At 69.5% G+C, this 47,428-nt stretch carries 42 protein-coding genes and 1 tRNA gene; 13 read left to right on the top strand and 30 right to left on the bottom strand.

Annotated features, from left to right (window positions below):
• The first annotated feature begins 173 nt into the window (after positions 1-173).
• Positions 174-1,277, top strand: coding sequence for a histidine kinase (locus VGR37_02030; protein ID HEV2146175.1), 1,104 nt, complete (start codon positions 174-176; stop codon positions 1,275-1,277).
• Positions 1,274-2,071, top strand: a complete 798-nt coding sequence (locus VGR37_02025) for a LytTR family DNA-binding domain-containing protein (GenBank protein ID HEV2146174.1) — start codon at positions 1,274-1,276, stop codon at positions 2,069-2,071. The genes VGR37_02030 and VGR37_02025 overlap by 4 nt, the downstream gene beginning before the upstream one ends.
• A gap of 24 nt (positions 2,072-2,095) precedes the next feature.
• On the opposite strand, the gene VGR37_02020 is transcribed toward VGR37_02025, so the two are convergent.
• The 8 genes from VGR37_02020 to VGR37_01985 all read right to left on the bottom strand — a co-directional run bounded on the left by VGR37_02020 (position 2,096) and on the right by VGR37_01985 (position 10,544).
• Positions 2,096-4,159, bottom strand: coding sequence for an ATP-binding protein (locus VGR37_02020; protein ID HEV2146173.1), 2,064 nt, complete (start codon positions 4,157-4,159; stop codon positions 2,096-2,098).
• A gap of 12 nt (positions 4,160-4,171) precedes the next feature.
• The gene (locus VGR37_02015; protein HEV2146172.1) at positions 4,172-5,530 is read right to left on the bottom strand and encodes an ATP-binding protein; all 1,359 of its coding nucleotides are present in this window, start codon (positions 5,528-5,530) and stop codon (positions 4,172-4,174) included.
• Complete coding sequence (locus tag VGR37_02010; GenBank protein ID HEV2146171.1) at positions 5,527-6,549, bottom strand: ATP-binding SpoIIE family protein phosphatase; 1,023 nt, start codon at positions 6,547-6,549, stop codon at positions 5,527-5,529. Before VGR37_02010 ends, VGR37_02015 begins: the two co-directional genes overlap by 4 nt.
• A 4-nt stretch (positions 6,550-6,553) precedes the next feature.
• Positions 6,554-6,967, bottom strand: coding sequence for an anti-sigma regulatory factor (locus tag VGR37_02005; GenBank protein ID HEV2146170.1), 414 nt, complete (start codon positions 6,965-6,967; stop codon positions 6,554-6,556).
• Entirely contained in the window at positions 6,939-7,352 is a 414-nt protein-coding gene (locus VGR37_02000) for an STAS domain-containing protein (GenBank protein ID HEV2146169.1), read from the bottom strand. The genes VGR37_02005 and VGR37_02000 overlap by 29 nt, the downstream gene beginning before the upstream one ends.
• Positions 7,353-7,362: 10 nt before the next feature.
• Entirely contained in the window at positions 7,363-8,226 is an 864-nt protein-coding gene (locus tag VGR37_01995) for an STAS domain-containing protein (protein HEV2146168.1), read from the bottom strand.
• 179 nt (positions 8,227-8,405) lie between these two features.
• The gene (locus tag VGR37_01990; protein HEV2146167.1) at positions 8,406-9,062 is read right to left on the bottom strand and encodes a TrkA family potassium uptake protein; all 657 of its coding nucleotides are present in this window, start codon (positions 9,060-9,062) and stop codon (positions 8,406-8,408) included.
• 15 nt (positions 9,063-9,077) lie between these two features.
• On the bottom strand, positions 9,078-10,544 hold the full coding sequence (locus VGR37_01985) for a potassium transporter TrkG (protein ID HEV2146166.1): 1,467 nt from the start codon (positions 10,542-10,544) through the stop codon (positions 9,078-9,080).
• A gap of 109 nt (positions 10,545-10,653) precedes the next feature.
• Here VGR37_01985 and VGR37_01980 point away from each other — a divergent pair, with 109 nt between their 5' ends.
• The 6 genes from VGR37_01980 (at position 10,654) to VGR37_01955 (ending at position 21,952) form a co-directional block, all read left to right on the top strand.
• Positions 10,654-11,454, top strand: a complete 801-nt coding sequence (locus VGR37_01980; protein HEV2146165.1) for an oxygenase MpaB family protein — start codon at positions 10,654-10,656, stop codon at positions 11,452-11,454.
• 210 nt (positions 11,455-11,664) lie between these two features.
• Positions 11,665-12,039, top strand: coding sequence for a PadR family transcriptional regulator (locus VGR37_01975; GenBank protein ID HEV2146164.1), 375 nt, complete (start codon positions 11,665-11,667; stop codon positions 12,037-12,039).
• 7 nt (positions 12,040-12,046) lie between these two features.
• Positions 12,047-13,414: a permease prefix domain 1-containing protein gene (locus VGR37_01970; GenBank protein ID HEV2146163.1), complete on the top strand. Its 1,368-nt coding sequence runs from the start codon at positions 12,047-12,049 to the stop codon at positions 13,412-13,414.
• Between the two features lie 236 nt (positions 13,415-13,650).
• Positions 13,651-17,400: a serine hydrolase gene (locus VGR37_01965; GenBank protein HEV2146162.1), complete on the top strand. Its 3,750-nt coding sequence runs from the start codon at positions 13,651-13,653 to the stop codon at positions 17,398-17,400.
• Positions 17,397-18,332: an ABC transporter ATP-binding protein gene (locus tag VGR37_01960; GenBank protein ID HEV2146161.1), complete on the top strand. Its 936-nt coding sequence runs from the start codon at positions 17,397-17,399 to the stop codon at positions 18,330-18,332. Before VGR37_01965 ends, VGR37_01960 begins: the two co-directional genes overlap by 4 nt.
• A complete protein-coding gene (locus tag VGR37_01955; GenBank protein HEV2146160.1) occupies positions 18,329-21,952 on the top strand; it encodes a M1 family aminopeptidase in 3,624 nt (1,207 codons plus the stop codon). Before VGR37_01960 ends, VGR37_01955 begins: the two co-directional genes overlap by 4 nt.
• Here VGR37_01955 and VGR37_01950 read toward each other — a convergent pair.
• The 7 genes from VGR37_01950 to VGR37_01920 all read right to left on the bottom strand — a co-directional run bounded on the left by VGR37_01950 (position 21,949) and on the right by VGR37_01920 (position 28,596).
• Positions 21,949-22,881, bottom strand: a complete 933-nt coding sequence (locus VGR37_01950) for an amidohydrolase family protein (protein ID HEV2146159.1) — start codon at positions 22,879-22,881, stop codon at positions 21,949-21,951. The genes VGR37_01955 and VGR37_01950 overlap by 4 nt on opposite strands.
• A 142-nt stretch (positions 22,882-23,023) precedes the next feature.
• Complete coding sequence (locus tag VGR37_01945; protein ID HEV2146158.1) at positions 23,024-23,845, bottom strand: alpha/beta fold hydrolase; 822 nt, start codon at positions 23,843-23,845, stop codon at positions 23,024-23,026.
• 595 nt (positions 23,846-24,440) lie between these two features.
• Positions 24,441-24,839, bottom strand: coding sequence for a hypothetical protein (locus tag VGR37_01940; GenBank protein ID HEV2146157.1), 399 nt, complete (start codon positions 24,837-24,839; stop codon positions 24,441-24,443).
• An 814-nt stretch (positions 24,840-25,653) separates the two neighbouring features.
• Positions 25,654-25,908: a hypothetical protein gene (locus tag VGR37_01935; GenBank protein HEV2146156.1), complete on the bottom strand. Its 255-nt coding sequence runs from the start codon at positions 25,906-25,908 to the stop codon at positions 25,654-25,656.
• A 745-nt stretch (positions 25,909-26,653) separates the two neighbouring features.
• A complete protein-coding gene (locus VGR37_01930; protein ID HEV2146155.1) occupies positions 26,654-27,127 on the bottom strand; it encodes a heme-binding protein in 474 nt (157 codons plus the stop codon).
• Between the two features lie 236 nt (positions 27,128-27,363).
• Positions 27,364-27,942 carry a hypothetical protein gene (locus VGR37_01925; protein ID HEV2146154.1) on the bottom strand — a complete coding sequence of 193 codons (579 nt, stop codon included), beginning with the start codon at positions 27,940-27,942 and terminating at the stop codon, positions 27,364-27,366.
• A 183-nt stretch (positions 27,943-28,125) separates the two neighbouring features.
• Positions 28,126-28,596: a hypothetical protein gene (locus tag VGR37_01920; protein HEV2146153.1), complete on the bottom strand. Its 471-nt coding sequence runs from the start codon at positions 28,594-28,596 to the stop codon at positions 28,126-28,128.
• A gap of 480 nt (positions 28,597-29,076) precedes the next feature.
• Between VGR37_01920 and VGR37_01915 the strand changes: the two genes are divergently transcribed.
• The 4 genes from VGR37_01915 (at position 29,077) to VGR37_01900 (ending at position 34,290) form a co-directional block, all read left to right on the top strand.
• A complete protein-coding gene (locus tag VGR37_01915; protein ID HEV2146152.1) occupies positions 29,077-30,207 on the top strand; it encodes a nucleoside recognition domain-containing protein in 1,131 nt (376 codons plus the stop codon).
• A gap of 9 nt (positions 30,208-30,216) precedes the next feature.
• Positions 30,217-30,759 (top strand): spore maturation protein, encoded by a 543-nt coding sequence (locus VGR37_01910; GenBank protein HEV2146151.1) that lies wholly within the window; start codon positions 30,217-30,219, stop codon positions 30,757-30,759.
• A gap of 407 nt (positions 30,760-31,166) precedes the next feature.
• Positions 31,167-32,723, top strand: coding sequence for a S8 family serine peptidase (locus VGR37_01905; GenBank protein ID HEV2146150.1), 1,557 nt, complete (start codon positions 31,167-31,169; stop codon positions 32,721-32,723).
• 280 nt (positions 32,724-33,003) lie between these two features.
• The gene (locus VGR37_01900) at positions 33,004-34,290 is read left to right on the top strand and encodes a tetratricopeptide repeat protein (GenBank protein ID HEV2146149.1); all 1,287 of its coding nucleotides are present in this window, start codon (positions 33,004-33,006) and stop codon (positions 34,288-34,290) included.
• A 261-nt stretch (positions 34,291-34,551) separates the two neighbouring features.
• Here VGR37_01900 and VGR37_01895 read toward each other — a convergent pair whose 3' ends face one another.
• Together VGR37_01895 and VGR37_01890 are read right to left on the bottom strand one after the other, a co-directional pair.
• Positions 34,552-35,067 carry a hypothetical protein gene (locus VGR37_01895; protein ID HEV2146148.1) on the bottom strand — a complete coding sequence of 172 codons (516 nt, stop codon included), beginning with the start codon at positions 35,065-35,067 and terminating at the stop codon, positions 34,552-34,554.
• A gap of 204 nt (positions 35,068-35,271) precedes the next feature.
• Complete coding sequence (locus VGR37_01890; protein ID HEV2146147.1) at positions 35,272-36,090, bottom strand: hypothetical protein; 819 nt, start codon at positions 36,088-36,090, stop codon at positions 35,272-35,274.
• Positions 36,091-36,294: 204 nt separating this feature from the next.
• Here VGR37_01890 and VGR37_01885 point away from each other — a divergent pair, with 204 nt between their 5' ends.
• Entirely contained in the window at positions 36,295-36,462 is a 168-nt protein-coding gene (locus VGR37_01885; GenBank protein ID HEV2146146.1) for a hypothetical protein, read from the top strand.
• A gap of 194 nt (positions 36,463-36,656) precedes the next feature.
• Here the strand turns inward: VGR37_01885 and VGR37_01880 are convergent, their stop codons facing one another.
• The 13 genes from VGR37_01880 to VGR37_01820 form a co-directional block, all read right to left on the bottom strand.
• Positions 36,657-36,968 carry an HU family DNA-binding protein gene (locus VGR37_01880; GenBank protein HEV2146145.1) on the bottom strand — a complete coding sequence of 104 codons (312 nt, stop codon included), beginning with the start codon at positions 36,966-36,968 and terminating at the stop codon, positions 36,657-36,659.
• A gap of 689 nt (positions 36,969-37,657) precedes the next feature.
• Entirely contained in the window at positions 37,658-38,464 is an 807-nt protein-coding gene (locus VGR37_01875) for a hypothetical protein (GenBank protein ID HEV2146144.1), read from the bottom strand.
• A gap of 112 nt (positions 38,465-38,576) precedes the next feature.
• Positions 38,577-39,383 (bottom strand): FRG domain-containing protein, encoded by an 807-nt coding sequence (locus VGR37_01870; protein HEV2146143.1) that lies wholly within the window; start codon positions 39,381-39,383, stop codon positions 38,577-38,579.
• Positions 39,384-40,134: 751 nt separating this feature from the next.
• Positions 40,135-40,208, bottom strand: a tRNA-Val gene (locus VGR37_01865).
• On the bottom strand, positions 40,199-40,465 hold the full coding sequence (locus tag VGR37_01860; protein ID HEV2146142.1) for a hypothetical protein: 267 nt from the start codon (positions 40,463-40,465) through the stop codon (positions 40,199-40,201). The genes VGR37_01865 and VGR37_01860 overlap by 10 nt, the downstream gene beginning before the upstream one ends.
• 11 nt (positions 40,466-40,476) lie before the next feature.
• Positions 40,477-41,340 (bottom strand): hypothetical protein, encoded by an 864-nt coding sequence (locus tag VGR37_01855; GenBank protein ID HEV2146141.1) that lies wholly within the window; start codon positions 41,338-41,340, stop codon positions 40,477-40,479.
• A 68-nt stretch (positions 41,341-41,408) separates the two neighbouring features.
• On the bottom strand, positions 41,409-42,275 hold the full coding sequence (locus VGR37_01850) for a tetratricopeptide repeat protein (GenBank protein ID HEV2146140.1): 867 nt from the start codon (positions 42,273-42,275) through the stop codon (positions 41,409-41,411).
• Entirely contained in the window at positions 42,272-42,802 is a 531-nt protein-coding gene (locus VGR37_01845) for a chemotaxis protein CheW (GenBank protein HEV2146139.1), read from the bottom strand. The genes VGR37_01850 and VGR37_01845 overlap by 4 nt, the downstream gene beginning before the upstream one ends.
• Positions 42,799-43,290 carry a chemotaxis protein CheW gene (locus VGR37_01840; protein HEV2146138.1) on the bottom strand — a complete coding sequence of 164 codons (492 nt, stop codon included), beginning with the start codon at positions 43,288-43,290 and terminating at the stop codon, positions 42,799-42,801. Before VGR37_01840 ends, VGR37_01845 begins: the two co-directional genes overlap by 4 nt.
• Positions 43,287-44,396, bottom strand: a complete 1,110-nt coding sequence (locus VGR37_01835) for a chemotaxis response regulator protein-glutamate methylesterase (protein ID HEV2146137.1) — start codon at positions 44,394-44,396, stop codon at positions 43,287-43,289. Before VGR37_01835 ends, VGR37_01840 begins: the two co-directional genes overlap by 4 nt.
• Positions 44,383-44,871, bottom strand: coding sequence for a chemotaxis protein CheD (locus VGR37_01830; protein HEV2146136.1), 489 nt, complete (start codon positions 44,869-44,871; stop codon positions 44,383-44,385). The genes VGR37_01835 and VGR37_01830 overlap by 14 nt, the downstream gene beginning before the upstream one ends.
• Positions 44,868-45,722 carry a protein-glutamate O-methyltransferase CheR gene (locus VGR37_01825; GenBank protein ID HEV2146135.1) on the bottom strand — a complete coding sequence of 285 codons (855 nt, stop codon included), beginning with the start codon at positions 45,720-45,722 and terminating at the stop codon, positions 44,868-44,870. The genes VGR37_01830 and VGR37_01825 overlap by 4 nt, the downstream gene beginning before the upstream one ends.
• A complete protein-coding gene (locus tag VGR37_01820) occupies positions 45,719-47,338 on the bottom strand; it encodes a DUF4388 domain-containing protein (GenBank protein HEV2146134.1) in 1,620 nt (539 codons plus the stop codon). Before VGR37_01820 ends, VGR37_01825 begins: the two co-directional genes overlap by 4 nt.
• Between the last annotated feature and the right edge of the window lie 90 nt (positions 47,339-47,428).

The raw sequence follows: 47,428 nt of genomic DNA, 5'->3' as shown, positions 1-47,428 counted from the left end.
GCCCGGCCCTCCCCGAGGTGCCCGGGCGGACCGGCGGGCGGACGGGTCGGCGCGTCCGCGAGCGGCTTTGTCGCCGGGCGGCGGCGCGCTACATTGCTGCAGCACACGGATGCCGGCGCCCGCTTCGCCTCCCCGCCCCGGCGGCGCTCACCTCCCACCGCATGAGTCACCCCGTGTCGATCCCGCAGCGGCTGCGCAGCCTTCCCTGGAGCGAGGTGGCCGCCTTCGCGGCGCTGCTCGCCACCGCGGTGCTCGTGGACCTCCTCCTGGTGATCGTCCACGTGCACCTCCCCCCCGGGGAGCTGAAGCAGATGCTGGCGCCGGCGTTCCCGGCGTCGTACAAGAACTGGGTGATGTGGGCGGCCTTCCTCCCCGCGGTGGTCTGGGCGGCGCGCTCCGTAACCGCCTCCGGCTGGGCGTGGTGGAGGCGTGTCGGGACCTCCGTCGGGCTGGCGCTGGTCCTCGCGGGGGCGCACTCCGCCATCGAGATGTGGCTGCACCGGGCCGAAGGGGCGCACCACGTGCTCTCCAGTGGCTTCTTCTCGTACCACGTGGTGCACGGCCTGCTCACCTATTCCATCGTCTTCGCCGTCGCGCTGCTCATGGAATCGGACCGGGCTGCGCGAGCGCGGGAGCGCAGGGAGGCGCAGCTCCACGAGCAGGTCGCGCATGCCCAGCTGCAGACGCTCCGGATGCAGCTCCAGCCGCACTTCCTGTTCAACACCCTCAACTCCATCTCCGCGCTGGTGGAGGAGGACGTTCGCGAGGGGCAGCGCATGATCGGGCAGCTCAGCGACTTCCTCCGGCTGACGCTCACCAGCACCGAGCACCAGGAGGTGCCGCTGCGCGAGGAGCTGCGGCTCGTGGACACCTACGTGGAGATCCAGCGGGCCCGCTTCCGCGACCGCCTTGCGGTGGAGTACGACGTGGACGAGGAAGCCATGGACGCCCTCGTCCCGAACCTCATCCTCCAGCCCCTGGTCGAGAACGCCATCAAGCACGGGATCCAGCCGTCCCTGGCCGGGGGGACCGTCGTCGTGCGGGGGTATCGCGAGGAAGAGCACCTGGTGCTGGAGGTCGTGGACGACGGGGTCGGGATGGGGACTGCCGCGGAGCCGGGGACCGGCGTGGGACTCCGGAACACGCGTGAGCGCCTGCGCCGGTGCTACGGAGCCGGGGCGGAGCTGGAGATCGTCCGGCGCGCTCCGACGGGGACCGTGGTCGTGCAGCGGCTCCCGTGGACCACGGCGCCCGCGGCGGCGGGAGGCCGCGCGTGATCGCGCGCATCCGCGTGGCGATCGCCGACGACGAGCCGCTCGCGCGCCAGAGGCTCCGCTCCCTCCTGTCCCGACACGCCGACCTGGAGGTGGTGGCGGAGTGCGCCAACGGCCTCGAGGCCGTCACGGCCGTGGCGACGCACCGCCCCGACCTGCTCTTCCTCGACGTCCAGATGCCCGGGATGACCGGGGTGGAGACGCTGTGCTCGCTGGGGGACCGCGCGGTCCCCGCCGTGGTGTTCGTCACCGCGCACGACGAGCACGCCGTGGAGGCCTTCGAGCACCAGGCGCTCGACTACCTGCTCAAGCCGGTGAGCGAGGAGCGCTTCGCCCGGATGCTCGGACGGGTGCGGGAGCGCCTCGCCGAGAAGTCGTCCACCGCCCTGACCGGGGAAGTCCTCCGCCGGCTCGCCGAGGCCGCCGCGGGACCGGCGCCCCCGCCGGCCGCGGCCCCCACCCGGCCCGAGCGGCTCCTGGTGCGTTCCGGGCCCAGGCTCCGGTTCGTCGAGGTCGCCGACGTGGACTGGATCGAGGCGGACGGCGACTACGTGCGCCTGCACACCGGGAAGACGTCGCACCTGATGCGGTCGACGCTCGCGGCGGTCGAAGCCCAGCTCGATCCCGCCCGGTTCGTGCGCATCCACCGCTCCACCATCGTGCGTACCTCCCGGATCCGGGAGATGGAGCCGTACTTCCGGGGCGAGTTCATGGTGGTCCTGGACACCGGGGCGAAGCTCAAGATGAGCCGCAGCTACCGGGAACGGCTGCAGAGCGCCCTCGGACAGGAGCTGTAGGCGGAACGGCAGCCGGAGCGGATCTCACCGGGAGTCGGGACCGGTGCCCGGGTCGTCCCGCTGCTCCCGGGTGCCCGCGCTCCCGGCCGGGATGGCCGGGGCGCGCAGCGGAAGGCGCACCGTGAAGACGCTCCCCTCCCCCAGGCTGCTGCGGACCTCCACGTCGCCCCCGAGCAGGCGGGCCAGGTGGCGGGTGACGCTGAGGCCCAGCCCGGTTCCGCCCACGCGGCGCGAGGGGGCCTGCTCCACCTGCCAGAAGGGATCGAACACCTTCTCGGCCTGCTCGGCGGTGATCCCGATCCCGGTGTCCCGCACCTCCAGCTCCACCGCGTCACCCCGCTTCCGGGCGGTGAGCCGCACCGCACCCTCGTCCGTGAACTTCACCGCGTTGGAGAGGAGGTTGAGGAGGATCTGGCGCAGCTTTCCCGGGTCGGACTCCATCCACACCGGCTCGTCCCGGAGCTCCACCGGGAAGGCGAGCTGCTTGGCGTGCGCCAGCGGCTCCACCAGCAGGCACGTCTGGCGCACCAGCTCCGCCAGCTCGAAGCGCTCCAGACGGACCTCCTCGCGCCCCGCCTCGACGCGGGAGAAGGTGAGGATCTCGTCGATGAGCTGGAGGAGGTGGCTGGAGCTGGCGGTGATGCGCCCGAGCTGCTCGCGCTGCCGCTCGGTGAGCGGCCCCGCCACCTCCGCGTCCAGTAGGTCCGCGTACCCCATGATGGCGTTCATGGGGGTGCGCAGCTCGTGGCTCATGGTGGCCAGGAAGTCGCTCTTGGCCTGGCTGGCGACCAGGGCGGCGCTGTACAGGCGCGCGTTGTCGATGGCCAGCGCCGCGCGCCGGGCCAGCTCCTCGGCGACCGCCAGGTCGGCCTCGTTCAGGGTGCGCTCCGATCGGGCGGTCACGAAGGTGACGGCCCCGATGGTCTCCCCCCGCGCCACCAGCGGGACCACCAGGGAGGAGCGCAGGCCCAGCCCGCGGAGGGCCTGCAGGTGCGCCTCGTCCCGGGCGGCCCGGCGCAGCGCCTCGTCCGTGATGTCCCGGACGAGCTCCGGCTCGCCCGTCCGGAGGACCCGGGACACGCCGGACGCACCGTCGCCCGAGAGGTACCGGAGCAGGAGGTCCCGCGCGAGCTCGTCCCCGGGCGGGTCGGTGTGGGCGACGGTCAGCCGCTGGATCGCGCCGTCCTCCCCGCGCATGTGCACCATGCACCCGTCGGCCAGGGCGGGGACCGCCAGCGCCGCCACCCTGGTCAGCGTCTCCTCGTACTGCAGCGAGGACGCCAGCACGCTGCTCGCCTCCGCGAAGAAGCGCTGCCGCTCCTCCCCCCGGCGGCGCTCGTCCACGTCCACGCAGACGCCCACCCACTCGCGCACGCTCCCGTCCGGCTCCCGCACCGGGATTCCGCGCGCGGAGACGTAGCGGAAGCTCCCGTTGCGCACCCGCAGGCGGTACTCGGCGTCGTACGTGCTCCCGGTGCCGACCGCCTCCTCCCAGGCGTGGAGCACGCGCTCGCGGTCGCCGGGGTGGAGGGCGTCCAGCCAGCCGTACCCGCGCGCCTCCTCCGGCGTCTGCCCGGTCAGCTCCCGCCATTCGGGAAGGTCGCCCCGGACCCGCCCCTCCGGGTCCGCGGTCCACACCACGTCCGCGATGGCGGCCACCAGCGAGCGGAAGCGCACCTCGCTCTCCCGCACCTCGGTTTCCGCCTGGCGGACGCGCAGCAGCGCCCGCACGGTGGCGATCAGCTCCCGCGGCTCCACCGGCTGGGTGAGGTAGGCGTCCGCTCCCCCTTCCAGCCCCTGGGCGCGGTGGTCCGCGTCGCGGTAGGCCGCGGACATCTGCAGGATGGGGATGGCGGCGGTGTCCGGGTCGTCCTTGAGCCGCTGCGCCACCTCGAAGCCGCTGAGGTCCGGGAGGTTGACGTCCAGGATGATGAGGTCCGGCTGCTCCCGCGCGCGGTCGAGCGCCTCGCCCCCGGTGGCGGCCTCCAGCACCGCGAAGCCGGCCTGGCGCAGCACCCGGCTGGTGGCGTAGCGCCCCGCCGGGTAGTCGTCCACGTGCAGGACGGTCATGGTCCGCTGCTCAGGCATGGAACGCTCGCATCAGCCCTCCGCCCCGGGAGAGTACGTGAGTGGAAGGACGACGTGGAAGGTGGAGCCCTGGCCGGGGGCGCTCTCCACCCCCACGCTCCCGCCCAGCAGCTCGGCCAGCTTGCGCGAGAGGGGGAGCCCCAGCCCGGTGCCGCGGGCCCGCCGCTGGAGCGGGCTGTCCACCTGGGCGAAGTCGCGGAAGATCCGCTCCTGGTCGTCCGGCGCGATCCCGATCCCGGTGTCGCGCACGCGGAAGGTGATCCGCTCGCCCGCGGCGTCCAGCTCCGCCGAGACCCGCACCTCGCCGTTCTCCGTGAACTTCAGCGCGTTGGAGATGAAGTTCCGGAGGACCTGCGCCACCTTGGCCTCGTCGGTGTGCAGCGGCGGGATCCCGGAGGGCTCCTCGAACTCCAGCCGGACCCGCGTCCCCTCCATCAGCGGGCGGAGCATGGCCCGGAGCGCGCTGTACAGCTCCGGGACGGTGAAGGTGTCCGGGCGCACCCGGACCTGCCCGGCGTCCACGCGCGCGGCGCCCAGCAGGTCGTCCACCATGTCCAGCAGGTCGCGCGCGGCGGTGCGCACGAAGCGCACCTGCGTCTCCTGCTCCTCGCTGAGCGGGCCGTCCAGCCGGTCCAGGAGGAGCCCCGAGATGGCGAGGATGGAGTCCAGCGGCGTGCGGAACTCGTGGCTCATGTAGGAAAGGAACTGCGCCTTCACCTCGTTGGCGCGCCGGAGCTCGACCGCGCGCTCGTCCAGCTCCGCGTACAGCGCCACCACCCCGCGGTTGGTGTCTTCCAGCTCCCGGTTCAGGCGGAGCAGCTCCTCCTGCCGCTCCTCCAGCGCGCCCAGGGTGCGGAGCAGCTCCTGGTTCTGCTCCTGGACCTCGGCCCCGGTGCTCGCGGGGCGCGTCCTCGCCAGGATCTCCCCCATCCGGGAGACCGCCGCCGGCCCCGCGGGGGGCGCCCCCGCGGGGAGGCGCTTCCCCATGCGTACCTCCGTCCCCCCGCCCGGCACGGACTCGACCTGGAAGGTGTCCATCAGCCGGCGCGACCCCACCATCCCCATCCCCATCCCGGTGGAGGAGGTGTACCCCCCGCCCAGCACCTCGCCGAGGTGCGGGATCCCCCGCCCGCGGTCCGCGACCAGCACCGCGAGCTGCTGCGCGCCGTCCTCCCCCTCCACCCGGAACTCCACCCGCCCGCCCCCGGCATAGGCGAAGGCGTTGCGGGCGATCTCGGAGACGGCGGTGGCGATCCGCGTCGCCGCGAGCCGGTCGAAGCCCAGGAGCTCCGCCACCTGCCGGGCACGCTGGCGGGCCAGCACCACGTCGTGCTCCCCCCGCAGCGCAAGCGCGAGCAGCGAGTACGTCACGCGCGCCCTCCCCGCCGCGCCACCACCACCGTGGCGTCGTCGCTGTCGCGGGCCAGGTCCCGGAAGAGCACCCCCGCCACCAGCGAGGGGTCGCGGGCCAGCAGCCCCGGGTAGCCGCCCAGGCTCCAGCGGGAGCCCAGCCCGTCGGAGTGGAGGATCACCAGCGCCCCGGGCGGCCACGGGTACGAGAACTCCTGGGCCCTGCGGAAATGGTGCCCCACGATCCCGCTCATCGACACCATGCTCCGCTCTTCCTCGTGGCCGATGGCGGCCCCGGCGATGTTCCCCACCCCGGCGAAGCGGACCTCCCCGCGCTCGGCGTCCAGGTCGGCCACGGCCGCCGCCGCTCCGCGCGTGCCGCGCAGGGCGTCGTGGAGGCGCCGCAGCATCTCCGCCGGGGCGAGGCCGGGGTGCGCATGGAAGGCCCGCATCGCCTCTCCCGAGGCCTCCGCCGCGCCGGGGCCGTGGCCCAGCCCGTCCACCACCAGGAGCTGCACCCCCCCGGGGTGGGCACGCACCGCCCAGCCGTCGCCGCAGACGTCCTCGCCGGGCATGGGCCGCATCACCGAGCCCACCTCCACCGCGGCCGCGGGCGGAGCGGGGGTGGAGCGCGGCCAGAGGCGCGCCAGCACCGCCGTCCCCGCGCCCGGCTGGGAGTGGATGTCCCACTCGTCCGCCACCCGGGAGATGGCCCCCAGCCCTGTCCCCGGGCTCCCGGCGGTGGAGTAGCCGTCGCGGAGCGCCTCCCCCAGGTCGGAGATCCCCGGCCCGGTGTCGAGCGCCAGCAGCTCCACCCCCGCCACGCCGCCGCGCAGCCTGGGCTGGGCGAGCATCCGCCCGCCCCGGCCGCCGGTGTGCTTGGCCAGGTTCCCGGCCATCTCGGTGGCGACCAGGGCCACGCGCCCCGCGTCCGTCTCGTCGAAGCCCAGCTCGTGCGCCATCCGGGCCACCCGGCGGCGCGCCTCGCCCGCTTCGCTCATCTCCTCCACGGAGAGGACCACGCCGCACCGGCTCTCCATACCCCTACTTCCACTTTACGGTGACGACGCGCGTCCCCTCGCCCGGGGCGGAGCGCAGCTCGAACTCGTCCACCAGGCGGCGGGAGCCGCCCAGCCCCAGCCCCAGGCCGGTCCCGGTGGTGAACCCGTCGCGAAGCGCCTGCTCCACGTCGGCAATCCCGGGGCCGCGGTCTTCGAACACCAGGCGCAGCCCGCGCCGGGGCGGCTCTTCCAGCATCTCCATCCGCATGACGCCGCCCCCGCCGTGCACCAGGGTGTTGCGCGCCAGCTCGCTGGCGGCGGTCACCAGCTTGGTCTGCTCCACCAGCGAGAACTTCATCTCCACCGCCCAGGCGCGGACCGCCTGCCGCGCGGTGACCACGTCGCTCTCGGCGCGGATGGAGCGCTCGTCACTCCTGGTCACCGTCATGGCCGTCATTGCCGAAGGCTCCGCCGTCCGCCCACTCGTCCCGCAGCGAGACGCGCAGCAGCTCCATCCCGCGCTCCACGTTGAGCGCGGTGCGCACGCCCGGAAGGGAGAGCCCCAGCTCCACCAGGGTGATGGCGACCGCGGGCTGCATCCCCACCACCACCGTCTCCGCGTCCAGCACGCGCGACATGGCGGCGATGTTGGCCAGCACCCGGCCGATGAAGGAGTCCACGATCTCCAGCGCGGAGATGTCGATGAGCACCCCGCGCGCCCCGGTGCGCGCGATCTGCTCCGTGAGGTCGTCCTGGAGGGTCAGCGCCAGCCGATCGTGCATGTCCACCTGGATGGTGACCAGGAGGAACCGGCCCATCCTGAGGATCGCGATGCGCTCCATCGTACCGGCCTCAGCCCGTCACGCGGGAGATCCGCCACCCCGTCAGGCGGAGCGCCGTGGCGATGGCGTCCGCCAGGTTGGCCTTGGTGGTGGTGCCGTGCAGCTCCACACCCAGGTGGACGATGGTCTGCGCGATCTGCGGGCGGATCCCGCTGATGATGCACTCGGCGCCCATGAGGCGGGCGGCGGCGACCGTCTTGAGGAGGTGCTGCGCCACCAGGGTGTCGACCGTGGGCACGCCGGTGATGTCGATGATGGCGATGCTCGCCCCGATCTCGACGATCTTCTGGAGCAGGTTCTCCATCACGATCTGGGTGCGCGCGCTGTCCAGCGTCCCGATCAGCGGCACCGCGACGACCCCGTCCCACAGCTTGACCACGGGGGTGGAGAGCTCCAGCAGCTCCTGCTGCTGCCGCTGGATCACGTCCTCCCGGCTGCGCTGGTGGGCCTCCGTGGTGAGGAGCCCCAGCCGGTCCAGGAGGGTGGTGGCGGACCAGACGGCGTCCAGGAGCGGCTCGGGCCGGTCGGCGAGCATGCCCCGCAGGCGGCCGAAGAGCGGCTGCTTGAGCGAAAGCACGAACATGGCGGTGTCGGCGGGCGAGAAGCCCTGCACCGCGCGCGCGCGTGACAGGCGCGCCAGGAACTCCCGCACGGCGGCCCACTCCGGGGCCTGCACGTCGCTCGCGTTCCCGCTCCCCACGGCATCCCGGACCAGGTTCAGGAACTCCACTGACTGCTGCCGCAGCTCGGCCTCGGTGATGAGGTGCGCGCGCGTCGTGGTGGCGGAGGCCTGCTCCCGGACCCAGGCCTCCAGCAGCTCCTGGACGTCGGTGCCGAGTGCCTCCGCTACGATCTGCTCTCCGGTCTGGGCCATGGTCGGGTTCCGTGGGGGATCGGGATGCCGCGCTCCGCGCGCGAGCGGGTCGCGCCCGAAAACGTATGGCTGGCTCCCCGGCCCGGTAAGCAAGCCCCGGGCCGGAGGAGCGGACCCCGTGAGAGACCGGTCCGGCCCGGCGCAGGGACTCGCGGAGCGGCTACGCAGCCTCGTGAGCCTTACTTCGCGTCCGCGGCCCTCGCCAGGTCCTCTTCCCTTCCGGCGACGACCAGCGTGTTGCTCTCGCTGAGCTCGACGTCCAGGTCCGGTATGGGCGTCATCACGTTGCGCTGCACGTCGTGGACGGCGATGGCGGAGACCCCGTACGTCCGGCGGAGGTCGAGCTCCCGGAGACGCCGGCCCACCCAGCTCGCCGGCACCGTCATCTCCTGCACGCCGAACCCGTCTCCCACGTCGATGTAGTTGAGGACGCGGACGCTCGCGATGCGCCTCGCCAGGCGCAGGCCGGACTCACGCTCCGGGAAGATCGTCTCGGTCACGCCGAGCTTCTCCAGCACGCGGGCCTGGTTGCGCGAGACCACGTCCACGTAGATCTCGGGAACGCCGAGGTCGCGCAGGGCCATGGTGGCGAGAATGCTGGCGGTGATGCTGCGCCCGGTGCTCACCACCGCCGCGTCGGCGCCCTCGGCCCCGATCCGCTGCAGCGTCGCGACCTCCCTGCCGTCGCCCACCACGGCCCGGGTCGCGTGGCGCGCGATCCGGTCCACCGCCGCCTCGTCGATGTCGAGGGCGACCACCTCGTACCCCCTCGCGTGGAGCGACTCCGCCACGCTCACCCCGAAGCTCCCCAGCCCGATCACCACGAATCGTTTCATCTCGCTCCCCCTGGTTCAGCCGACGACCACGTCCTCGTACGCGTTGCGGATCCTCCCGGCGCGGGGCGACGCGGAGAGCGCCAGCGCCGCGGCGAAGGTGATCGGCCCCACGCGTCCCAGGAACATGAGCAGCATCGTGAACACCTTTCCGAACGGCGACAGGCCGGCGGTGACCCCCATGGTGAGCCCCACGGTGTTGATGGCGCTCACCGCCTCGAAGGCGTACGCCAGGAAGCCCCTCGCCACACCCGCGTGTCCGACCGCGCCGATCTCGCTCGTGGTGTACACGAAGATCGCGGCGGTCACCAGCCCCACCCCGACCACGACGAGCCCGACGGCGCGCTGGACCGACTCGTCGCGGATGGAGCGGTCCCACAGGTGGACGACCACGCGTCCCCGGAAGCGGGACCAGGCGAGCAGCGCGACCAGGGCGATCGTGGTCGTCTTCAGCCCCCCCGCGGTGGACCCGGGCGAGCCCCCGACGAACATCAGCAGCATGGTCAGGAAGTTCGTGTTCGCCGCGGCCTCGCCGTAGTCGATCGTGTTGAATCCACCCGTACGCGCCGTCACGCTCAGGAAGAGCCCGTTGAGCACCTTCACCCGGTCGGGCATGCCGGCGAAGGTGATCCGCCACTCGAACGCGGTGAACAGGATCCAGCCGCCGACGATGAGAACCGCCGTGGTGGCGAGGACCAGGCGGGTGTGCAGGGAGATCCGGAAGCGGCGCCCCGCCTCCCCGGTCCGTGCCCGCAGGTAGAGCTCTTCGAGGACGAGAAAGCCGATTCCGCCCACCACGATCAGCGCCATGATCACCAGCAGGGTGTACGGCGCGGCCCGGAATCCGGTCAGCGAATCCGTGAAGGTGGAGAACCCCGCGTTGCAGAAGGCGCTGATCGAGTGGAAGAGCGCCGGCCAGGCCGCGCCCCCCCAGCCGAAGCGTGGAATCCAGAGCAGGTACAGCAGGACGGCGCCCACGGCCTCGAGCGCCAGCGTGAACACCACCACGTCGCGCGTGAGCCGCCGGTAGTCGAGGTCCGGGATGATCTCGGCCGAGCTCGCGGCGAGGGACTGCTGCCGGAGCGACAGTCGCCGGCCCAGGGCGGCGATGATCACCGTGGTGAAGGTGATCATCCCCAGACCGCCGAGCTGGATGAGGAGCAGGATGAACGCCTGGCCGGTCGGCGTGAAGTACGTGGCGGTGTCCACCACGATCAGCCCGGTGACGCACACCGCGCTCACCGCGGTGAAGAGCGCATCCAGCCAGCCCAGGGACTCCCCCGTGTACAGTCCCGGGAGCGCCTTGAGCCCGAGCGTCCCGATGGCGATGAGGAGAAGAAACGAGCCTACGAAGAGCTGGGGCGGAGTGAGGCGCTGCCAGAAAGAGGTCTTCCGCTGGTCCACGACGTCCCAGTTGTGGAGCCACCCTCTCGACGCGGGGCTCCCCTGGACGTCGCCGGATGCTTCGAGGTCCTCTCTGCTCACCTTCGATCCATGGAGACCGTCCGTACGTGCGCGGGATCCGCGCGGCCCGGCATGGGCTTCGCACTGGCCTGCGGCAGGAGCGTTCACGCAACAGTTCTGCCACCTGCGCATGGAACCATTCGTTCGGCCCGGTTCGATCGTACGCCGCGTCTGGGGCGACGCCGACCTGGTGCTGCTGGTCTTCGCGGGCGCGGCGGCCGAGTTCGCGCTGAACCGCGCCGTCGACTGGCTCTTCTTCACCGGCGAGCTGCCGCGCGACCCCCTGGGCCGGCTCTTCTCCACGGCGGCCTACGCCCAGGAGATCGCGCTGGCCGACCGCGCCACGGCGGAGCGCGCGATGCAGCGGATCCGCAGCGCGCACGCGGCGGTGGAGCAGGCCCGGGGCGGGCGCATCCCGGACTGGGCGCACCGCGACGTGCTCTACCTGCTCGTCGACTATTCCGAGCGTGCCTTCGAGGCGCTCCACCGCCCCCTCGACGAAGCCGAGCGGCGGGAACTGTGGGAGGTGTTCCGGCGCGTGGGCGAAGGGCTCCACGTCCCCGACCTTCCCCCGGACTACGCCGCCTGGCGGGCGGACCGCGAGCTCCACCTGGAGCGCGACCTGGCCTTCGGACCGTACACGTCCGCGCTCTACGAAGCCTACCGCCGCCACCTGGGCCCCTGGCGCTTTCACCTCCTGCGGCAGGTCCAGGCCGCGCTGGTCCCCGAGCGCGTACGCCGGCTGCTGGGCCTGGCGCGGCGCCCCTGGCTGCGCCGGCTGCTCCCGCTCTACCCCGCGGTCGCGAGGCTGGGCTTTCGCTCCGGGATCCAGCGGGCGCTCATCCCGCCGGCGTACCTCGCTGCGGTCCGACGCCTCGACGCGAGAGAGGAGACGGATCCCGGGGGCAAGCCGCTCCCACACTCGCCCTGACACCTGCAGGAGCCCCGCGCCCGCACTCCCCGCTTGCGTCGGACGCGCACTCGCTTTATAGTGCAAAGTGCTTGGCCGTGCTGCGGAGCGCCATCTGCCGGGCCGTCCGGAGGGAGAACGACTGACGCGCACAGGAGTGTTGACTTACCTAGAACCGCAATGTATAGTGCTGTCAGGTACCGTTGATCCCTCGCGACGCGCGCACCGAGCATGGACATCGGCAAGGACCTGGTCGCCGCCTCCGCCACCCCGCTCGTCCTGGCCATCGTGGCCGAGGCCGACACGTACGGCTACGCGATCCTCAAGCGCGTCGGCGAGCTGTCCGGGGGCCGGCTGCAGTGGACGGACGGGATGCTCTACCCCGTGCTGCACCGGCTGGAGAGGCACGGCCACATCGAGGGCAGGTGGGGCACCTCGGAGAGCGGCCGCCGGCGCAAGTACTACCGCATAACCGAACAGGGGCTGGCGGAGCTGACGGAGCAGCGGAAGCAGTGGCAGACCGTGGACGAGGCGTTGCGCAACATCTGGTTCGCGGCGACGCACCCGGGTGGGTGGACGCCCACCCCTACCCCCTCGCAAGGCTGAGGCGATGATGATATCAGACGCGGCCGACCCGCTCGAGGTGCAGATCGACCAGTGGCGGACCTATCTGGGCCGCCGCCGCGCGATCCACCCCGTCGACGTGGAGGAGCTCGAGGACCACCTGCGCGACCAGATCGCGACCCTGGAGGACGCCGGCCTGGCGCCGGACGAGGCGTTCCTGGTGGCGGTCAAGCGGATGGGCGCGCAGGACGCCATCGCGAACGAGTTCGCGCGCGAGCACTCGGAGCGCCTCTGGAAGCAGCTGATCGTCGGGCCCGACGCTACGGACGCGGCCGGCGGTGAGTCGCGCCGCGAGATGCTCGTGGTGTTGGCGCTGGCGCTGGCCGCGGCGCTGGCGATCAAGGTGCCGGCGCTCTTCGGGCTCCAGCTGGACGAGGACGCCGCCTTCTACGCCCGCAACGCGAGCCTCTTCGTACTCCCGCTCCTGGCGGGCTATTTCGTCTGGAAGCGCGGGATCGGCCCCGGCACCCGGGGGTGGCTGGCGCTGGCCTTCGCCGGTGCCGCCGTGGTCGCCAACGTCTTCCCGTTCGGCGCGGACAGCAACACCCAGGGGCTCCTCGCGCTGCACCTGCCGATCGCGCTCTGGCTGGTCGTGGGCGTGGCCTACGTGGCGGGCCGCTGGCGCGACGGCGCCGCGCGCATGAACTTCGTCCGCTTCTCCGGCGAGCTGTTCATCTACTACGTGCTCATCGCGCTCGGCGGCGGGGTTCTGGTCGGCTTCACGATGGGGATGTTCCAGGCGATCGGGATCGACGCCGAGTGGGTGGTGGAGAGCTGGCTGGTGCCCTGCGGCGCGCTCGGCGCGGTGATCGTCGGCTCCTGGCTGGTCGAGGCGAAGCAGGGTGTCATCGAGAACATGGCACCGGTGCTGACGCGCCTCTTCACCCCGCTCTTCGCGGCGACGCTCCTCGTCTTCCTGGCGACCATGGCGCTGTCGGGGCGCGGCATCGACATCCAGCGCGAGGTCCTGATCGCGTTCGACCTGCTGCTGGTGCTCGTCGTCGGGCTGCTGCTCTACTCCGTCTCCGCCCGCGACCCGCACGCGCCGCGCAGCGCCTTCGACTTCGTGCTCGTTGCGCTCGTGATCAGCGCGCTCGTCGCCGACGGCGTCGCGCTGGCGGCCATCGCCGCCCGGATCACGGAGATGGGCTCCACACCCAACCGGCTGGCCGCGCTCGGCATGAACGTCGTCCTGCTCGTCAACCTCGCGTGGTCGGCCTGGCTCTACCTCCGCTTCCTGCGGGGCCGCGGCCGGTTCGCCGCGGTCGAGCGCTGGCAGACCGACTACCTGCCCGTGTACGGCGCCTGGGCGGCCTTCGTGGTCATCGTGTTCCCACCCCTGTTCCGCTACGGGTGAGGTCCACGTGCCGAGCGTCGGGCGCGCAGGGAGGTCGTAGAGGCGCTCCTCCGGCGGACGAGGCCGTGAGGGGCAGGTAGGCAGAGGCTGGGCGGCCGCTCGGGCGGCCTGGGGCAGCGCTTCGGAACGGCCGTGGCGCTCCCGGACAATCATGTCCCTCTTACATAGCACTTCTATGTATAACGCTGCCAGGTACGCCAGGGTGAGATCATCGGCGCCGCGCGAGGCGTGAGATCATGGAGACCAACAGAGAGCTGACAGCCGCTTCGTCGGCCCCGATCGTCCTGGAAACCCTGGCCGAAGGGGACAGCTACGGCTTCGCGATCCTTCAGCGAGTGCGGGAGCTGTCCGGAGGGCGCAGGGAGTGGAAGGACGGGATGCTATACCCCGTTCTGCACCGGGTAGAGCGGCTCGGCCAGGTGGAGGCGCGGTGGGTGGTCGCGGAGAGCGGCCGCCGTCGCAAGTACTACCGGATCACGCCCCGGGGCCGCCGCACGAACCGGCGAGTTCGGACTCACCCCCGAACGGGTCCCGCCGCGCCCGCCCTGGCCCTCGCCGCCATCGCCCTCTCGACGGTGGCTGCGCAGTCGAGCCGCACGCTCGGCCAGAAGTTCGATTCCATCGCCAGCGCGAACCTCGCGCAGGATCGAGCCGTCGGCGCTGTCGTGGCCGTGGTGCGAGGCGACGACACCCTGTTCTTCCGGGGCTACGGCAAAATGGACGTCGAACGGGACGTACCGATGCGCACGGACGCGGTGTTCGGGATCGGCTCCATCACCAAGCAGTTCACGGCCGCCGCCATCCTGCGGCTTCGCGACCAGGGGAAGCTCAGCCTGGACGACGACGTCACGAAGTGGCTTCCGGACTTCGACACGCGAGGCAACCGGGTGCCCCTGCGCCGGCTGCTGGACCACACCTCCGGCATCCGCGACGTCACCACGATGGAGGAGTTTCGCATCCTCACCAGGAACGCGGTCTTCCCGCGCGATTCGATGTACGCGCTGGTCGAGCGCCACCCCTTCCAGTTCCCCACGGGGACCGCGCAGGTCTACAACAACGCGGCGTACTGGCTGCTCCATCTCGTCGTCGAGAAGGCGAGCGGGACGACGTACCCGCGCTACGTCGAGAGCGAGCTCTTCGAGCCGCTCGGCATGACCGGGTCGGGGCTCTGCCTCGACGCGGAGGAGGCTCCGCGCCGCGCGACGGGGCACCATGTCCGGAACGGCAGGGTCCGCCGCGCACCGCTGAACGTTTCGACCTGGTACCTGGGCTCCGGGGTGCTCTGCTCCACGGCGGGCGACCTGGTCACCTGGATGCAGGCGCTGCACGGAGGGGGGGTGCTCTCCCCCGCGTCGTACGCGGAGATGACCACACCGGCGACGCTCGGCGACGGCACGCGGACCCGGTACGCGATGGGACTGGAGGCACGCACGGACGTGCACGGTCTCGAGTACTTCGGCCACAGCGGCGAGCTCCCCGGGTACGCGGCCCGGGCAAACTGGTATCCCGCTGCCCGGATGGCCGTCGTGGTGGTGATGAACAACAGCGGCGACGCATCCCCCAGCGCGATGGCGCAGGACCTGGCGGCCGCGGTGCTGCCGATGACGAATCCCGCGCCGAGGCCGTTCACGGGCGACGCGGCGCCGCTCGCCGGCACGTACGGGGGACCGGCGCGGGGGGGCGACATGGTGGTCACCGTCACGCGCACGCCGCGGGGGATCGCCGCATCGGTCCAGGGCGCGCCGGCGCGCCTCCTCCCGTGGGTCGAGGGGCTGACCTTCCAGTACGGATCTGCGCTGCTGACCTTCCGCCGCGCGAACGACGGCAGCGGCCCGGCGACCGAGCTGCGGTACGACGCGGGAAACGGCTACTACGTCCTGGAGCGGCTGACGACGCCGGCGGCCATGCTGGCCCGGACGCGGCTCCTCGCCGAGCGGAGCTGGCCGCTCGCCCTGCTCGGGCTCGCCGCCGCCCTCGCATCCCTGGCCGTGCTTCGGCGGAGCCGAAGCAGGCGATCTCCCAGTCCGACTCAACCAAGGAGCACTCGAATGTTCAGACCAGGATCGATCGTAGCCACGGCCCTGCTCCTCGGCACGCCCACCTACGCGCAGGACAGGACCGCCGAGGTCGACAGGATCTTCAGCTTCGCCACGCCGGAAACGCCCGGCTGTGCCGTCGGCGTCTCGCAGCACGGTCAGCCGGTGCTGAACCGCGCGTACGGCCTGGCCGAGGTCGAGCGTCGCGTGCCGCTGAGCCAGCGCTCGGCCTTCGACATCGGGTCGACGCAGAAGCAGTTCGTCGCCGCGGCGGTCCTCCTCCTCGCCGAGGACGGGCGCCTCTCGCTGTCCGACGACGTCCGCAGGCACCTGCCGGAGCTGCCCGACTACGGCCACGAGGTCACGGTGGACCACCTGCTCACCCACACGTCCGGCATTCGCGACTGGACGGGCCTGCTGCCGATGGCGGAGGAAGGCACCGACGTCCTGAAGCTGATCCTGCGTCAGCGCGGCCTCAACTTCACGCCCGGTGAGGAGTGGGCCTACTCGAACAGCGGCTACGTGCTGCTGAAGGAGATCGTGGCGCGCGCGAGCGGGATGTCGTTCGCCGAGTTCGCGCGCAGGCGCCTGTTCGAGCCACTCGGGATGACGTCGAGCGCCTACGTCGCCGACATCCTGCAGGGCACCGGCGAGCGCGCCCTCGGCTACCAGAAGGAGGGCGCCGGCTGGAAGCAGTACATGCGGCTCGGCAACGAGCGCGGCGGCGGCGCCGTGATCAGCACCGCGGGCGACCTGCTCCTCTGGAACGACGCGCTGACGAACGGCCGGCTCGGCAAGGTCGTCACCGGGAAGCTCCAGGAGCCGGCGGCGCTGAACAACGGCCGGAAGCTCACCTACGCCCGCGGGCTGATGGTGAACAGCATCCCCGGCGGACCGATGGTGTCGCATTCCGGCGGAGCGGCGGGGTACAGCACCTGGCTCGGGCGCTTCACGGACCACGGCCTCTCGATCGCCGTGCTGTGCAACTTCGACCCGGTGTCCGCGACGGCGCTCGCGGGCCGCGTCGCCGAAGTGTTCCTGCCGCCCGTCGACCCGCAGGCGCAGCCCCCGGGGCCGGTCGATGCCCCGGGTGTCGACGTGGCCGACAGGGCGGGGCTGTTCTTCCACGAGCGAACCGGCCAGCCGCTGCGCCTCGTCGTCGACGACGGCAGGCTGCGCATCGCGAACGGCCCCCCGCTCGTGGCCGTGGCACAGGACCGGTTCCGCAACGCGCGCGGCGACATGTTCTTCAGGTCACGGGACGAGTTCGAGCTGCACTTCGCGTCGCAGGGCCAGCTCGAGCTGAAGTCGATGGAGGGCGAGGTGACGCGGTATCGCCGCGCGCAGCCCTGGTCGCCCACCGCGGCGGACCTGCAGGCCTTCGACGGGCGCTACCGGAGCGAGGAGCTCGGATCGGTCTTCGAGATCGTGCCCGGAGCGAGCGGGCTGGTGATGCGCTTCGAGCGTTCGCCGGACAAGGCGCTGGAGCTCACGCCGGTCGATCGCGACACGTACATGCTCAGGATGATGGTGGTGCGCTTCCGCCGCGACGAGAGCGGCAGGGTCGTGGGCTTCGACTACGGCAATCCGCTCGTCCGCAGCCTCCGCTTCACGCGGCTGGGCGACCGCTCGGCCGCGCCGGTGGCGAAGAATCCGGCCGCCGCTTCCGCCGCTCCCACCTCACCGGCGCCGCGGCTGGAGGGGCTCACGGGCGAGTACGAGCTCGCTCCGGGGCGCACCGTCATCGTCACGCTCGAGGACGGCCGGCTCCACGGGCAGCCCCCGGGCGGCGAGAAGCGCCCCCTGGTGCACCTCTCAGATGCGACGTTCGCCGTGGGCCAGGCGGACGGCCGGACCACCGTGGCCTTCACGGTCGGCGCCGACGGGCGCGCGACCGCGATGGTGATGCGTCAGAACGGCAACGAGCGCACCCTGCCGAGGGTGCGGTGACGACGGCCACGGGCGCGACGCTCGCAATCCGCGGCCTGTCCAAGTCCTACCCGAACGGCACCCGGGCGTTGAAGGACGTCTCCCTCGACGTTCCACGGGGGATGTTCGGGCTTCTCGGCCGGAACGGCGCCGGGAAGTCCACGCTGATGCGGATCCTCGCCACGCTGCAGGAGCCGGACGCGGGGTCGGTCCGGCTCGGCGACATCGACGTGCTGCGCGAGAAAGGCGAGGTGCGGAAGACGCTCGGCTACCTGCCGCAGTCGTTCGGCTTCCATCCCAGGGCGAGGGCTGAGCGGCTGCTCGAGCACTTCGCGGTGCTGAAGGGGATCACGGAGCAGGGCGTAAGACGGGACGTCGTCGAGTCGCTGCTCCGGCAGACGAACCTGTGGGAGGTGCGGGGGCAGAAGCTGGGCACCTTCTCCGGCGGGATGCGGCAGCGCTTCGGCGTCGCGGTGGCGCTGCTGGCCAACCCGAAGCTGATCATCGTGGACGAGCCGACGGCGGGGCTCGACCCGGAGGAGCGGGTCCGCTTCCTCAACCTGCTGAGCGAGATCGGCGAGGAGAGCGTGGTGATCCTCTCGACGCACATCGTGGAGGACGTCGAGGAGCTGTGCAGCCGCATGGCGATCATCGACGGGGGCGAGATCCTGCTCGAGGCGGTGCCGCTGGGGGCGGTCGACGAGCTGCGGGGCCGGATCTGGAGTCGGACGGTGAGCCGGGCGGAGCTGCCGGCGCTGGAGCGGGAGCTGCCGGTGATCTCCACGAAGCTGCTGGCGGGGCGGACGATCGTACACGTATTCGCGGAGTCGTCGCCGGGAGCGGCGTACGAGCCGGTGGAGCCGGGCCTGGACGACGTGTACTTCAGCGTCATGAAGGGCCACCACGGCAGGCGGACGCCGCGGCCGGGCAGAGAAGCGGAGGTGGCGTCGTGAGACTCCGCGAAGTGTTCCGCTACGAGCTCGAGCACCGGCTCCGCAGCCCCTCGACCTGGATCTACGCCGTGATCCTGTTCCTGGTGGCGATCTGGATGTACCTCGCCACCGCCGACGGGAGCAGCAGCGCCGCCCTCGCCAACGCGCCGGAGCGGCTCGCCGGGGCCGCCGTGCTCCCCGGGATGTTCGGCATCCTGGTCTCGGCCGCCCTGTTCGGCGATGCGGCGGTCCGGGACGTCGAGGTCGGGATGGATCCGCTCCTCTTCACCTCCACGCTCGGGAAGGCCGAGTACCTGGGCGGCCGGTTCCTCGCCACGCTGGCGGTCAACGCGGTCGTCGTGGTGGCGATCCCGCTGGGGGCCCTGGTCGCCACCTCGCTGCTCGGATCGTGGGAACCGGAGGCGGTCGGCCCGTTCCGCGCGAGCGCCTACCTCCAGGCGTACTTCCTCTTCCTGCTGCCCAACCTGGTCGTCGTCGGCGCGATCCTCTTCACGATCGGGATGCTGGCCCGCCAGGTGGTTCCGGTGTACCTGGGCGCGATCGGCCTCTTCGTCGGCTACATCGTGGCCCTCAACTACGCCGGGGGGGTCGAGAGCCCGATGCTGGCCGCGCTGGTCGACCCGCTCGGGCTGGTGTCGCTGCAGCGCGTGACCCGCTACTGGACGGAGGCCGAGCGGAACACCCGGCTGGTGGGCTTCTCGGCGACGCTGATGTGGAACCGGGCCCTCTGGCTCGCTGTCGCGGCGGGCGCGCTCGCGCTGCTCTTCCGCACGTTCAGGTTCGAGCACGCCGACGGCGGTGGCCGTCGGCGGAAGCGGCGAGAGACCGTGCCCGCCCCGGCCCGGCCGCCGGAGCGTGCCGGGCCGGTGTCGGTCCCGCGCGTCGCGGGGTCCTTCGGCCCGCGCACCACCGTGCGGCAGACCCTCGCCATCGCGCGCAACGCCCTGGAGGAGCTCACGGCGACGCGCTCGTTCGCCGTGGTCCTGCTCGCCTGCGTGGGGCTCCCCATGCTGTGGGGGTGGAACGTGGGCGACACCGTCTTCGATTCGTCCACGTGGCCAATCACCCTGCTCGTGGCCGAAGAGGTGTTGAGCGGCCGGTTCGTCCCCGTCATCTACGTGCTCATCGCCGTCTACGCGGGTGAGCTGGTGTGGAAGGCGCGCGAGGTGGACGTGGCCGAGATCGCGGACGCGGCGCCCGTGCCGGAAGGCGCCCTGCTGCTGGGCCGGTTCCTGGCTCTCGTCGCGATGCTCGCGACCTTCCAGGCCGCGGCCATGGTGGGCGGCATGCTGATCCAGGCCCTGCAGGGCTACTACAACTTCGAGATCGGGCTCTACCTTCGCATCGTCTTCGGGCTCGACCTCGTCCACTACGTGCTCCTCGCCGCGCTCGCGATGACGATCCACGTCCTCGTGAACCACAAGTATCTCGGCCACATCGTCGTGCTGATGGCGATCGCGGCCCCCATGATCCTGCCGCGGCTGGGGCTCGTCCGGCACCACCTGCTCCTCTACGGCACAGACCCCGGCTGGACGTACTCGGACATGAACGGGTTCGGCCCGTTCGTCGGGCCGTTCGTGTGGTTCAAGCTCTACTGGGCCGCGTGGGCGCTGCTGCTCGCGGTGGTCGCGGTCCTGTTCTGGGTGCGGGGGCGCGAGCCCGGGGTGCGGCGCCGCCTCCTCCTGGCGCGTGCCCGGTTCGGCGGCCCGGTCGCACGCGCGGCCGGAGTGGCGATGGTCCTGATCGTGGCGTTCGGCGGCTTCGTCTTCTACAACACGAACGTCCTGAACGAGTACCGCACGAACGACGAGACCGGCGCGGCGCAGGCCGGGTACGAGAAGCGCTACGGCCGGTTCGAGGACGTGCCGCAGCCGACCATCACCAGCGCGAGGCTGCGCGTGGAGATCTACCCGGACGAGCCGGCCGTCGACCTGCGCGGCACGTACCACCTGGTGAACCGGACCGGCGCCCCGATCGATTCGTTTCACGTGTCGTTCTACGACCGGGACCTGCAGGTGCGCTCGATCTCGCTCGACCGCCCCGCCGAGCCCGTGCTCGTGGACGAAGACCTCGGATACCGCGTCTACGCGCTGGAGCGGGCGCTCCAGCCGGGCGACTCCCTGCGGCTCGCGTTCGACGTGGCGTACCGGCCGCGCGGCTTCCCGAACAGCGGGATCCAGACGGACGTGGTCGGCAACGGCGCCTACTTCAACCGGAAGTGGCTGCCGTTCATCGGCTACCAGCCGATGTTCGAGCTTTCGGACGGTGAGGCGCGGGAGCGCTTCGGCCTCGCCCCCCGTCCGCCTATGTCGGCGCCCCACGAGGCAGGAGAGCGGCGGCACCGCCAGCCCTGGCGCGACGCCGACCTCGTCCACGTCGAGATGATCATCGGCACGGCCGCCGACCAGATCGCGGTCACGCCCGGCGTGCTGCGCCGGAGCTGGACGGAGAACGGGCGGCGCTACTTCCACTACGTGACCCAGGCACCGGCCTCGTTCGGCGCCACCGTCTTCTCCGCCGAGTACGAGGTGCTGGAGGACCGCTGGAACGACGTCGCCCTCCGGATCTTCCACCACCCCGCCCACCGCTACAACCTCGATCGGATGATGGCGGGCATGAAAGCCTCGCTCGAGTACCTCAGCGCGCAGTTCGGTCCCTACCCGTACAGCCAGCTGCGAATCGTCGAGAACCCGCGCTACGGGGGCTTCGGCCATGCGCATCCGGAGACGATCGGCTTCACCGAGGACGTCTTCCTCGCACGCGTCAGGGAGGGCGAGTTCGACCAGACGTTCTTCGGGACCGCCCACGAGGTCGCGCACACGTGGTGGGGCGGGCAGACCAGGGGCGCCGACGGTGTGCGAGGCCAGGCGTTCCTCTCGGAGTCGCTCGCCAACTACAGCGCGATGATGGTCACCGAGAAGACCTACGGCCAGGAGGCGGCCCGCCAGGTCTACGACTACCAGATGAACCGCTACCTGACCATGCGGGGGCGTGTCTCGCGCGACGTGCCGCTGCTCCAGGTGGAGGACCAGGCGTACATCTTCTACGGCAAGGGCGCCGTCGTCATGTACCTGCTGCGCGACTACCTCGGCGAAGCGCGCGTGAACGCGGCTCTCCGCCGCTACGTGGAGAAGTTCCGGGACAGCGGCCCGCCGTATCCGACCTCGCTCGATCTCTACGCCGAGCTGCGCGCCGTCACGCCCGACTCGCTGCAGTACCTGCTCACCGATTTGTTCGAGACGGTCACGCTCTGGGACGTCCGGACCGAGCGGGCCGTCGTGGAGCCGACCGGCACCGGCGAGTTCCGCGTCACGCTCGACGTGGTGGCGAAGAAGATGAGGGCCGACAGCGTCGGCAACGAGACCGAGGTGCCCATGAACGACCTCGTCGAGATCGGCGTCTTCGCGCCCGGCGACGGCCCCGGCGAGCCGCTCTACCTGGAGCGGCACCGCATCCGCAGCGGCGCGCAGACGATCCGCGTCACCGTGCCGCAGCGGCCGGCCCGCGCCGGCATCGACCCCCGCCGCAAGCTGATCGACCGCCAGCGAGAGGACAACGTGGCCGACGTGGAGACCAGGGCGACGGGCGCGCGCCGGGTCCGTCTCGGAGTCGCTCTCTAACGCGCGAAGCGGGTCCGGTTGTTCGCGATCTGCTGCAGCTCCGCGTCCGTCAGCGGGACCCTGGTCCGGAAGATCTCCCACCCCTGGCGGATGCTCCCGCCGGGTGGGCTGAGGTCGGATCCGTAGAGCACCCGGCCGGGGCCGACCTGCCGGATGCGCTGCGCTACGACCGCGGCGTCGGCGGGTGTGGTCTCGTCGGTGACGATCGTCGCGAGGTCGAAGTAGAGGTTGCCCATCCGCGGGTCCCCGCGCTCCGCCGCGGCAGCGAAGACCGCCATTACCTCGTCGGCCTGCGGCGGGTATCCGGGGCCGGCGCCGCCGAAGTGGGCGACGACGATCTCGACGTCGGGCGCCGTCGGCACCACTCTTTCCAGGAAGATCCGTGCGTCCTCCGCCCCGTAGTTGCTGCCGCCGCGCGCGCGCATGTGCACCAGGACGGGCGCGCGCAGCCGCTGCGCGAGCGCGAACAGCTGCTGCACCCGGCCGAGGTGGGCAGGATCGCGAAGGCTGACGCCGCTGTTGCCGAGGTGCAGCTTGATTCCCACCATGCCGCGAAGCCCGAGGCACCGCTCGAGCTCCTGCAGCGCTGCCGGGCGCAGCGGATTGGCACTGCAGAAGCCAATGAGGCGGGGGGCGTTCCTGGCCACCTCGGCAGCGGTCCAGTCGTTCTGCTCGCGGGTGAGCCTGTCGGGATCGCTCAACCCCTTCCGCTCGTCGGCGAAGCTGTAGCCGACCGAGAGCACGACCGCCCGCTCGATCCCGGCCGCATCCAGCTCCCTGACCAGCGCCGCGCCGTCTCTTTCGGGAAGCTTCACGATCGGCGCGAAGGCGGGACTGACCATGTGCTGGTGATAGTCGACCAGCGGCGCGGCGCGACGCGGGACAGGAGCGGCACCGGGACTCGGTGCGCACGCGGCGAGCAGCGGCACGGCTGCGAGGGCAAGTGAGATCTTCATACCCGCACGCTAGGTTTGCCGCGCAGCCGGCGCAAGCTTCCTCTTGGCGGCCTCATCTGATTCGGGAGCCGGGACCATGAAGCGAAGAACCCCGCCACGGTGTTCCTCGACGCCGTCAGCGCTTCACACCCTGGTTCGGCGACTCGCGGAGAAAGCCGATGACCTCTCGCGCGAAGCGCTCGGGCTCGTCCAGGTACATGTGGTGACCACCGCGCTCGTACACCCGGAGCTGACCCTGCGGCAGGCTGCGCGCAAGCTCGCGCGGAGCCTCCAGCCCGACCTGGTAGTCATGCTGGCCCGCAATCACGAGCACTGGCATCGTGAGTCGATCGAACGCCGTAAAGCGCCACTCGGTCAGCCCCGCCGCAAACAGGGCTCTCGAGAGCTCGCCCGTGTGGCGGAGCCCGCTCGCGGCCTTCACGCTGTCCCGCAGCGCCTGGATGCGGGCGTCGGGATACATGTTGGCCTGGAGAAAGGCCTGTGCGTCGGCGCCGGAGAGCGCTTCAAAGACCTTGCACGCCCCGGGATCTGCGGACGATGCGCTCCCCGCGGCCGCCCTCGCGCGGGCGTACGCCTCCGGATTCACCTCCGCCAGGCGCAGGCACATGCTCCGCCCCGAGGCCGCCGCGTCCGAGAGCCCGCCCGCGAGCACCATGCGCGAGACGTGCGCCGGGTACCTGGCCGCATACTCCAGCGCGAGGGCGACGCCGAAGGAGTGCCCCAGAAGCGCGATCTTCGGCACACCCAGCGCACGCCGCAGCCCTTCGACATCCTCGACCAGCGCATCCATGGAATACGCCTGCGTCCAGGGCCGCTCCGAATGTCCGCTGCCGCGCTGGTCGAAGTAGACCATGCGGAGAGCGGGCTCGAGGCGCGGGCCGGCGAGCGCCGCGAAGTCGTAGCTGTAGCCACCCGGCCCACCGTGCAGATACACCACCGGGGCGACCCCGGGGGTGGAAGCCCCCGCTACGCAGTACCAGAGCCGTACTCCATCGACGATCAGAGTATGCGGACCGTCCTCCAGCCCAGGCGATACGGTGTTCGGGACCGCGGTCGAACCCTGCTGCGTGCAGGACCGCCCGGCCGACTGCGCGGCGGCTGGTCGCTCCGCCACCGTCCAGGTGAGCACAAGGAGAAACAGCGCGATTCTCACGCTTACGACTGGCGCTTTCCACATGATGGTATCCTTGGAGACAGGGTTCCACCGCAGCCGCCGACGCCCCCAAGTTCAGGCGCGCGCGGCCGAACTGCAACTCCGGGACACGGTCACCGGGCGTGAAAGCATCCCTGGCCGCATGTAGCCCGCGGCGCACTCGTCAGGCGGGTCGACGCTGCGCCGCGCCGAAAAGGCCGGCTTGCAGTGTGGAGCTCCGGCGTCTCGATCTGAAAGGATCAACGCAGCCACCGTGATGCTCTGAGCAAGATCGACCCGGGTGGTCCAGCGTCGCAGGACGCGATGATCGAGCAAGCGGAAACGTGCAGGAGGCGCACCACGGGCGGCCCGAGCCGAAGCGCCTCTATGCTGCCCATGCTCAGTCATGCCTGTCGTGCTCAGAAGGATTCCGCCGCCGGTCCACTTTCTCGCGGTACACCCAGTAAAGGAGCCCCAGGGGAAAGAGGAAGATCGGGGGGACGTAAATCCACTCGATGCCGGAAGGACGGCTGTGCACGAGAAAGATCCAGGTGTAGAACGCCAGGGCCGCCAAGCAGAAGACCACCGCAGCAGTATACGGCACCATCGGCCTACCTCGCGCCAGCCGGTACGTGGTGTACGCGCCAAGTAGACCCATCAGCAGGGAGGCTGCGAGAACGTAGCTTGGACTGCCGAGCTGGAGCAGGAATGCGAGTGCGGCGAAGGTGCCTGCGCTGAAGACGGCCGAGACGAGCGCCCGTGTGCGGGGGCTCTGCTGATTCTGGAGGAGGTGTCGCATCTGGATAACGGATGAGAGGTTCGGTGGAACGAGCCTCACAGCGCAGGCCGCCGAGCTCGGAAGTGGCTTCCCTCTGGGCCCGACGCAAACGAGTTCAGGCGCAAAGGCCGAGGAGGCAACCGCGCGGCGGAACGGCTGACGCGAGCCCTCCAGCGGACAAAACGACCGCCGGCCGCATGTCGCCTGCCACGCACTCGTTGGGCCGGCGTGGGTTAGGGATATGGGGCGGCCCCGACAGCCATAGGATGACCGTACCACTGCGCAACAGGAGTTCCCCCGCAGGTGGCGGGGCGCCAGAGCAGCTGCCGCCCGCTGGTCAGCGCGATGCGATCCACCTCAGTGGATCCGCTAGAGCGCCACAGGCGGGTTTCCGCTACTCTGCCGTCCTCCCGGATGAAGAACCAGAGAAACGGAATCTTTGGTGGTCCGCTCTGCGGTTGAGTAGCGGGAGAGCTGAGCGCAAAGCTTCGACGCACAGCCTCGTAGTTGATCGGGGTCGGTGGGCTCTTTGCAGCTGCGGCGTCCACGCACGCGGTCGGCGGAACGTAAGCTTCGTAGCCGGCGGGCATGGTTTGGGGTCCCTGCGTCGGGGCACTCGCGCATGCCGCACCGAGCAGGAGCATCAGAGCAAATCCGAGACGCATCAGGTTGTCTCCACGGGTCGATGCATTTCCGCGCGCAGTCTCTGGGCCGGGTTGAACTCGAACGCCCAGCCGTCCCGCCTCCGGTCCAGGGAGAAGCCGCCGTCCCGGTTCGCTGCGTCGATGGCCTCCCCGGAAACCAGGGTGCAGGTCCAATCCTGCGCCTCGGGAGCTCAGAGCATGCCGACGATGCCCTGCGCCAGCGCCCACCCCAGAGCGGTTGCCGCTCCCATGCTCACTGCCTCTCGCAGGGGTTCTGCCCGGGGACGGATCCATCGGCGATCCAGGTAGACCGCGAGTGTGAGACCGAGCCCCAGCCCCACGATGCTGGCTGTCGGCTCGCCGGTGAGAGGGTGCAGCAGAGCGGTGACCACGAACGCACCGCCGACTGCACAGGCGATGAGGGGCAACCATGCAATCCGATACATCTGCAGATCTCCTGAGCAGCGCCCACCGCACAAGGATCAGTGCCGCGACCATACATCAACCGCCATACCACAGCCGCCTGACGCAACGAAACTCAGGTGCTGGCGGCCGAAATGCAAGCCGCGGGCGCAGGCCAACAGCATGACCGGCCGGCAGTCGCTTGCAAGGGCACTGGTCAGGCGGCAGAGAGTCGGTCCCGCGGTTCTTGCGAAGGACAGGTTTAACGATCAACCAGGGAGAGAACGAGGACCTGAGGCTCCTCCCGTCCGCCGAGCGTCGGATCTTCTGCCTCCGTAGACACCCAGTAAGATCACGCCGATCGCCACCCCCACAGCAGGTCCGCCGATGAAGCCTGCGACTCCAGCGAGTGCGAGGGCTCCGAGTGTCCTTTCACCTCTGCTCATCCCTCTCCTCCCTATTCTAAGTGAACGAAGCGCGTCGTACGACGTGGTCATCCCAGCTGCTTCCATGCGAACGGCACACGGGTGTCCGCAAGAGATCGCCAGCCTTGCAGGCTGCCTGCGGTGCTCAGGGTGCGGAGAGCGGTCCGCAGCGCTCAAGATCGTGTGCCTGCAAGAACTACGCGTGGCACGACCTCGGTCGCCCCCGGGGCATTCGGATGGTGGGGAGTCAGCGGAACTCTCTGCGGCCCTCACGCACGAAAGTCCCTGCGACGGATTCGCACCGCGCCCTCCTTGCGCGCCTGCTCCAGCACGGATGCGAAGTTCTGCCGTGCTTCGGAAGGACTCACCGCGAGAGAGCGGACAGTGCCGCCTGAGCGACCTGCGCATCCTGCTGAGAGGTCACTCCGCTGACACCGACCGCACCGATGACCTGTCCGTTGCTCACGATCGGCAGCCCCCCTTCCAGAGGGAGCAGGCCGTCGACGGCAAGAAGAGCTAGACGGCCGCTGGTGACGGCATCCTCGAGCGCCTTGGTCGGACGTTTGAAGCGGGCTGCGGTACGCGCCTTCTGAATGGCGATGTCCAGACTGGCGGGCTGCGTCTCGTCGAGGCGGTGGAAGAGGATGAGTCCGCCGGAGGCATCGACGATGGCCACGGCCACATTCCAGTTGTTCTTGCGAGCTTCTGCTTCGGCAGCATCGGCCATGGTCTTTGCCGCCTGTAGGCTGAGGCTCTGCGTCTGGAGGAGCTGCGCCTGGGCAGGAGAGAGCCCGAGTAGAGCAAGCAGAGCCAGGAGTGCGATCGTGAGCTTGTTCATGGCACCGGTCCCGGAGAACGGAGGCGAAGGAGGAGAGGAGAACAGCCAATCAGCTTAGCACGGCAACGGGCACGCGCTTTAACGCCCTCAAGCTCAGGCCCGTGCAGCCGAGCTGCACCTTCCAGACGCGGCGGCTGACGTTCTACTTACCGGGCATGAAAGTATCGCCGGCCGCATGTCGCCTGCCGCGTATTCGTCAGGCGCGCGGAGTGGATGGAGAGGGTGGTTGCGCACGCTCACCGGCCTGTTGCACACGCGCCGCGGCCGCCCAGCCCCTCGGCGACACATTCAATGGGGCCGCTCGCCGAGGGCACGCACTGGGCCGTCAACTGCACCAGCAGCTCTGTGGCCGCGGCAACCATCTGCCTCTGCACTTCGATCGGTTCAGAGCGGGCACTCCCGATCCACGTGAAGCTCACCTGAAGGAGCGGCGGCTCCCGAGGTCGGGCATCGAGTTCAAGGTTCGCGTACTGGCGGCCCCCTGGCGCGGACGAGCCGACCAGCGCAAAGCTCATCCCCGCCTGCCGCCAACGCAAGTAGCGCGGGACGCTCCAGCGCTGGACTTCGCTGATGGTGGGCGACGCATGGAGAGCCGCTTCGAGGCAGTCCCCCACCCTGGGGATGTCGAGCCGCGCAGGGACAGAGTCGGGCTGCGAGGGTGAGTCCGGAGGCACCTCTTTGGGAGACAACACCTCGGTGCCAATGAGAGCTTGCCGCGCGCCCACGCGGTACACGGGATCACAGGCCGTGAGGAGTACGGCAGCAGCGCACGCGGTGCAGAGAATGGCCGAGCGACGGGTGGCAAGCGATCGCATGGCACTCTCCTGAGTGCGAGGGGCGAGAGCGACAGAAATGCTGACCCGGCGCGGTCGAACGCCCTCAAGCTCACGCGCGTGCAGCCGAACGGGATGCTGGGTCGAAGTGCGATCGGCGCTCGAGGGACCAGGCGCTACAGCGGCCGCCGGCTGCATGTCGCCTGCAGCGCACGGGTCAGGCGGCTATGGCACAAGGCTGCTCGGTCTGAACTCTTCAGGTAAGAGCTCGACGAATGCGAACTCGCCGACCGGAAGGAACTGTGTGCCCGCAGCGGAGAAGCGCAAGAGGCTTCCCGATGCGAGTTCGAGATCCAGGCGGATGGGCCCTTCTGCACGAAACGGAAGCGGGACGAGATCCACGTGCAGCTGATTGCGTATCCTCAGAGTGCCGCTCGAGATCCAGACCTGCGGTTCAGGAAGGCGGAAGATCTCGGCATCGCGCAGAAAGACGTCGACGCGCTGCGACCCACCCTCTCCCCGCCAGCCTGCAGGAGTCTGCTGCCAGCGGTGAATGTACCCCCGGAGCTGTAGCACGGCTCCGCCCGCAACAGAACGAACCTCCTCCAGCATGGAATCGTGGAATTCAAGCCAGCTGGGCATCGCAGCGAAAGGAGGATGCGGGGTGAATGCGATTTCCGAAGTACTGGAGAGCATCCGATATTCGTGCGCTGTGGAGCACACGCATGCAACCACACGACAGGAACGCTCGCGGACAGCCGCCTATTCTAACTACTGTTCAGGCCGAGCGCCCAGGGAGCAGCCGGCGAGAGAAGCACTCTCGCCGTGTGCTTGAGGCATCCGGGCAGGGATACAGAAAGACGAGCCCGGCAGCTGAACGCTCGCCGGGCTTCACCTTACCTGCATGGGCACTGAGGGATCCGAAGCCTCGCCCGGCCAGCAACCGGCCGATCCCCGACCCTCCTTTTCGCAACCACTTGCGCCCCACTCCCCGTCCGGCCGTGTGACGCCTTCGTGGCGGATCGGGCGCAAACACGCCCTCCCGACACCCTGGAGTCCCGCCGGACCGCCTGTTGCGTCTCGCGGAGGACCTGCCCTCCCGCCGGTGCAGGATTTGCGGCCAGGCGCGGCCCGCAGACGTACTCGAATCCGGTTCTCCTCAACCGAGGCCGAAGGATGCTGAACTACATCTGGGGCGGCCTGATCATCGCCAGTCTCCTGTTCGCGATCGTCTACGACGTCGGCGACCTGACCCGCGACCGTTACCGGAACGAGCAGCCGCTCCCGGTCGAGCTGGTCTTCCCGGAGGGCTACGACCCCGCCGCGCGCCGCGTACCCGTGGAGATCCGGATCGACTCCGCCCGATACGCCGCCTTCTACGGGGTCCAGGAGGCTCCGGCCGGGAGCTACCCGGGCTATCTGCGGCAGACGCGCGAGGGCGTCCAGCTCCGCTTCGAGACGGACGCCACCTTCCCGGAGCCGCTGGCGACCATCGCCGGGGTCTCGAAGTCGAACGACGACGAGCTCCAGGGCACGCTGGTGGGGTTCACCCCGCCGGAGGCGCCGGTGGGAACGGGGGTCCAGGACGCCGCCGGCGCCCCCGTGCCGCCGTCCGATCCCGCGCCGGCCGCGGACGCGACCACCCCCGCGGACGTGACCGCGCCGATCGCCACGCCCTCGCCCGCACAGCAGGCGGCGGCGCCCACCGCAGCGGCCGCCCTGGTCTTCGAGCCGGTCCGCTTCGTCAAGCTGAACGCCATCGCGGCCGCGGCGCTGGACTTCGCGGAGACGGCGGCCGAGATCGCACTGGGGCTGATCGGGGTGCTTGCCCTCTTCCTGGGCATCCTCAAGATCGCCGAGGACGCGGGCGTCATCTACGCGCTGGTGAAGCTGGTCCGTCCTGTCCTCGGCCCGCTCTTCCCGGAGGTGCCGCCCGACCACCCCGCGCTGGGGATGATCGCGCTGAACTTCACGGCGAACATCTTCGGGCTGGGGAACGCGGCCACGCCGTTCGGGATCAAGGCCATGGAGGAGCTGCAGAAGCTGAACCCGACGGACGACACGGCTACGAACCCCATGGTCATGCTGCTGGCCATCAACACCGCCAGCGTGCAGCTGGTCCCCCCGGTGCTCCTGCTCGCGCTGATGGGGCTGCAGATCAACCAGCTCATCTTCGCCATCATCATCACGACGGGGCTCTCGCTCACGATCGCCATCATCGCCACCAAGCTGTACGGCAGGCTCCCGTCCGTGCGGGCCTCCGATCCCAACCGGATCCCGCCGCCGGACGCGGCGCCCGAGGCATAGGAGGCGGCCATGGAAAGCCTGCGCAACTTCATCGGCCTCGCCTCCTACTTCATCCTCCCGCTCATCCTGGTGGGATTCCCGCTCTACGGCCTGTACAAGCGCGTCCCGGTCTACGAGAGCTTCGTCGAGGGTGCGAGGGAAGGATTCCAGGTCGCCGTCCGCATCATCCCCTACCTGGTGGCGATCCTCTTCGCCATCGGGATGTTCCGGGCCAGCGGCGCCATGGACTTCCTCGCGGACGCGTTGGGGCCCGTGCTGGCGGTGATCGGCTTCCCCGCCGAGGTGCTGCCCATGGCGATCGTCCGGCCGCTGACCGGCTCCGGCTCGGCCGGCCTGGTGGTCGACATGATCAACGAGTACGGCGAGGACTCGATCTTCGTGAAGATGGCCGCCGTCATGTTCGGCTCGACCGAGACCACCTTCTACGTGATCGCCGTCTACTTCGGGGCCGTCAACATCAAAAAGTCGCGGCACGCGGTGGCGGCAGGACTCACCGCCGACGTGGCCGCCATGATCATCGCCGTCTGGACGGTGCGGCTGCTGTTCGGGTGAGGCGATGAGCAGGGTGCGGAATCATGGAGACGGCTCCGTCACCAGGCACGCGCGGCGCACGAAGTCGCCGCCGCGGGCCATGTCTGCGTACGCTGCTCGCCGAGCGCAGCCTCCTGTCGGGCCGATGAATCACCGCTGTGGGGAGGTGTTCGCACGGGGTGGGGAGCCGTCGAGGCCCCCCACCCCGTTTCTGTGGCCGGCCCGCATTTGAGGCAGATGCCCGATCCAGGGGCAGGCGCTTCACCATAATAGTGCAGGGCACCGACGAGACGGGCTCCGTCATTTATCGCAAATGGTTGCGGCATGCCAGTTTACGGGCAAACACATGAAGCGCGCCGCCTGGCTTCCTCCTTGCTACCCGGGCGCATCACGGCTCGGAGGAGCAGGCACACATCCCCGGAGGATCCATGAAGCGCGTACTCGCCCTTTTCGCTTGCGCCGCCCTCGCGGGGGCGTGCCAGGACAACCCGACCGGAGTCGCCCCCGGCACCCAGCCCGCCTGGGAGCTGCAGAGCGGCACGGTGGAGATCGACCCCGCCCTCACGGAGGCGCTCGCCACCGCGGCCGAGACCGACCGGTTCGAGGTCCTGGTCAGCTTCGACCGCTCGCTCACCGACGCGGAGATCCTCTCCGGCGCCATCCAGCAGCTCGACGCGGGGGTCATCGGCTTCAAGCACCTCCCCGTCCTGGCGGTGCTCGCCACTCCCGCGCAGGTGGCCGCCATCCAGTCGCTCGCGGGCGTGGTCTCCATCTACCTGGATACCCCGCAATACCCCCTTAACCTGGAGGGGGCGGGGAGCGTCCAGGCCGACCATGTGTGGGCGCTGGGCGTCACCGGGAAGGGGGTGGGGATCGCCATCCTGGACACCGGCGTGGACGCCACCCATCCCGACCTGAAGCTCGGGAGCAAGGTGGTCCAGAACGCGGCGGTGCAGGCCAACACGAAGGACCTCTACACCTTCCCCGGACGTGACTCGGTCACCGGCCTCAAGACGCCCAAGCCGGTGAAGAAGGGGGCGGAGCTCTTCGCTGAGGACCTCCCGAACACGGACAGCGACCATGGCCACGGCACCCACGTGGCGGGGAGTGCCGGGGGCGGCGGGAACGCCTCCGGCGGGAAGTACCGGGGCGTGGCGCCGGGCGCCCACATCGTCGGTGTGCGCGCCACCGTCCCCGGCGGCTCCTTCCCGCAGGTGATGATCCTGGCCGGCTTCGACTACATCATCGAGAACCGCAAGGAGTACAACATCCAGGTGGTGAACAACTCCTGGGGCTCCAGCGGCGACTTCAACCGCAACTCCGCCATCGCCATCGCCACGAAGGCGGTGCACGACGCGGGGGTCACCGTGGTGTTCGCCGCCGGGAACTGCGGGAGCGGCGGGAGCGCGACCTGCCGGCCCACCAGTGCGCCGCACCAGCTCAACCCGCACAGCGTGGCCCCGTGGGTCATCGGCGTGGCGGCGGGGTGCAAGCTGAACCGGGACGGGGACGGGAACCTGCTGGCGCAGGGCGACCCGAACTGGACCGGGCGCTGCCCCGAGGACAACCGCGGGCGCGTGCTGGCCAGCTTCTCCTCGCGGGGCGCGAACCCGGCCAAGCACCCGTCGTACTTCGACGCGGGATACTACCCGGACATCACGGCGCCGGGCGTGTACACCGTCTCCACCCGGGCCACCACGGGGACGGCAATGAACGCGCTGGACATGCCGAGCGATCTCACCCTTTGCAGGATCGACGATGGCCACCTGGCCTACTACACCTGTGCCTCGGGCACATCCATGGCCGCGCCGCACGTGGCGGGGATCGTGGCCCTGATGGAGGAGGCGTCCGGTGGGACGCTGACCCCCGACCAGGCACTGGCTGTGCTCACCAGGACCGCCCGGCCTCTCCCCAGCTACGCCACGTGGGAGGTCGGTGCCGGGTACGCGGATGCGCTCGCCGCGGTGCAGGCGCTGAAGAAGTAGCTTCCACCGGCTCCTTCCGAGGTGGTGGTTCGCGCAGGGCGGGGAGAGCTGTCGGCTTCCCGCCCTGTTCTCGTGCAGAAGAGGGGACCGAACTCCTTGGCCCAGCGCCGTGTCCAAGCCGGGAATCCGCCTCCGGGGGCCGGTTCTTGTCCGGGAGTAGCTTTCACGGTCCCTGCTGGGGTGTTCCGCGTTCATCCGGTGCTAGGTAGCGCATTCTTCGTCCGGGACGGGTCCGGGGCGGACGTGCGACATTGGTCCTGGCCTTCAGCTCCTGGTCGCCATGTATTCGAACCTTCAGGTGGAGCAGGCCCTCTCGCTGATCCCCCACACGACCGAGTTTCTCCCGCTGATCGATGCGGTCATCGGCGCTTCCCGGCCGGACAGGCAGCGGACCTGGGCAAAATCTGGAAAGTACGCCACGATGTCCAAGCGGGTCGTCGATCCGGCGGATCTGCGCAGCGAGACACAGGCGCTGGCCGCCGAAGCGAGAGAGCGGCTCCAGGACGTGTGCTCCCTGGTCGTGGACGCGATCCGGGCGTACGAAGCCGGGGAGCTCGAGGCGGCCGCCCTCAACTTCGTCTGGGCGGGTGAGCTCGAGGAGGCGGACGAAGACCTCACGGAAGCGGAGCGCCTCTACCTGCTTGCCCTGGAGGTCGCGACCGAGGCTGCCGAGCGCCGCGCGGAGATCGTCGCCCTGCGGCATCTGGGGCGTGTAGCCCATTCGGCCGGCCGATTCGCCGATTCCCAGGCCCGCTACGAGCGGAGCTACCTCCTGAGTGTCGAGGCGCAGGACGTCCTCGGTCAGGCCGCGTCGTGCCAGGGTCTGGGAGCAATCTGGGCCGAGCAGGGCGAGCGAGCCCATGCCCACACCTGGTACTCGCGGGGGGTGCAGCTCGCCTGGGGCCTGGACCCAGAGTTCAGGCATCCTTTCCTCTGCCAGCTCGCCGCTCTGGCGATCCGGCTCGGGGAGCTCGACGAGGCGGAGGCGCAGCTGGAGCACGCGCGGCAGGCGATCAGGGCTGCTCGTTGCGAGCAGGCGATGGCAGCGTGGTACCATCAGTACGGCCTCCTGCTCGATGCGCGAGGGGATTCCCTGGGTGCGGAATGCACGTATCGGAAAGGAGTCGAGCACGCCCGGGATCCAGCGTGCGAGATCAGGATTCGCATCGACCTCGGCCACAAGCTGCTCCGTGAGGACCGCCTGCTGGAAGCAAGGGAGGAGGCACGCAAGGCGGAGGAGATCGCGATCAGGAAGCGGTCCGTTCCCGTTCTGGTGGAGGTATACGGGCTGCTCGGCGCCATTGCGCGGAAGCAGTGCGATCCGGACGGATTCGTGTTTTACGAGCAGGCTCTGGAACTGTGCCGTGAGCAAAGGGTGCCGCCCCTGCGCGAGGCAGCCGTGTATCACGAATACGGCCTGTTCCTCCACGGCTGCGGCCATACTGCAGAGGCGCCCGATTACCTGCGGAAGGCGAGCGAGATCTATCAGGAGTCGAACCTCGTTTGCGAGATGGAGCGGGTAGCGGCCGATTTGCGGGCTTTGGGTGGACAACCGGGTCGCCTCTGAGCTCGACTTCATCCATCATGCCGGTATAAGGCACTGCTCAGGCCCCAGCCCGCGGATGGCTGAGTTGCCGAGTGCAGGTGGCCGCGCCATCAGCCGAATGAGCGGCACGCGACTACGCGCGCCTCTCGACTCCCGGAAGCTCGCCAGCCTCCAGACCGGCCAGCAGGTCGAGTAGGCCCAACGACTCTCGCCGAAGTGCGACTGACGCTCAACCCACCAAGCGATTAAACGGTCAGCTGCATGTCGCCTGCAGCGCATTCGCTAGGCGAGCCGGATGGTCTCACTGAAATTTGTTGGACGCCGGAACGGAACGAACTGCCGCGGACGTACATCGGTCAGCAGGTAGGAGAGGATTCCGACACCGACCTGAAAGCGGCCGCGAGATGTCTCATCCGAGACGTGCAGGGTTGGGCTCTCGTAGAGGAGCTTCGGGAGCCGCAATTCTCGCACGCGATTCGCAACGTTCGGCGCACTGAACCCGAGGGTATGGTCTACCGCGTGGGCGAAATCGTTCCGGATCTTTCTCACTAGGTGCAGATCTCGACGATCCTCTTCCGAGAGTAGGCGCATGTAGTAGGCCATGTCGATCTTCGCCGAAAAGGATGCAAGAGGAGCAGCGCCCTGAAAGACTTCGTTCCCGGCTTCCGGGAGTGCTAACCGAAGTAGCCGCTCAAGCAGCGTGTCGAGCAACGCTCCCGCAAGCACGCCACAGGCACGATCAGTCTCGGCCTGGAATGCCTCGAAGAAAGGCTTGAGGTCGTCGAGATCAACGGACATGAGCTGGTCGGTACCTGTGTTGACTTGATCCCCGCAGGAGGAGCCGGATTGAGATGCGCAACGGAGCGCGCCGGCACCGAAGCAGAGAAAGTACGGAGAGCGCGCCTAGAGCGGTTTGCAGGCGGTCCGAAGCCTCGCCGCGCCGGGTCTAAGCAGCGCGGCGCGTATCTGTGGCGGTTCCTCAGCACTCACTCGCAAACCGCTCTAGGCGGGCGGCCTTGATGGAATACGGCTATAGCGAGCCTCGAGATGTTCGACCACGCGCTGCATTGCGCCCACGGCGAGAGTAGCAGTGCCGCGAGTATTCGTCTCGGCCAGCCGCTGTTCCTTCCCGGGGTGTATTAGGTTTCGGAAATGCTGCGCGAGGCTAGCTGCTGAGGCGATTCGATCAGAGATGACCTCCAGTTCCAAGGCCACACCAATGTACTCATCAAGAGTCCACGTCACAGGATCTCGGAACTTCTTTGGTGCTGCCCCCTGGGTCCGGCTACTCGCCCACTGCTGGTGCGCTGCTTTCAGTTGCGATTGATCCTCCTGCTGAATACGCCAAAGGAGAAGGGCCTCTATCACTGACCCAGCGAGTACAGCAGCAGCCTTGTACACGCCGTTTGCATGTGCAGAGTAGCTCGTGCTGATATCGAGCCTGATCGAGGATCGAAGTGGTTCCGGCACAAATGCTAAGCCGGGTGTGTCCGGGCGAGGTACTTCGTCGGGACAATCCAAGAGTGTGTTCTTGATAATAATCAGCGGGTGTCTCCCGTGGAGCGCCACAAGAGCACGGAGTTGGTTCTGGTGCCCTGGATGCGCACCAGAATGCCACCCCTCCAAAGTATTCCTCACGACAGCCACGGCGGCCGTGTAGAGCGCGTACTGATCCGTTCCGAGGAGCGCGTATAGTTCAGCAGGCAACTCGTCTATGAGCGCCAAGGCAGCTGCCACCGTCTGCGCGTGTGAAAAATCGAGGTAGAAGTCGGAAGTTCCACCGCGGAGAGATGGGAACGCCTGGTCGAGGAAACTGACCACGACGCTCGGTGTGACTCGTGGCATAGATCAGGGGGAGCTTGAAACGGGATGACAGGGTCTAGTGGGCCACATGCAAGCTTGGCGCCGAGGCCCGCCTAAACAATATGGAAGGGCGGGCCTCCGGGGAGTATCGCGGGTTAGCGCCCCTGGAGGTGCCAGAGCCACATGCGAGATACGACTCGCAGCCACACGGAGGGCCCGCCCATGTCTGCATCCATTTTGTACCTGGGGATGGACGTACACAAGGACTCCCTCACGATCGCGGTCTTCGCTCCCGCCGGGCAGCAGCCGCTGCACTTCGAGAGCTCCTGCAGCTGGCGGAAGGGACCGACACGGTGGAACTGCAGCAGCGGGCGCTGGCGCGCGGCCTGAGCGTGGCGCCGGGTCCGGCGTTATCGTCCACCGAGGAGTACGGGAACTAAATGCGCTTCAACGCTGGGCGGTGGTGGAACGGATGCGGGAGGGACTCGACTTCGTGGCGGGGCTGACGGCGGTGGGGGAAGGGTGATCCGGAACCAAGGCGCCTGAATGAAAGAGCCCCGCCGCGAAGGTCGCAGCGGGGCTCCTCAAGCTCCTCCCAGGGCTACAGCGGGCCCCTGTACGACGACGACCAGCCGAAGAGCGCGCGCAGTCTCTGGCTTGAAGGCCCAGCGGTCCCGCCTCCGGTCCAGGTAGAAGCCGCCGAGCCCGGGAAGAGTGAGCCCCGTACCCGACCGGAAGGGCTGGTCCATCTCCTCGACCATCCCGTCGAGCCAGGCAGCGGCGGTGGCGTCGTCGGCCTGCATCCGCTCGGCGAGCCTGCGGACGAACTTCTTCCGTTCGATGCGCTCGGCCAGACGTCCCCGTCCTGGATTCCTCAGTAGCCCCGTCGCCCTCAATGGGCCCCCTGCTCACCCCAGCTCCGCGCCGCGTGGAGTGCGCCCTCGACCCCGCCCTGCTGCACCGCCTCCAGGATCGTCTCGCGCGGCTCTCCAGCTCACTCCGGCGCGCTTCGACCGCATGAGTTTCCGTCATTTTGGATCACCTCCGGTTGAAACCATGTGTGTGATCCCGACACCTTGAGGTACCGCGGTGCCTCAGCCGTATTAGCCCCAGCCATATGGATCCTAGTCCTCTGGCGAAAGGTGCTCTCGAATGAGTTCGTCAATCTGTAAGTTTAGGGCATCGGTGTTAACGTTGATCCAGCCCCACTTACCGTCGTTCGCATGCTTGATGTGAATGGCATCACCATTCTGGTACGCTGCGCCTTGGATGCTTGGCAGTTCGACCTCGATACTGCTTGTCTCCGGCATCGCGCGCAACCTGAATAGATCATCCGCTGACATTACCAGTGAGTAGGTACAGCCGTCACCTTCGTCGCGAAGGCTGATTACTATGGATTCTGGCACCACCAAACCTCGCGTGTTGAGGGTTGATCCGTGGAAGTAGACGAGAACGGCGTCGATTATTGCCGGCCTAACGGAACCAGGATCAGACGCCCACGGCCGGTACGCAAGTCAGCGGGTTGCGCAGAAGGTCGCGGCCGTGGGTCGCCTGCGTTCGCTCGCTACGCGCACCTGGTAGAGTGCTACTCATCCCCACCGCCGAAGTGGCTGAGAATGGAGCGATTCATCGACTCGGCGTTCGGCATTCTTCCGTGGGAGATGAACTCCTGCAAGAGTGCCGCCGTGATCTCAATGTACCGTCGCCATTCCTGAGAGGATACCTCTGGGATGCTCGCTCCATGGATGAACTTGTTTCGAACTCCGTACATGGTGTACACCGAGCGAAAGGCGTTTTTCTTCCCCGTTCGCACGGTATAGTACACCGCGAGAGCCGTTCGTAATCGAAGTTCGTCTCCCATTTGGAATGAGGCCTCAAGGCAGGAGCAGCAATCAAGAACCGTATCGAGCGGGTCGGTGCGCTGGTATGATCCCTCCCACCTGAGTAGGGCCACGCGCAGCCTTCGTTCCTTATGAAGAAGAGAACTGCCAGAGTTGAAGCGGCTGAGGAAGGACTCCGATAGCCGCTGCTTGCGCGGGTGCGGCCGGGACGTTTTGTCCTTGCCGGACCGCAAATGCTCTCTCCAAAGCATTTCGTATTTCCACTCGCCGGACAGCAAATCAAGCAGGGCAGAGTAACAGCGAGAAGGCACCACTGATTCGGCAAGCTCGAGAACGGTCCAACGATGCGTTTCAAAACTATCCGACCGCTTCCCTGGACCGAGAATGAAGTCCAGATCCGCGGCACGGATAGTAAAGAAGTCTGCATTTCCGTACTCTATTTCTATTTCATCCATGGTCATGGGGCGAAAGATGCCATGCTCAGCGCGGAGCGGGTGCTTGGGCGCATGGAAGAAGGGAAGTACGATGGCACGCTCTTGTGGTGATCCCATATCCCCTGGCAATCGGTTGATGCCGACACGAGTGGACGCCTTGTATCTGCACCGGGACGCGGTCGCGCGCAAGTGGACCCCCGCAGGAACCCCGCCCGAGCGGGCGCCTAGACTAGCTGTTACGCGGTAGGTATTGCACGCTCAATCGAGCTAGTTCAGCCATGGAACGTCCCAAACCATCAACGCCGGGAAACAGCGCACTCGCTGTTACGTTCATCTGACGAAGTTGCCGTAGAAATCGGGGCTTCAATTCCGCAGGGATAATCAGTTTCCGGTAAACTTCATCTGAACCAGTGCCATGCTCTGGGCCGCATGCGGCTTCAATCAAGCTGCCGTGATCGTTAGACGGACTAAGACATGCGGTGAATGCGCCCTGTTGCGCGATCATCCGCTCGGTCCTCTTCTGCGGAGCCCAGTAGAATAGGCGCGGGCCAGCTTCAGGATTCGTAAGCACGGCATTCGATACATAATCGAGATCACCATGCTGCTGAGTTGCCCAATGGGTGACGGTGGCAACGTGGAAAAGCCATATCGCTCCATCCTGGTCCCATTGTTGTTCGACGGCAAAATACGCAGCCACGTAGGGCGATTTGGTCCAGTCCAGTAACCGAGTGGGTGCTCCATGGTGCTGCATCAGTGCCCACCACTCGAGAAGGCTGCCGGAGGTGGGAAGAGATGCTGCACGGAGATGTAGATGAACCTCCTCTTGGAAGGATTCGAGAAGATACCTCTCGATTTGCATTGCGCCGCGAATATCACACTCGTCACCGCCGCTTCTCTGAAGCGACGTGGAGAGCGTCCAACTGGCGTTTGCCTGACCCCGAGCAAGGTACGCTACTTCGTGAGGTGGCTGGTACGACAGGTGGGAGGCTATTCGAAGAAAATGATCCCAGTCCCGCAGAGTGAGTGTCGGCCACATCTCCTGCGTCCTTTTTGAGCGAAATAGATTGTCCGCCTTTGTAAATGCGCGAGGAGCCGGTCGTGCGCAAGTGGGCGGGCGGCAGGAGCCCTGATAGGCACGCGCCTAACCACTGTTTATGCCAAAGTACATCCAGCTAGCACGCAAGGTCGTGTGGGCGGAAGCGCTGCCTACAGTTCCGTTTAGGGCGCCTCAACGCCCGCAGCAACGAGGAGTCCGTTCCAGATAACACCCAGGTGCGAAATCGCCTCGCCCGGTCCGCAATCGCTTGCCCCGTCCAGGTTTCCACCTCCTGGTGAGACGCGCTTGAACGGGTTATGCGGAGGTTTCCGCCACATAACGCCGCGTGGGGCGGATTATCGGCCACCGCTGCCAGTCGCTGCAGTATACCTCGGCCCCCCTCTACAAGCAACGCGCCCATGAGCCAGTCCAAATCGCAAGGCCAAGTCGGACGTGCTCTTCACCCGAACGTTCATCATCCGAACTGAAGAGGCCCACACGCGTCGGACCAGAGCTGGCCGTTCCCCTCCGGCCGTGGCACGCTGGTACGCGGAAGCACGTGATGAGAGCACTCCCCACCAGAGAGTTGACTCGCCATGCTGTCCCAGCCGGACGCCGCATGGTCGGGCTGGATCCGCCACGGCCCTACCCGCGTGCGAAAGTCGGCCGGCCCGGGGTGAAGGAAGAAGCGGCATTCCGATGAAACGAAAAGCCCGGCGAGCTTTAGCTGCCGGGCTCAACCTTCTCTGTATGGGCACTGAGGGACTCGAACCCCCGACCCCCTGTGTGTAAGACAGGTGCTCTAACCAGCTGAGCTAAGCGCCCTTCTCCGTCCCCTTCACCTGCCAGATGATCCCCAGCGGGATCAGCACCACGTATCCCAGCACCAGCAGCGCCGGGGCCAGGTCCACCGAGCCGTTGTTCAGCAGCACGTAGCCGACGACGATGCTGACCAGCCCGGCGGCGAGGATGAGCCAGTTCTGCAGGGAGAACCGGACCGTCCCCTCCCCGTCCGTGCGGGAGGCGGCCGCCGAAGCGGCAGCGGGCTTGCGCGCGCTCTGAGTAGGCGTGGGTCTGGGCATGGTCAAAAAAGCTATTCCAGGGGGTACTCGACGTCAACCCCGTCCGGGCGCGGCGGCGGGAGCATCCGTTCCTCCGCGCGCATCTCCTCCAGCTTCGCCCGGTCGCGCTTCCGACGCCGCGCGAAGAGGAAGAAGAGGATCACCGCGCCGAAGACCCAGAACGCCCCCGTCTGCGCCCCCAGGAGGAGCCACCCGTAGCGGCGCCGCACCGCGCGCGCCCACTCCTCCTCGAATTGCCCCATCGTCATCCCGTACGCCGAGCGGATCGCCCGGTCCAGGCTCCCCTCCCGCTTCCAGGCGCGGATCAGCGCGTCGAAGCCCTCCGGCCCGGCCCGCTCCGCCAGGTGGCGCACCGCCGTCGCCGAGAGGAGGTAGGCGAGCCGCGCGTCCCCCTCCCCCGCCGGCCAGTCCAGCGAGAGCGAGTCCAGCGGCGGCGCCCGCCCCGTGAGGAAGGCCAGCCGGAGCTGCCACGCCGCCGAGGCGTCCCACCCGCCCGAGGACCACTGCGCGTACCCCTCGTCGAACCAGCGGGGCACTCCCGGCGGGAGCTCCCGGTTCACCAGCAGGTGCAGCAGCTCGTGGCGGAGCGTGGTCCCCAGGCTGCCGGGCTCCGTGCGCGGGGAGGCGTAGAGGGGGAGGACGACCACCCGCGCCGCGGGAAAGGCCACCCCGGCGCCCCACTCCGGGATCCGGCCGCCGGTCACCGAGTCCCACACCTCGCGCGAGGGGGCCAGGATGATGGTGGCGGGGATCGGGCGCTGCGCCTCCGGGAAGCCCGGGAGCGGAAAGGGCTCGCTCGCGGCCCGCAGCACCTCCTCGGCAAGCGCCCACCCGCCGGGGAAGTACACCACCCGCACCGGTTCCGCGGCGAGCATCTGCGCCCCGCCGTCCCCGACCGGCACCTGTGCCCGTAGCCCCGCCGGGAGGCAGAGCAGGAGCGCCGCTAGGAGGGCTGGAAGGAGACGGGCTCCCCCGCCTCCAGGCGCGCGAGGGCCTCGCCGCACTTCTCTCCCCAGGGGTTGAAGCGGTTGGTCTCCACCCCCTTGCGCCACGTCTCCGCCGCCCGCTCGGAGTCGCCGTCCAGGTAGTGCGCGCGTCCCAGCTCCCAGTATGCCTCGATCAGGTTGGGGCCCAGCTCCAGGGCGCGGCGGAAGAAGGTCCGCGCGTCGCCGTACATCTCCCGCTCCAGGTACACCATCCCCATGTAGAGGTGTCCGTAGAGCTGCGCCTTGCGGTCCGCGTCCTGGCGGATGGCGCGGGCCAGGTGCTCGATGGCCTCCCCGAAGATCCCCTTCTTCAGGCAGATGTAGCCGAGGTTCACCCGGGCCAGGGCGTTGTTCGGCTCCTTCATCAGCACCTTGGAGTAGGTGTACAGCGCCTCGTCGTACTGCTCCCGGAGCATCTGCGCCCACCCCAGCAGCGACTCCGCCGCCGGGTCGTCGGGCGCCAGCTCCAGCGCGCGGGTCAGCTCCTTCACCGCACGGGCGTGGTCGCCGGCGGCGATGGCGCTCCATCCGCGTTCTACATAGGTGCTGCTGCCGAGGTGGTCCGAGCGCACCGCCCGCGCCGGCGCGGGGGTGCGCGGCGCGGCGGCGGCAAGGGCCTTGTAGCGGTCCACCAGCGCCCGGATCTCCTCCTTGAAGGCGGAGAGCTGCTCCAGGGAAGCCTCCGTCTCGCGGAACAGCTCCATGATCTCGCGGCGGATCCGGTCGCGCTCCTCCGGCGGACCCTCCGGGCAGGCCGCGTCCAGCTCGCAGCCGATCCCCTCGTAGCGGGCGCGCAGGGCGCCCAGGTACTCCTCGCTCGTCATGCGCCTTCGGCCGGGGAGGTGTCGGGGGACGGGTCCGCGCCGGGGACCAGCTCGGCCCCCTCCAGCGCGATCCGCTCCTGGCTGGAGAGGATCCGCTCCACGTCGATGAGGATGATCAGGCGCCCCCCCTCCAGGCGCACGATCCCGCGGACGAACTCCGCCGCAAGGCCGCGGATGTAGGCCGGCGGCGCCGAGACGGCGGTCTCCGGCACCCGGAGCACCTCCGAGACGGCGTCCACCACCAGCCCCAGGCGCTCGCCCGCGTGCTCCACCAGCACCGTGCGCGTCTCGTCGTTGACGGGGGCGTCCGCCAGCTCGAACCGGCGCCGCAGGTCCACCACCGGGACCAGCGTGCCGCGCACGTCGATGACCCCCTCGACGAACTCCGGAGCCCGGGGGACGGGGGTGGGCTCCTGGTAGCGCAGGATCTCGTGGACCGCGAACACGTCCAGCCCGAACTCCTCCGGGCCCAGGCGGAAGGTCACGAGCTGGACCTGCGGGACGGCGGCTTGACGGGCCTTTCTCACGAGGGTTCTCGCGTGGTCAGGGATGTGAAGTGTTCCAGGACGGCCGCGAGGTCGAGGAGCGTCACCAGCGCGTCGCCCGCGCGGGCGACCCCCAGGACGTGCTCCTCCCGCTCCGCGCCGCGCGGTGGGGCCGGACGTACCGTGGAGGCGGGGAAGGCGGCCACCTCGCGCGCCTCGTCCACCGCCACGCCGACGCGGCGGTCGCCCGCGTCCAGCACCAGCACGTCCGGCGTCTCCGTCTCCTCCAGCCGCACCCCGAGCCCGGGGGCGACGTCCAGCACCGGCACCAGCGCCCCGCGCAGGCGGATGACGCCCAGGAGGGGGCGGGGCACGTCCGGGAGGGGGTGCACTCGCGCCCCGTTCACCACCTCCTCCACCAGGCGGACGTCGCAGGCGTGCAGCTCGCTTCCCAGGCGGAAGACGACCCCGCGGAAGGCGTCGTCCTCCCCCTCCCGGGCGTCCGGGAGGAGCGGTCCCGCGGCGCTCACCGGGCCTCCAGGGGCGGCAGGCGCATGGAGGACAGGGCGCGGACCTCCGCCGCCAGCGCCCCGGGGATGCGGTCCAGGGGGAGGACCTCGTGCGCGTGCTCCGCCGCCGCCTGCGGCATCCCCCAGATCACCGAGGTGCCGCGGTCCTGGGCGATCCCGCCGCCCCCCGCCCGCACGATGGCAGACAGCCCCTCCGCCCCGTCGCGCCCCATCCCGGTGAGCACCACCCCCACCGAAGCCGGGCCGAACACGTCCGCCACGCTGCGGAAGAGGGGGTCGGCGGCGGGGCGCACGCCCCAGACGGTGGGGCCGCCGTCGAGCGCGATCCGCACGGCGCCGTCCTCGCGCACCACCCGCATGTGGAAGTTCCCGGGGGCCACGTAGACGCGGTCCGCCAGCACCGGCTCGCCGTCCTCCGCCTCCGTCACCGGGAGCGCGCTCACCGAGTGCAGCCGCTCCGCGAGCGAGCGGGTGAAGCTGGCCGGCATGTGCTGCACCACGAGCACCGCGGCGCCGAACGGGGCCTTCAGCCGCGGGATCAGCTCCGCCAGGGCCCGCGGCCCCCCGGTGGAGGAGGCGACCGCCACCGCCGCGCCGGCGCCGGGGGCCCCGACCAGGGAGAGGGTGCGCGGGCGGACGGTCCGGGCGGCGCCCCGCCGGGGCATGTGCACCCGCACGTTGGAGAGGTTGGCGGCGGCGGCGGCGCGCAGCGCCTCCAGCAGCCGGTCGGCCACCTTCTCCAGGTCCAGCGAGATGGTCCCCGAGGGCTTGGCGACGAAGTCCACGGCACCGTAGTCCAGCGCGCGCAGGGTGGCCTCGCCCCCCTCGGTGGTGTACGCCGAGAGCATCACCACCGGGCGCGGGGTCTCGCTCATGATGTACCCCAGCGCGGAGAGGCCGTCCAGCCCCGGCATCTCCACGTCCATGGTCACCACGTCCGGGTCGAACTGGTGCACCTTGCGAAGGGCGTCGTCGCCGTCGCGCGCCGTGGCCACCACCCGGAACTCGTCGGTGCGCGAGACCACGTCGGTGATGACCCGGCGCATGAAGGCGCTGTCGTCCACCACCAGCACCGTGTGCGGCCCGCCGCGCTCAGAGCGTGACATCGGCCCGCCCCACCGAGGAGACCACCACCCGCCCGTCGCCCACGTGGAAGCGCACGGAGCGGCCGTAGTCCGCCCCCACCTCCTCGGCCAGCACCGGGATCCCCAGCTCGCGCAGCACCTGCCGCGAGGCGATCAGGTTGCGCTCGCCCATGTTCAGCATCCCCGGCGTCATCAGGCTGGGGAACATGGACGCCCCGCCCACCAGCCGGGCCTCCAGCCGCGCCGAGCGCCCCGCGAGCGCGGCCACCTCCGCCGCGAGGAGCGGGATCGCCGTGGTGGCGAACTTGGACGGGTTGGAGGTGTCGCGCGCGAGCTGCTGCTCCGGGAGGAGGATGTGCGCCATCCCCCCCACCCGCGCCGCCGCGTCGTGGAGGAGGATGGCCACGCACGAGCCCAGGCCCAGCGTAACGAGCGTGGCGTCCGCCCGCGCGACCGCGTGGTGCGCCACCTTCACGAAGATCTGCGGGGCCGTCATGCGGGCTTCTGGAAGATGCGTTCCCGGTTGTTGATCGCGCGGAACAGCCCGCGCGTCGGCCCGATCAGCGTCTCCACCTTCCCGAGCACCAGGAACCCCCCGGGGACGAGCGCGTCGTAGAAGTTCTGGAAGAGCCGCTCCTGGATCTCCCGGTCGAAGTAGATGATCACGTTGCGGCAGAAGATCAAGCTCTGCTCCGGGAGCGGCGCGTCCGAGATCAGGTCGCGCCGGACGAAGCTCACGTTGCGCTTCGCCTCGGGGCGCAGGCGGAAGGGCGGCCCCGGGGAGAACCACTTCTCCTTCATGGCCTCCGGCGTCTCCGTGAGCGACAGCTCCGGGAACTCGGCGCGCTGCGCCGCCTCCAGGCTGCGCCGGTCGATGTCGGTCCCCGTGACGTGGAAGCGCGCCAGCTCCGCCGCGCAGCGGTGACGCTCCGCCCACTCGTGCAGGAGGATGGAGACGGTGTACGCCTCCTCGCCGCTGGCCGACCCCGCGCTCCAGATCCGGTGCTGCGGGCGCTTCCACTCGAAGAGCCGGGGGAGGACCTGCTCCTCCACCACCTGCCACATCTCCGGGTTGCGGAAGAGCTTGGTGACGTTGATGGTGAGCGTGTCCAGCAGGACGTCGTACTCCCCCGGCTCGCGGTCCAGCAGCTCCGAGTACTCGTCGAAGGTGTGCCGCCCCCGGGCGCGCATCCGCACCGCGATGCGGCGGCGGAGACACTTGTCCTTGTAGTACTGCGTGTTGAAGCCACGCTCCCGCTGGATCTTGGCCTTGAGCCGCTCCAGCTCCTCCTCGTTTCCCTCCAGCGAGAAGGGAAGGCCCGGCGGCGGGCCCTGCGGAACGTTCATTTCAGCACCGTCTGCACCAGCTCCAGGTTGGTCCGTACCACCGCGTTGGCGGGGTTCAGCTCCAGCGCCTTCCGCCAGAGCCGTACCGCCTCCTCCCGGTTCATCCGCTTGTAGTGGATGTTCCCCAGCTTGAAATACGTGTCGTCGCCCAGCTCCGGGGCCAGCTCCAGCGCCCGCCCGTACGCCTCGACGGCCTCGTCGTACGCGCCGCGGCGGTAGAGCACGTCCCCGAGCGACTTGTACGTCTGCGGCAGCGTGCCGTCCTCCTCGGTTGCCCGGCGGTAGAGCGCCTCCGCCTCCGCCCACTCCTGGCGCCGCTCGCGCACCGTCCCCAGGTGCAGCAGGATCAGCGGCGAGTGGGGGTGGAGCGACACCCCCTCCTCGCCCAGCCGCAGCGCCTCCGCGTCGCGCCCCGCCGCGGCCTCGGCCAGCAGGGCGAAGGCGAAGTACGCGGCAGGGGCCCTCCCCGCGCCGAGCGCCTCCCGGTAGGCGGCAAACGCCTCCGCCGCCGCCGGGGCGTCGCCGCGCTTGAGGAGGAGGATGGCCCGGCCGAGCAGCACCGGCGGCCTCCCAGGGCCCAGGCGTGCGGCCTCGTCCAGCGCCGCCTGCGCGTCGTCCAGGCGGCCGGCGCGCTCCAGGGCGAGCGCCAGGTTGTGGAACGCCGCGGCGCGCGGGCCGCCCTGCTCGATGGTCTCCTTGAGCCAGCGGACGGCCGAGCGGTCGTCGCCGCTGCGGAGGCCGATCAGCGCCAGGAAGAAGCGGGCGTCCGCGCCCCGCGGCTGCAGCTCGATGACCCGCCGGAACTCGCGCGAGGCCTCCTCGTACATCCCCGTCTTGTAGAAGGCGATGCCCAGGTTGCGGTGCTCCTCGATGCGGGCGAGCGGCACCTCGCGCACCTCCACCGGGCGGCGGAGCCCCACCGGGTGGGCGAACCCCGCCTGGATCAGCCCGAAGAGCGCCTTTCCCACGTCGAACTCCACCAGCCCGGACTCCTCCACCACCTCGTGCACCGTGCGCTTCCCGTCCACCAGCGGGACGATCTTGCGCTGCTCGTCGGTGAGGTCCACCCCGTCCATCGGCCGGGCGCGGTCCATCTCGAAGATCAGGTCGAGGGAGGAGATCTTCTTCTCGATCAGGCTCCACTCGTCGATCCGGCGCGCCCCCTCCAGGAGCAGGTTCTCCGGGTTGATGGAGACCAGCATCGCCCCCTCGGGCGGGCGCTGCTCCGCCTCGAAGTAGAAGGAGCCCTGCGACCAGGTGAAGAGGTAGTAGACCGCCTCCTCGATCTGGACCCGGATGTACTGCTCCAGCTGCTCGCGGGTGATGGCGCCGCGCCGGATCAGGATCTCGCCCAGGCGCGTCTGCGGGTCGCGCACCTGCTCCTCCACCGCGGCGGCGAGGACGGCGGGGGCGAGGAGGCCGTTCTTGACGAGCAGGTCGCCCAGCCGGTCGCGCCGGTTCACGATGGAGGCGTAGGTGATCCGCCCCCGGTCGAAGTAGGTGTAGCCGAAGTTGGAGCGGTCCGTGACGGAGAGGCACCCCGTCTTCTGCCCCATGGCCAGGAGCTGCAGGACGTCCGGGAGGCTCGCCTCCTTGAGGGATCCCTTGATCGCCATCAGGCCAGCTCCTCCATCAGGCGGTCCTCGAGCGCGAGCGCCGACCAGGCGACCTTCTCGGGGTTGTAGAACCAGCGGTCCGTCCCGCCG

It is taken from the genome of Longimicrobiaceae bacterium, assembly GCA_035936415.1.
In the GTDB taxonomy this organism is placed as follows: Bacteria; Gemmatimonadota; Gemmatimonadetes; order Longimicrobiales; family Longimicrobiaceae; genus JAFAYN01.
This window is presented reverse-complemented; position numbering and strand designations above follow the sequence as displayed.

Bases quoted from the DNA above. Each gene is read 5' to 3' on its own strand.
- VGR37_02020 (HEV2146173.1), bottom strand. From the start codon at position 4,159: ATGCCTGAGCAGCGGACCATGACCGTCCTGCACGTGGACGACTACCCG.
- VGR37_02010 (HEV2146171.1), bottom strand. From the start codon at position 6,549: ATGGAGAGCCGGTGCGGCGTGGTCCTCTCCGTGGAGGAGATGAGCGAA.
- VGR37_02005 (HEV2146170.1), bottom strand. From the start codon at position 6,967: ATGACGGCCATGACGGTGACCAGGAGTGACGAGCGCTCCATCCGCGCC.
- VGR37_02000 (HEV2146169.1), bottom strand. From the start codon at position 7,352: ATGGAGCGCATCGCGATCCTCAGGATGGGCCGGTTCCTCCTGGTCACC.
- VGR37_01995 (HEV2146168.1), bottom strand. From the start codon at position 8,226: ATGGCCCAGACCGGAGAGCAGATCGTAGCGGAGGCACTCGGCACCGAC.
- VGR37_01990 (HEV2146167.1), bottom strand. From the start codon at position 9,062: ATGAAACGATTCGTGGTGATCGGGCTGGGGAGCTTCGGGGTGAGCGTG.
- VGR37_01980 (HEV2146165.1), top strand. From the start codon at position 10,654: ATGGAACCATTCGTTCGGCCCGGTTCGATCGTACGCCGCGTCTGGGGC.
- VGR37_01975 (HEV2146164.1), top strand. From the start codon at position 11,665: ATGGACATCGGCAAGGACCTGGTCGCCGCCTCCGCCACCCCGCTCGTC.
- VGR37_01970 (HEV2146163.1), top strand. From the start codon at position 12,047: ATGATATCAGACGCGGCCGACCCGCTCGAGGTGCAGATCGACCAGTGG.
- VGR37_01965 (HEV2146162.1), top strand. From the start codon at position 13,651: ATGGAGACCAACAGAGAGCTGACAGCCGCTTCGTCGGCCCCGATCGTC.
- VGR37_01940 (HEV2146157.1), bottom strand. From the start codon at position 24,839: ATGCGACACCTCCTCCAGAATCAGCAGAGCCCCCGCACACGGGCGCTC.
- VGR37_01935 (HEV2146156.1), bottom strand. From the start codon at position 25,908: ATGTATCGGATTGCATGGTTGCCCCTCATCGCCTGTGCAGTCGGCGGT.
- VGR37_01930 (HEV2146155.1), bottom strand. From the start codon at position 27,127: ATGAACAAGCTCACGATCGCACTCCTGGCTCTGCTTGCTCTACTCGGG.
- VGR37_01925 (HEV2146154.1), bottom strand. From the start codon at position 27,942: ATGCGATCGCTTGCCACCCGTCGCTCGGCCATTCTCTGCACCGCGTGC.
- VGR37_01920 (HEV2146153.1), bottom strand. From the start codon at position 28,596: ATGCTCTCCAGTACTTCGGAAATCGCATTCACCCCGCATCCTCCTTTC.
- VGR37_01915 (HEV2146152.1), top strand. From the start codon at position 29,077: ATGCTGAACTACATCTGGGGCGGCCTGATCATCGCCAGTCTCCTGTTC.
- VGR37_01910 (HEV2146151.1), top strand. From the start codon at position 30,217: ATGGAAAGCCTGCGCAACTTCATCGGCCTCGCCTCCTACTTCATCCTC.
- VGR37_01905 (HEV2146150.1), top strand. From the start codon at position 31,167: ATGAAGCGCGTACTCGCCCTTTTCGCTTGCGCCGCCCTCGCGGGGGCG.
- VGR37_01900 (HEV2146149.1), top strand. From the start codon at position 33,004: ATGTATTCGAACCTTCAGGTGGAGCAGGCCCTCTCGCTGATCCCCCAC.
- VGR37_01895 (HEV2146148.1), bottom strand. From the start codon at position 35,067: ATGTCCGTTGATCTCGACGACCTCAAGCCTTTCTTCGAGGCATTCCAG.
- VGR37_01885 (HEV2146146.1), top strand. From the start codon at position 36,295: ATGTCTGCATCCATTTTGTACCTGGGGATGGACGTACACAAGGACTCC.
- VGR37_01875 (HEV2146144.1), bottom strand. From the start codon at position 38,464: ATGGGATCACCACAAGAGCGTGCCATCGTACTTCCCTTCTTCCATGCG.
- VGR37_01870 (HEV2146143.1), bottom strand. From the start codon at position 39,383: ATGTGGCCGACACTCACTCTGCGGGACTGGGATCATTTTCTTCGAATA.
- VGR37_01860 (HEV2146142.1), bottom strand. From the start codon at position 40,465: ATGCCCAGACCCACGCCTACTCAGAGCGCGCGCAAGCCCGCTGCCGCT.
- VGR37_01855 (HEV2146141.1), bottom strand. From the start codon at position 41,340: ATGCTCGCCGCGGAACCGGTGCGGGTGGTGTACTTCCCCGGCGGGTGG.
- VGR37_01850 (HEV2146140.1), bottom strand. From the start codon at position 42,275: ATGACGAGCGAGGAGTACCTGGGCGCCCTGCGCGCCCGCTACGAGGGG.
- VGR37_01835 (HEV2146137.1), bottom strand. From the start codon at position 44,396: ATGTCACGCTCTGAGCGCGGCGGGCCGCACACGGTGCTGGTGGTGGAC.
- VGR37_01830 (HEV2146136.1), bottom strand. From the start codon at position 44,871: ATGACGGCCCCGCAGATCTTCGTGAAGGTGGCGCACCACGCGGTCGCG.
- VGR37_01825 (HEV2146135.1), bottom strand. From the start codon at position 45,722: ATGAACGTTCCGCAGGGCCCGCCGCCGGGCCTTCCCTTCTCGCTGGAG.
- VGR37_01820 (HEV2146134.1), bottom strand. From the start codon at position 47,338: ATGGCGATCAAGGGATCCCTCAAGGAGGCGAGCCTCCCGGACGTCCTG.